We start from the raw sequence: 57671 nt of genomic DNA, 5'->3' as shown, positions 1-57671 counted from the left end.
CCGCGGCGGCGACAACGAACACGGCCCGAACCGAGTTGCCCACCTTGATGTCGTCCAATGAGATGTCCGGGGCGACGTCGAGCGTCTCGGTACGGGTCGGGCCGCGCAGCGTGACCGTGCGATGCTTGCGGTCGACTTTCTGCACCGTCGCCACCACCTCGACACGGCGCGCCGACGCAACGACGCCGCCCGACGCGGGCTGCGCGACCTGGGTATCGAGGCGGGAGCGAATTCCGCTCGTCGCGAGTTTGTCGACGCCGATCAGAACGGCCTTCTGATAGGCAATGTTCACTATGTCGCCGACACGCAGCTTCTTCACATCCGCCACCGCGGGATTCACGTCGATGACCGCAAGGTTGCCGCGCGGACCTTGCAGCGTGACGCTGTTCGAAGCGGGATCGATCTCGACGACGCGCGCCTGAACGCGCAGCAGTGCCGCCGCGCCGACGACCTGCGGCGCAGGCCCCGATGCCGCCTCCTGGGCCACCGCAGGACAAGCCGCCGCAAGCAGAATCGCGAGCGCTACCGGGACGGACTTCAGAAGATTCAAATCGGACCTCGATGACTTGCAAGCCATGAAATGCTCCTTTTGATTGCATCGTTGGTGAAGCTCAAATCATCAGCTGTCGCGGCACGCTATGCGTGCATCGCGAGCGTGATCCCGTCCTCGACGCGCCGCGCCGCGTGCTCGTACACGCGCGCGCGCTCCGCCGCTGCAATCAGGCGCTGCTGCTTGAGCGTCGCGTTGTGGTATCGCGGATCGCCGACCAGCGCGGCATATTCGTTGCGCCGGTTCACCCGGTATCGCTTGAAGAAATCGGGGCCGGGAAGCCCGTTGTCGCGCGCGAACAGGACGCCATAGTCCACCTCCTGCTCGTCGCAGATGTGCCGCAACGCTTCGTCGAGCACCGCGTGCCGGGCTGCAAGCGTCATCGCACTGGGGAACAGCGCGTGAAAGCGCGAATACGGAAGCACGCCGCGGTTCTTCGCCGTGAAAAGCAGCGTGTCGGTCAATCGGGCTATGAGGTCGGCATCCATCCGTTTTCTCCGCTGAATGACGGGCGCACGATGTGTGGTCATGCGTAGTTCATGATCTCGATTCGCCGAACGTTGTGTTGCGGTCAGCGAGAATCTGCCGCCTGATGGGCGGCGGAAGATGAGGCACGATGAACACGCGGTAGCGCGCAGAGCCGGACACCGGTCCGCGCTCGCCACGACTGAAAGTTCATCCGGAAAACGTGTGGCACGTCGGTCGGGCCGACGAAATCAGATTGAGCGATTGAATCAGTGGGCCGCCTCTGGACGTTGGACTGAACATTGAGCGCAGGAGCAAGATCGAACGGTTTATTGCCGCCGCTCGCGTAATCGGCTTCACACCGCGCGAATCTGTTTTCGGCAAAAACCGCCAAACAGCCGCCATCGAAAAACCGCAAACCCGGATAATCCCTTTGTTCATACTGACCTCCGTCCTTTAAAAGACAAAGGCACTCGTCGCATAATGCCCATTATGCAAAAATCGCGAAAAGCAATGTCCACTCAGTCGAATGCGACTGAAAACGAGCCTTTTAGATAATGACGCGAAAAAACCACGCTGCCTGGCGTCCCGCGCTCGTTCGAGCGTCAGCGGGCGGGTAAGTGGCTAGCCATAACGCGTTCCTCGCAGAGACGTTGGCTGCCGCACGGCCGACTTTGTGCGGACCTTGAAGACTGGAAAAGTTATGACTATTGCAAACTGTTACGGGATGCTAGCAAACGTATATAGGAATAGCAAGGAGCGGCGCACGGCAAATCCCGGGGAAATGTTTTATTAACCCTTCGGTGATTGAAGTTGTCGCCGGGAATGCCGGAAGGCATCATAGACTTATCGAATCAAATCCACGCGGCAATTGTTTTTATTACAAAAACGTCCAACAGTGGCAAAAACGATTATTAGTAGTTTTGTATGCGGATTTGATCAGCAATCGGGTTTCGCCGTCATTCCAGCAGCGCGCAACGCTTCAAGCCGTTCTGGTGACGGCCCTAGACAGCCACGACGTTTCACCATACCTTTGCGGCGCGTGGCGAACGCGCTTGCGGTACGCCGTGTGACGTCGATGAGTCGTGTCGGGAATGCGCACGCATTCCGTGGTTTTCGTGTCCGGCCTTGCCAGGAAGGTTCAACATGCCCTCCCGAACAGAAGATCTGCCAAGCGTCGTACGCCGGATGAACGCGGGCCGAATGCTGATGGAAGGCGCATCGGTGTCCGCAGTGGCCGAAGCCCTGCACCTGTCCACCGACACGGTCAGGAAATACCGCTCCATCATCACCGAAGGCGGGCTCGAAGCGCTGCAGAAGGTCAGTGTCGGGGGGCGTACTTCATCGCTCGACGGCGCCGCGCTGGAGTGGATCGCCGCCGCACTGAACGGCTCGGCGTGTGAACACGGCTTTCCCACCCATCCATGGACCAACGCCCGGCTGCGCGAATTGATAAAAATGCGCTTCGGCGTGAGCTATTCGCGGGTGTACACGTGGCAGCTTGCCACCAATCTCGGCCTGGGACACCGGCTGTCCAAGTCGAGAAAATGAACGGCTCGTCTCAATGCTTCACTAGAACGCCGTTTTCTTATCGATGCGACCTCGACGGCTGTTCGATGCAAGCGTCCACGTCGACACTTTCCGCGCAATCGGCAGCCTTGCTTGCAAGCCGCAAATAGGCGGCGGCGAGGCGTCGAAGATCCTCTTCGGAGGCGTCCTCGATTCCGATCAGCTGATTGTTCGCGGCACGATGCGATGCGAGCAACTCGTTCAGCTTGAGATGCACGGCCGCACTGTCCTTGTTTTGACTTTGCTGGATCAGAAAGACCATGAGAAACGTAATGATGGTCGTGCCCGTGTTGATGACCAGTTGCCAGCCATCGGAAAAGTGAAACAGTGGCCCGGTGAGAGCCCAGACGAGCACGGTAATCGCCGCGACGCCGAAAGCGACCGGCGAACCCGCGAGCCGCGTCACCGAACTTGCGAATGCATCGAATGCTCGCGTGATGGCGTGGCCCTTGGGGTGGCTCCTGGCGGATGCGACATCGGCTGCGTCGGGAGCAGTGCCCACGCTGTGCGCGTATGCGCGGTTTTCGGCTTCTCGCATTCCTGCCTCCAGTAGTGCGGATTTGCATTAACTCATTGGCTGGTAGCACATAGCATGCCGAAACCGCCGCATAGACGCAGCGTCCGATGCTATTCATTTCCCCGTCACGGATCGCCATGAAAAAGCTGATGGTGATGATCCGCTCGCGATTGCAATCCTGAAGGAAAGTGAGCGTTGCTTCTGTCGCGAGCGGATTCGCATCGATGCGAGAAGCAGTAAAGCGCCAACCTCAGGCACAGCGCTTGCTGAAGCCGCCGTCAGCGTTCAACGTAGTTCAACTCACAATCATCCGAGGACATCGCACATGCTTACCACCCGCCCCTGCACTGCCACATGCGTCATCGACGGCATGCCGGTCATCCTGACCTTCTATCCGGACAACGGGGTGCTGCGTATCGCCGATCCGTCGGGTGTGTGCATCAGGGAAACGCGCTGGCATGCGTCGTGGCGCGCGTTGCTGGATGAATTTCGCAGCTACACGGAGCGGGCCGAAGTGGAAAAACAGCATGTCGACGAACTGGTGGACCGTCCCGGCGAATGTCCCGGTCACTCGATGCCGATCGCCGCCATTGCATGAAAACTGGGTGGGACGCGGCGCTTTCTGTCGAGCGCCGCCCCCCACTCGCGGATCCGTCATTGACCGAAATAGATCCTGCACTGAGGTCCGGTAGAGCACGGCTTGCCCTGCAGCCCGCTCCCCGATTCCGATTGCCCCGCGGCCACGCCGCCGTACGACACGTTCCGCACCGCTTGTGTGCGAGTGTCCATCCCCTGAGCCGCTTCGCCGTACGACATATCCGTCGTGGCTTGAGCCGACTCGTTCGCGTTCTGTTGCATCAGCGCGCGGCCCGACGCGCCGGCGCCCGGCTGGCCATCGAGTTCCATCGCGCTGGCGCTTCGCGGCACGAGGAACAGCAACGCGCTCGCGACTACCATCAATAAACGTAATTTCATGTCCAGACTCCTCGAATCCGGCGCAGCAGCTCTCGTCCTCCTAAAGAATTGATCCGCGAAAAGCCAGCTCGCCCAATCGGGCCGAGGAACAAGTCGATGCCGATGCACAACTGCCGCGACGGATCACCGAACCAAACGAGTAGATAATTGCCACACTTGCAGCCGATGTCGGACGCTTTCTCCAAGGTAGGTGAAATCAGTCGCCGCAAGCTGGCAGCGCGAATGTGTGTTCCGCAATTTCTTTATAGCTCGCCCGCCTGGGAATTCAATCCCGGGCTCCGCCGGTGGCGACGCGGGCTATTCCGTTCGATAAACCGCATTCGTGAAGAAAATCAGTTGAAGCGGCGCGTGCGTTGTCCGCCCAGTGCGTTATGATGCTGTTATAACGCAAAAAAGCGGCGCGCGCGAAACACCGGCGAGAGACGGAGCGTGGACGTGAAACCAGCCATTCGCAATCAGTGCATTGTCACCTCAGTTCTTTCCGTTGCGGCCGCGAGGCATATCCAGCCTTGTCCGCCGTGCGGCGAATCGCTGGCGTATTCACTGGCCGCCACGGCCAGCCCGATAGGCGGCTGGATTGGGCATAAGCTGTAGCGCGATTTATGGAGCAACGTTTTATAACGCGGCTCATGGATTTTCCTTCGATTGACAACCCCACCGCGGGCCGGCCCCATTCAAACGGGATCGACGCACCGCAACTTTAGCTTGCAATCTGTAATTGACAGAACGCTGGACGTTTTAGAAGGACGAATATCTTATGGACGAAAGGAAGCGAGATAGCATGATTGCGTATCTCCGCCATCGCATGGAAGAGTTTGGCATCAGACCAGAAGACCTCGCTGCCGCGCTGGCGTCCGAGCCGTTGGCGCAAAAGGCCGAACGCTACCGGAGCGCGACGGGGGACAGCTGGGACGGCCAGGGCGAAATGCCCCAATGGCTGAAACAGGCAATCAGCGCAGGTCAATCAATCGACCACTTTGAATTGACAGCCAAACCGGCCCCTGCACCGCACCCGAAAAAACACGTGGACTGGAAAAACGACCCGTTCGCGGGAAGTCCGCTTGCGCGTTCCCACAACCGTTAAGCCATCAGGCTGTTGAGCCGTTGGCTCATCAGGTCAGCCCCCGCATTTTCCTGTCGGGTTTCCCAGGTTTCGCATGCCCGCCGAAGTGCGCACGCGAGGCGCCGCTGCGTGTGCCCTGCCAGCAAACATCTTTCCGCAGTCAGCGCTCGGGCGCGCCGCCGCGCCGCATAGCCGGCCGGAGTAGCGCAATGCCGCGTCGGCTAGCTGAGACCGGTCATGCGGGTTACGAATTGGCATGACGCCGCAATCCACGGCGAAAAGACATGAATTCGATAAACCGCGGCAGCCAGCCGATGTCGCTCGACGCAGCGAGGAACGCCGCGAAAAGAAACATTGAATGAGCCGGATCTGTGGCTCCAGCGCATCTCAGGCGAAGCGACGGCTTACGACACTCACGCGTCGCACGTGCTGGCCCGGTCTTCCGGTGAGGCGATTGCCGAGCTGAGCGTTACGGTGCCCAATGAATCGACGACCGACGGGTTCGCGAGGCCACCATCGGTGCAGGGCGCATCGCTAACGGGCAAGACTGTGGAAACCCTGTTATGGACTCCACCGGCGTGCCCCGGCGGCGTGTCAAATTGCGGCAACGCAATAAGCGCGCTGACCTGCCGCACGATCTGCCAGAACATTTTTTCGAACAGCCGCGCGCGCTCGTCGTCCGGCACGCCGTCCACGAGCGGATCGGCAACGCTCCAGGCGAGCAACGCAGGCGCGCCTGGAAACACGGGCGCATGATGTTCGTCGACGGAATCGTCCAGTGCGATGACGAGGTCCATTCTCGGCGCCCATTCGCCGGTGAATTCCAGCCAGCTTTTCGGGCTCAAAATGTCGCGCGCCGATACGCCCGACCGCAATTGCGCGACCGCGAGCGGATGAACCCGTGCGGCCGGCTCGGGCCCCGCGCTGAACGCTTCGAACCGGTGTCCCGCCAGTTCGCGCAGCAAAGCTTCGGCAACCACGCCGCATGCTGAATTATCGCGGCAAAGAAACAGCACCTTATATTTTCTGGTCACGCTTACCCCGTACCGTATATTCTTTTTTTGCTTCTGGGTGCCATTCTGTCGACCCAGTCTTGCGCCACCGTGACACTACGACGTCTTAAATACTTGCGCCACAGGAATTGCACCAGGGGAATTCAATTCACGGGGCACGCAACGATGCGAACTGCATTTGCCGGTGAAGTGTGTCAGCGCGTCGATTATGCTTACATTATGCTGTCGGCCGCAGGCAAGGCGGCAAGCACGGGCGCATGCAACCCAAAAGAGGCACGCTCGCTGCGCGCACCGCACCGGCCTTGGGCATCACACAGAACCCTCCCTGTCGCACCGCTCCGACACGATCTGGTAGGCCGCGCCGCTGCCCGCCCTCGGCGCCGGAGGCGCGGCTTCGAACGACACGGCCGCGGGTGGCGAACTGATCGCCTTGACTCCTTTCGCAATGCCTGACGCCGCCGCTTAAGGGATAAACGCCGCGACCGCAACTACCACGATGTAAGTGAACATGGCATGCGGGACGATTCGCGCGGGGCTCGCCGCTGCCAGCCCGGCGAGCATCACAGCCGGGCACCCACTCATTGGCGCCGATCATACGACGCACTGTTTCGCGCAGACCGATTTATTCCGCCGCCGCTCGCGCTCATACTTCAACCAGTTTGTTAGGTCGGCGCGCGGCGCCGTTCATCACGGGACCCATTGATGCTGAACAGAAACGCCATCAGCTCCGGCGCGTACCTCGAAAGTTTTGATTCTCTGCCGAGAGAGATGCTGTGGACTCAGGCGCAGATCGATGCATCGCTCGCGCAGACCATGCAGGAGCGTCCGCAAGAAGGCGACGTCTGGGTCTTCGCCTACGGCTCGTTGATGTGGAATCCGATTTCGGACTTCGACAGCCGCCGCATCGCGACGCTGCACGGCTGGCATCGCAGCTTCTGTATCCGGCTGATCGCCGGGCGCGGCACGCCGCAGCAGCCGGGGCGCATGCTCTCGCTCGAACCGGGCGGCAGCACGCAAGGCGTTGCGCTGCGCCTGTGCGGCGCGACGCTCGAAGAAGAACTGCGGATTCTCTGGATCCGCGAAATGGTGACGGGCGCTTATCGTCCGACCTGGGCGCCGGTCACGCTCGAAGACGGCACCGAAGTCAGCGCAATCGCCTTCGTCGCCGAGCCCGGCGACTCGCAATACGAAGGCGACGCTCGCGCCGCAGCGATCGCGCCGTCGATGGCCGTCGCCACCGGCCTCTTCGGCACGAACGCGGAGTACGTGTTCAAGCTGCAAAGCGCGTTGGCGGATTGCGGCATAAACGATTCGTATATCGACGAGCTTGCGGGCGAGCTGACGCGGATCAGCGGCCAGCCCGCGTGATCCGTCAAAAACGCAGGCTGTTCAGAAACTGAAACCACAGACCGCCGAGCGCGCCGGCCGGATGAGCGTCGGCGGTGGGTTCATCTTGATTCGCTGGGTTGGCGGAGTTGGCGTGCTTTGCGCGATTGGCGGGCGCGTCGCGAGCAGCGGCATTCTTCCCTGTGGCCGCATCGGCCTGGTGCTTTATATCGGCATCCTTGGCGGCATCAACGGTATCGGCGGCATCAGTCGCCTTGCTTGCGTCGCCAGCCCCCCCAGCCTTCGCCGCCTCGCGCCGCGACGCCTGCAGCGCCGCCACGCTGTCCGCGATCTGCGCGGCGCGCCGCGGCTCGCACTGCCGCCCGAGCAGCACGCCGAACAGCACATCGCGATTGTGGCCTTCGTCGGCGAAACGGATCGCGACCGACACCATCTCCGCATACGCCGCTTCGTCGGCCGCGCGTGCCGCTGCCGCGCGCTGCGCGTGCGCGTGCTGCTGACGCTCGCGCTGGGCTTCCCAATGGCGCATCTGCTCCGCGTAGACCGCGTCGTACACCTTGCGCTGCTCGGCGTCGGAAAGGATCGCGTACGCGTCCTTGATTTCCTGGAACGCGGCGCGCGCCACGTGCTCAGCGCCGTGATTGCGGTCCGGATGCCACTTCATCGCGGCCTTGCGGTAGGCGCGCTTGATTTCTTCGTCGGTGGCGTGCGCTTGCACGCCGAGCGTGTCATATAGGGTCGTCATTGCCTGCCAGATCTCGCCGGGAATCATCGCGGACCATCGTAGCATGCGAAAAGCTGCATTTTTTAAAACGGCTCGCGCCAGTGCCGCGGCAACGACAATAAAAAAAGGCCTCGCCACCGAAGCGGCGAGGCCGAGTCCCATGTCAAGGAGTGTCATGGAGGAGACGAAACCAGCATAGCCGGCGGCCGTCACACGGCCAAACAACGGTTCACCATATGCTTATCCGGCGCGGCTTCACGTGCTTTGCAACGCAACGCGCCCGCGACCGGTTATATGGTTAGAACAAAAAGTCGCTTAGCCCCGCGCCCGGCGGTCATTAAGATGACACTTCAAAGTCCGGTTCGCCCCGGCCCGTCTGCGCGCAGCCCCGCGCCAGCGTGCCGTGAGCCGCTACCGAAGGAGCATCTCGTTGACCCGATTCGATCATCACCGCCGGCCGCTCGTCATCGGCATCGGCGGCACCACCCGCGCTGCTTCGTCGACCGAACGCGCGCTCGGCTTCGCGTTACGCGGTGCCGAGGCCACCGGCGCGAACACTCGCCTGTTCGGCGGCACCTTTCTGCATAGCCTGCCCCACTATGCGCCGGAACAGCCGAACCGCACCAAAGAACAGCTCGAACTGATCGACGCCGTGCGTCACGCGGACGCGCTGATCATCGCCACGCCCGGCTATCACGGCGGCGTGTCCGGTCTCGTGAAGAACGCGCTCGACACGCTCGAAGAACTGCGCGCCGACGAGCGCCCGTATCTGGACGGCCGCGCGGTCGGCTGCATCGTCACCGCGTATGGCTGGCAGGCCGCTGGTTCGGTGCTGACCTCGCTGCGCTCGATCATCCACGCGCTGCGCGGCTGGCCCACGCCGTTCGGCGCGGGCATCAACACGCTCGAAACGCGCTTCGATGCCGTCGACACCTGCTCAGACCCGAAAGTCGTCGATCAGCTCGCGACAGTCGGCCAGCAGGCCGCGCAATTCGCGCTGGCGTTCAATGCACATCGCGCGCCGAACCCGCTGTCGGCCGGCCAGCCGCTCGGCGAAACGCAACCCGCGCGTCTGCTGCACGCGGTCTGATTCTGGGCCGCACACCGCTCGCGCATCCCTCACCCACCCCTCGCGCACGATCTCCCGTGGACCGCTCTCGCGATCCACGGAAGCGGCATTTGCGCAATCCGTGCGGGACATAACAGACCGCGCAGCCGCCCCGCTGTTAGTGTGATCGGCACAGCGAATACGATCCGATCCGGGCTCCTGAAGACCGCTCCCGAACCCCGCTGATTAGCTTACGACGAAAGATTGGTTCACCCGCTGTGCAGCGCGCCCTACGCTTGCCCCTAGCCGCCCACTCATCGATCGTCTGGCGCTACGGGTTACGTCCTACGCACTGATTTTTTTGCAACGCATGCGGGCACACTGATAAGAAGTCGACATCATGAAGTCACATATCCGCTACAAGGGTTACGAGGTCGCGCCCGTCGCGCAACTGCTGCCCAACGGCCTGTTCGCCGCCAATCTGACCATCGAGAACACTTCCGCGAACAACGGCAAGGCGTATTCGTTCGACGCGCTCGATTACTTCTTCGACGAAGAACATGCGCTCGCCTATGCGTTCCGATGGGGACGTATGTGGATCGACAATCATCAGTGACGTCCATCGCGTCGATCGTCGCGACGACCAGGCTCGCGGTGCTCGCGGCTTGAAAGAACTGCGCGCGAACCTGAGAGCAGTTGCCTGCTAGCGGCGGCCGTTGCATCGTCCGGCGTCGGCATCCGGACGGGTGTGCCAGAATAGGCGGCATCACGAGTACGCCCTCTGCATCCCGCCATGTCCGACACGTCGACCGATATTGCCGAAGCTCGCAGCCCATGCTCGCGGATTTCGCGTGGCCGTTGCCCGCGTAAAGCGCGGCGCGCACGCGCGCACTACGCGTGCGCCTGCTCATGCGGCCTCCCGGCGTCCCCATGTCTGCTGAACTTGCCGTGATCGCGCACCCGGCGTTGCCCGCGCGTCGCGCGTATCGCGCCGCGCTTCGCATCACGCTCGCGCCGGCAGCGCACCCGACGATAAGGAGACGCGCCCATGCCCTGGACCGTCGATGAACAACTCGCGCTGAGCGCCACCCAAGCGGTCGCTGCGATCCAGTCCGGGCGCCTCGCCGCCGCCGACTACATGGGCACACTGCTCGCCCGCGCCGCGGCGTTGTCGAGCCTCAACGCGCTCACCACGCTCGACCTCCCCGGCGCGCTTGCCGCCGCGAGGCGCATCGATGCGCTGCCCGCCTCGGCCAAGGCGCAATTGGCGCTCGCCGGCCTGCCGGTCGTCGTCAAGGACAACATCAATACCGCGGGCTTGCAGACCTCGGCGGGCACGCCCGCTCTCGAAGGCTTCGTGCCGTCGACCAACGCGCCGTCCGTGCAACGGCTCATCGACGCGGGCGCGATCGTGCTCGGCAAAGCGAACATGCACGAACTCGCGTTCGGCATCACGAGTACGAATTTCGCCACGCATGCCGGCCCGGTGCGCAATCCCTACGATCCCTCGCTGATTCCCGGCGGCTCGTCGGGCGGCACCGCGGTGGCGATCGCCGCGCGCATCGCGCCCGCGGGTCTGGGCACCGATACCGGCGGCTCGACCCGCATTCCGGCGGCGTTGACGGGCACTGCGGGGTTCCGGCCGTCGGTCGGCAACGGCGGCGCCGAGCGGCGCTATCACGATCCAGACGCCGTGGTGCCGATCAGCCACACGCGCGACACCGTGGGACCGATGGCGCGCACCGTCGCCGACCTCGCGCTGCTCGACGGCGTGATCACCTCGGCCGGCGCGTTGCCCGCGCTCGCGCTGAGCGGCCTGCGCATCGGCCTGCCCGCGCCGCTGTGGGACGGGCTCGAACGCCAGGTGGACGACGTGGCGCGGGCCGCGCTGGTGCGGCTCGAAGCGGCCGGCGTGGTGTTCGTGCCGGTGGCGATGAGCGAGCTGGAACAGCTCAATGCGATGGTCGGCGGTCCGGTTGCGATTCACGAAGCACGCGCCGACGTGCTCGCCTGGCTTGTCGCCAACCACGCGCCGGTCAGCACGGTGGCCGAACTGGCCGCGCGCATCGCGAGCCCGGATGTGCGCGCGATCTACGACAGCGTGCTCGCGGATGCGCTCGGCGCGCAGTACGCGGCGGCGCTGAACCACTGGCGGCCGCGCTTGCAGCAGTACATGGCCGCGACCTTCGCCGCTGAGCGCCTCGACGCGCTGCTGTTTCCGACCACCCGCCTGACCGCGGTGCCGATCGACGACGTGAGCGGTTCGTCGACGGTCTCGATCGACGGCGCGCCGCCGATCGACACGATGGAAGCGTTCCTGCGCAATACCGATCCGGCCAGCACGTCCGGCATTCCAGGGCTGTCGCTGCCAGCCGGGATGAGCGCGAGTGGGCTGCCGGTCGGCCTCGAACTGGACGGGCCGCTGGGCTCGGACCGGCGGCTGCTGGCGATCGGCGTCGCGTTCGAGCAGTGTCTTGGCGGCCTGCCGGCGCCGGTGCTTTGACGCCGCTTATCGCGATGTGTTGACCTTTCGTACCGCTTGACGCCAACGACAACCCCTCTGAAACCGCTAGCCAAAGTGCCGATGACGACACGAACATCCACCCCCGCCCACCCGCAAACGCAGCCGCAAATGCGGCGAACCTTCATGCGCCACGCCGTCCGTCTGGCGTCCACGTTAGCCGTCCTATGCAGTGCCGCCGGATGCGCGCGCCTCGCCACGGTCGATTCCAACGCGCTGTGGAAGATCGTCGACATACGCTGTGTGCCGTCGCAGCAGGCCACCGGCACGCCGGGCCAATGCACGATGGTCGATCTCGACAAACGTTACGTGGTCCTGAAGGATATCGTCGGCCGTTCGCAGCATCTGCTGATTCCGACCGACCGCATCACCGGCATCGAAAGTCCGCTCGTGCTGGCGCCGCACGCGCAAGATTACTGGGTCGACGCGTGGGGCTCGCGGCATTACGTCGAGACTGCCGTCAAGCGCGCGTTGCCGGACGATCAGCTCGGCCTCGAAATCAACTCAGAATATCTCCGCACGCAAAACCAGCTGCATATCCATATCGACTGCCTGCGCCGCGACGTCAGTGACGCGCTCGCGAGACATGCGAAGGACACGCCTGACGAATGGCGTTGGCAGACGATCGACGGCGAGCGTTACCGGATCAGACGCGTAACGTCGCTCACCGGGACCAGCAATCCTTTCCGCGTCGTCGCGCGCGACAATCACGGCGCCGCGGCCATGGCGACCCAGACCATCCTCGTGACCGGCGCGGGACCGGACGCCGACAAGGACGGCTGGCTGATCGTCAACAGCGGCACCGACGTCGGCAACGGCAGCGGCTCGGCCGAGGGGCTCATGGATCACGCATGCCGCGTGGCGGATGCCAATTGAGCCTGACCCCGCGCCGCTACCGCTTTCGCCGCCTTTGCACGATCGAGCAGATGCATTGCTCAATAAAATGGTTCTGGCGTCGCCCGTTGGTCCGTAGGATCGGTCTGAATCTGCTTGATGACCGGTCCCGCCCATGGCGATTTATCTCGACGACGCGCAACGCACTTCCCTCGCCCGGCTGGCAACGAGCCTTACGTGGCGCACGCAATGGCCGACATGGGCGCTGGTCGTCGCGATCTACGGCGGCTGGTTCGGCGTCGCGACCCATGCGCGCGAACTCGGCCTGCCGTTGAGCGCAGCACTGCTCGCGGTATTCGGCACATGGTACATGTCGTTGCAGCACGAATTGCTGCATGGCCATCCGACCCGTTCGCCGTTCGTCAACGCGCTGCTCGGCTTCACGCCGCTTGCGGTGTGGTTCCCTTATCGCATCTATCGCGACTCGCATCTTCAGCATCACGACGATCCGCATCTGACACATCCGGGCTGCGATCCCGAAAGCTATTTCGTCAGCCAGCAGGTGTGGATGCAGGCGGGCCCCGCGATTCGCACGCTGCTCGCGTTCCGCAATACGTTTATTGGCCGGCTTCTGGTGGGCCCCGCATTCGCGATTGCAGCAACCAACGCGCAGGCGCTCGGCAAGATCAAACGCGGCGACTGGCGCGACGTGCCGGCATGGCTCGCGCACTTCGCCGCATTGGCCTCGCTCACCATCTGGTTGCAGCAGGTTTGCGCGATACCCGCGTGGGTTTTTATCGTCGGCGTGGGATATGGCGCGCTGTCGCTCGCGTCGGTCCGCTCGTTTCATGAACATCGCGCGGCGCAGGATCATGCGCATCGCACCGTCATCAACGAAGCGGGATGGTGCTGGCGCTTGCTGTTTCTGAACAACAACTACCATGCAGTGCATCACGATCTTCCGCATGTTCCCTGGTTTGCACTTCGGGAGGTCTATGAAACGTCCCGCCAGCAATACATAGAACGCTCGGGAGGCTTTCTGGTAAAGGGTTACAGCGAGTGGCTGAGACTTTACGCGTTCGCTCGGGTCGCCCATCCAGTTTATGGGGATCTATCCGACTTGATCCAGAGTAATCCATCTGCTTCCGACAGTTTTGCGGGTAAATTGCGGGTAAAGTTTATGGTAGTTGTCCGTCGAGGAGAACTCCATGAAGCTAACCTACCCGCTGCTGCTGAACGCCAAACCGCAAGACAAGCGCTATAAGATTCGCGACCGCGACTCCATGTATCTACGGTTGTCAAATTTGACTACCGGCTAGATGGCAAGGATTGCACAGCTATAGCCTTGGGCGATTCCCTGATCTGTCGATAAGCGACGCCCCCAACGTCGCAATGATGCAGCCAAGCTCGTGTCGTCCAGCGTTCACCCCAAGGCCTATGAGAAGCAGCTGCAACTGCAGACGATCACACATAACAAGAACACCTTTTGGGCCGTCTGCGAAGACTGGATTGAAGACAACCGCGACAGGTGGAGCGAGGATTACTGCGGGCAGGCCATACGCTTTCTCACACGCTACGTGAAAGATTCGCCACTCGGGAAGATGCCAGTACGCGATATCAAGGTGGCACACGTCTACGATCTGCTGCAATCCATCGCAAAGCGCAAAGTGATTGCACGCAACGAACGCAAGGCTGAGGGCACTCCCCATATCGCGACACGACTCCGCCAACACCTTGACGCGATATTCAGGCGAGCGATTATCAGCGGGCGGGTCGACGCGAATCCTGTTGCAGCGCTCAAGCCATCCGATGTAGTGACACTCCCGCCTCCGCGCCACAACCGGGCGCTGGAGGCTAATGAACTGAAACACGTGCTGGCGGCATTCTCGGTTACGGGAACTGAGCTCATACGTTTAGTGATGCGTCTACTGTTCCTTACGTCGGTGCGTACCGTCGAGTCGCGAGGTGCGACGTGGGGAGAGATCGACCTGGAATCCGCCATATGGGTCATCCCCGGCGAGCGCATGAAGATGGAGCGTCCACATGTCGTGCCCCTCAGCCCTCAAACAATTGAGATTTTGGAAAAAATCAGAGAGATTACACGGCCTAAAGGCGCCGATGATTACCTTTTCCCAAACGTCAGAGACAAATCGCGGCCCATGGCGGCTACCACAATCAATGCAGCCTTGGTCGGCGCTGGATTCAATCATGAACGGCTCTTCAGGGCGCACGGCGCACGAGGGACGTTCAGTACATGGGCGCACGAACAGGGGTTTGCTCCCCTGGCGATTGAACGTCAGTTGGCCCACGTCGAAAAGAATCGCGTGAGTCGCGCGTATAACAAGGCGGAGTTTTTTCCTGAGAGACAGAAGATGATGCAGGACTGGGGGCATTATCTGGAGAGCTTGAGCGATTAATCTTTTGGTCCGCGTCGCCCCCCGCTCACGGCACAAGCGATTTCGCAACCCCGAAGAAATAGCGCGCGAAGCGTTTCAGACTCGTTTGCGTGAGTTGGCCGATGATTCCCACTCGATCGTCAATCGGTGATCGGGGTCCCTACGGAGACGGCCTTTCCGCCCGGTCGGATAGCGACGATACCGTCAGCGATACCGTGAGGATTTGATCCGGACGTGCTCGCACGCGCCTGGCTGTATCCGCAGCCCACAGTTGCCGTGCGGACTCCTGACGCCGCAATGACAGCTTCCGGGATGCAACTGACGCTCGGCCCGCCGAGTTGGTCGGCAAGTTATCGGCCGGAGCCGTCATTGGGATGGGCTGGGTTCTACGTCAGCAATGTGGCTGATTGCCGACGATGGCGTCATCGAGCAACCCGGTGGCAGCATCCTGCATCAGTGAGCTCACACTCCCGATCTTAAGCGGCCCTTCGACTCGATGCGAGCGCTATGGCAGCTTCCAAACTGGAACTGCCAGGGGGTTTAACTCAGACGATGACCTTCTGCTCCCCGGCGGCCTGCTCGCGCATGCGACGGGCTTCGTCGCGCAGGAACTGCTGGTAATCGTCCAGATCGCCGTCAAAGGGCTCGACGCCACCCTTGGTGACGAGCCAGAACTCGTCACAGACCGCGCGCAGCAGGGACCTGTCGTGACTGACCAGTATCACTGTGCCTTCGAATTCGTTGAGTGCCATGCCTAGCGCTTCGCGTGTGGCCAGGTCGAGGTGGTTGGTAGGCTCGTCGAGCAGCAGCAGATTGGGGCGCTGCCACACGATCATGCACAACACGAGCCGCGCCTTTTCGCCACCGCTCATCGTGTTGACCGCCTGATGGACCATGTCGCCACTGAAGTTGAAGGTGCCGAGGAAGGTGCGAAGCGATTGTTCGGTGCCACTCTGGCCGGGCGCGCGCATGTGCGGCGGCGTGTCCTTGGCAAGGCGGATCATGTGTTCCATCGGCGTGTCGAGCGGACGCAGCACGTCGAGTTCCTGCTGTGCGAAGTAGCCAATGTTCAGGCCTTTGCCTTCGCTGATTTCGCCAGCAATCGGCGCCAGTGCGTGCGCCACCGTCTTCACCAGCGTGGACTTGCCCTGGCCGTTGGCACCGAGGATGCCGATGCGCTGCCCGGCCAGCACGGATCGGTTGATGCCCCGCACGATGACCGTGGGCGGCGTGCCCGGCAGTGCGTCGGTCGGCGCCGGGTAGCCGAAGCTCGCGTCCAGCATCGACAACAGCGGGTTCGGGACGTTGAGCGGTTCCTTGAACTCGAAGGTGAACTCTGCGTCGGCAAGCACGGGTGCGATCTTCTCCATGCGTTCGAGCGCCTTGACCCGGCTCTGCGCCTGCTTCGCCTTCGAGGCCTTGGCCTTGAAACGGTCGATGAATTTCTGCAGGTGGGCGATCTTGTCCGCCTGCCTGGCCATCGCGGCCTGCTGCAACACGAGCTGCTCAGCGCGCATCTCTTCGAACTTGCTGTAGTTGCCGCCATAACGCACGAGCCTGGCGTTGTCGACGTGCACCGTCACCTGCGTCACCGCGTCGAGGAATTCGCGATCGTGGCTGATCACTACCAGGGTTCCTTGATAGCGCTTGAGCCACGCTTCCAGCCAGACCAGCGCGTCGAGGTCGAGGTGATTGGTCGGCTCGTCGAGCAGCAACAGGTCGGACGGGCACATGAGCGCGCGCGCCAGTTGCAGTCGCATGCGCCAGCCGCCGGAGAAACTGTTGACCGGCTGGCTAAGCTGCGCATCACTGAAGCCAAGGCCCAGGATCAGCGCTTGGGCACGTGCGGGGGCATCGTGCGCACCGGCGTCGTGCAGGTCCATGTAGGCGTGCGCCATGCGCATACCGTCGTCACTGGCCTCAGCGGCGGCTACTTCGGCCTGCGCGGCCAGCAGCACGGTGTCACCCTCGACTACGAAGTCGGTCGCGCTCTGCTCGGTCTCCGACATCTCCTGCGCGACCTGGCCCATCTTCCACGCAGCGGGAATCGAGAACTCGCCACTATCTTCGTGCAGCGTGCCGTTGAGAAGGCCGAAGAAGGACGACTTGCCGGCGCCATTGCGGCCGACAAGACCAATCTTTTCGCCGGGGGTGAAGGTGATGGACGCGTTGTCGAGTACGACATTAACGCCGCGGCGCAGCGTGAGATTACGGACGGAAATCATAAGGGGCTACTTCGGAGAGGATAGGCATGATAGCCGACCGGATGTACAGGGCGGTCTCTTTTCTGGCCGCACGAGTGAAGAGCCGCTTGCGCTTTGCGGCGCCCACCGTCCACAAAGCGAGGCGGGCACTGGCGCACCGGGTGTTCCGGCTGCGGGGCCAGCGAACAGACGGTGAGTGACGGCTCCTGGCCGATAGCACCAGTTCGATGAAGGTGCCGCCGTGAGGATGTTGGAATTCTCAAGGGCAGCTTTCAGGCGGTTCGTGAGAATCCGTACTTCCGGCCATGAGCCGTCGTTCGACTCGATCGTCGGTTTGACATTCAAGTGTCGGCTTCGCTCAGAAACCACTTGACGGACTGGCTCAGGGCGTGTTGCGGTCATTGGGCCGATCGCCGGCCAAGGGTCGGTGTAGGTTGCTCTGCGGTCGTTGGACGAGCTGTTACTTCGAATGACAGCTTTTCACCCTACCAGAGGACGGCACCCGACCCTGAGCAGCCACAAGACGCAGGGTGACCTCAACGACCGCTTCCAGCGGTAAAACGGACCCTTCGTGGTGGCGTCAAGGTTCACCGGCTGGTTTTTTCTGTCGGCGGGCGGAACGCCGTAAATCGTCGCGCTTTCCTCTGGCGATAGCACGGCTGTCGAAACCTGCACGCCACCCGCGGTGCGAGTCACCGCGCGGTTCTGATATCCCGGCACGCCGACGGTTGACGACGTTCCTGCACATCCTCCGAATACACTGGCGCAGAGGACGGCTTGCACCGGCGTCAAGATGCGGTTCAATGAGGCACGCGCGGGAAATCGTGTTCGTGCCTCCGGTCTTCGTGCCCAGGTCAGCGGTCTCTTGCCGGCGTGATGGCAGGGGACGGGCCGACGCTAGCGCGAGCGACTTCAGATTTTCAGTCGGGAAACCTTGGTGCCAGACAGCGACACATCACCCATTAGTCCGGCGTTGGTCATCACAATTGCTTGAACCGGTGCGGTAGCCGTTGTCGTATCGATCTGGCCATTCGCTCCAACCGTCACCAGCGCAACCGATCCTTCGCCACCAACTGACCAGCCTTTCGAGTTGCGGAAGCTGTTAAGCGCATCATGGGTCATGAAGAGGAAGATGACAGCCTTGGATTGCGCACCTGCCTGCAAGCCGAATGAGGCCGCCGCCGTGCTGTAGTAGCCGACCGTTTTCCCACCTACCCGCAAAGCGCCTTGACCGTACTCTCCCCCGGCGACGAAGCCAGCCTTGATCACAGCCGGGAATACGAGTACGCCATCCGCCTTGGCGACAAGTTCTTTTGAGCCTTTGACTGTCTCGAACAGCCGTGACAGTGTCGCGTTGACCTTTGCGTCGATTTCGTGACGCTTCGCTGCACCGGACTCTGCGGCAACGGCCTCAGTCATTGTCGCTGGGAATCTGGTCAGCGACAGTCCCACGATCGTTAGCGTTGCGGCACCTGTCTTCAGAACAGAACGTCTGCGCATCATCACCTCCATCAAGGGTTACGGTCGAATTCACTACCTCTGGCAATTAGCCGGCGTGGCGCGTGCAATCAATGCGTTGGCTACGTTGAGGGCATCACATGGTGGAACCTGGTCGCTATTTTCGTCGGGAAACGAGTAACGCGAAGCAAACGGATGGAGCCGGTCGAGGGGCCGGTTATTGCAGGCGGCTCAATCGCCTCGACGTAAACGATTGGAAAATGAGGCGAGGATTGTGGCGCCGCTAGCGGCCGTGAAAATTGAACCAAAGCCAGGCGAAGCCTCTTCGTCTGGCGATGCAGCAATATCGATCAATCTAATCCGACCGGGCTCCTGGTTCGTCGTCGTGCCAACAATATTTGGCAGACTCGCGCGTTGCGCAATAGGACTTAGGTCCAATATGGTGATGGCAGCCTCTTGCAGAGACGGGCCGGATCAACTGCCGCACTCGACTGCCGGTAGGCGTTCGTCGTCGCGAACGGGCTGGCTGCTCACTGATGTACTTCAGACGTTTGAGTGTCCGTGCAACGGCGCGCGTGAATGATCGCCCTTGGCCGAGAGCACCAGTTCGGCGAACGCCCTCCAGAGCGGACGTTGGAGTCATCAACGGCGGCTTTCCGGCAGGCTGGGTGAATGCGTACTTCCGGCCATGTACCGCCATTCGCCAGCACCGTCACTCGGACATTCAGGCGTCGGGTATTCCGGGTCTTCTTACCCTTAACCGATGCCCGCGAGAGGCTTTTAGGCCGATTCGAGCGGATTGAAAGCGCAATACGGCGAATTTCTCATCAGAATCGACGCAATATAAATAGTCCCTCGGCGCGGTGCGCGCCGCGTTGGGAAAAGGCCGCGCGGGCTTACTTCGTCTGATTGTATTGAACTTTGGTCCTATATCGGCATCCCCACCAGTCGTCTATTCTATTGCTCAGGTAATCGTGGTCGAACGTGCGTTCTGGCGCGAGGCGCCCGGAGGAAATCAAAGGCCGAGCCATCTCGTACGGAGCGTAACCCCGACGACGCCGTTCGCGATACCGCCGTCGCTCAATACGAACCGATTTGTACTGTTTAGTAGCGGAGAGAGCCGTGAATACGATCAAAGCAGCAGTCTGTCTTATCGGAGTCGCCCTGTCGGCATCCTGCCTTGCCGATTCGAGTAAGGAAATGAAACCAGCCAAAATGACATGCCAGGACTTCATCGTGATGGATGATGTGTACAAGCCACAGATGGTGTACTGGATGGACGGCTACAACAACAAAGGCAAGCTGCGAGCCGAAGATGTCGTCATGGTCGGTCAGGACGAAACCGTTGCCGCGCTGATTGAGGAATGCAAGAAGACGCCGAAGCAGTCTTTTGCGCAAAAGGTGAAATATTTCTTTTCACACGGCAACACGCCGATCAGCAAGACCTATACCCACAATTGAACGAGTTCGCGTCGAGAATAGGTGCACCGGGAGACCGGTAAGCAGTAAGGGGTGAAAGTCGGCTCCTGTCGCACGGAGGCCATTCTCCTTGCGTTGCTGCCGGACGATGGGCGAACCGACGAGTTCTTCAGCACTGCGGGACCGAATCCGTGGCAGATGTTTCGTTTGGAAACAGGCCACTGCTTCACACACGCGATCGTCACAACCGACCCTGGGCGGATAATCGGCCGAATCCTTTCGCAACGACAGTTCACGGAGCTCGCTGCCGCCGTTTCTGAAATCCTTGAGCAAAATCACAAGGAATATTGTGTTTCTCGGTAACCGACACGTACCTGCAATACGTCGGCTACCAACTGACAATCCCCCCCGATGTTCGCCAACCCGATCTTCAAAAAGGGACGTGGGAATGGCACAAAGGCAGTCCAGTTATAGCCGTGCAGCTAAGGCGATGGCGTTGCTCCAGGAAATGGCACATCTCGTGCATATCGGAGTGCGCGATCGCTCTTAACGTAAGTTTTGTGGCTTCAACTTTCGATTCGGAGACTGCAATGAACATACTAGTGATCAAAGATCTGACCAAGATCGAAGACTTGGACAGAAGTGCCATGGCGCTCGTGCGTGGCGGGATTATCGGTGGATGCACCGTTGTTGACTATACCAACGTGAACACATGGGTCACCACGACCGTCCTACGAATGAACGATATCGCCAACGGCGGAAAGTGCTAGTCGGGCGGGAAGTGGGCAAGTAGCTGGCGCCAGCGAACCTATCACTTCTCTGCCCCGCAAGCAGGCGTGCTCCGCACGTCAAGGCCCGGCCGCATATAGCTGGGTTTGTCTATGTGAAAAACTAACAGATCACACCTACCTCCCAGAGCGCGAGACCACGCAAACCAACGTTAGCGCACGTTCAATCTTTTTATACCGGTCATTCAAAATTGCCGAACCCCTGAAGGCTCGAATGACCGGAGTGGCCGATGACTTGTCCTCGATCGACGGTACGGAATGACCGTTCCGCTCTGATACGCGCCCTTGAACCTCCGGCGGCTCGACCGGCAGTAACGGGTCGAAAGTGTGAGTTCGCGGATGCAGGAAGCTGCCGTCCAGCTGCTTGATGCCGTCTCCGTCGGCAATCCCCCCCATTGCTGACGTGCGACCGAGGACAGCCCAATGTCGGCTTTGGCCGATCAAGTAACGCCTCGACCCGCACATCATCTCGCCCCCTTCCTCGCGAGCACCATTCCACGTCGCGGCAGTTTCCTCAATCGGATTCGTGACCAGCCACGCAACCAACGGACTTGTGCTCCGTCGAGCATGTGCACCATAATGCACATGGTATGCAACATGGAGCCGCACATGGGCAAAGCGCTCGAAGTTCGACCGCGTAAATCCACCAACGTCACCTTGCCGCCTGAGTTGCTGGAGCGGGCCAAGCAGCTTGGTATTAATCTTTCGCGGGCGAGCGAGCGCGGCGTGCGCGAAGAAATCCAGGAGGCGGAGGCGCGCCGTTGGGCCGATGATAACGCCGAGCTGATCGCCGCCTACACGGCGATGGTCGATCGCGACGGGCTTCCGCTCGCGAAATACAGGACGTTTTAATGCCCCGGTTTGACCTCTACACGAACCCCGACAGTGAGACGCGCAAACTTGCACCTTACCTGCTCGACGTGCAAAGCACCCATGTCGGCATTCTGCCGACGCGCATTGTGATTCCTCTGCGACCTGTCCGGCAGCTCGCCTTCTCCGGCAAACCATCCGACCTGCTTCCCGTTTTCGAAGTCAACGGCGAAGAATGTTTCCTTGATACGCCTGGCATGAGCGCAATCCCGTTGAACCCTCTCGACAAGTGCATCGGTTCCCTTTCAGATCGACGTGAGGCCATTCTCGCGGCGCTCGACCGGATCTTCGGCGCATACTGAGCGATAACAGGACGGCTTTGTTCGAAAGGGTCGACCCTCGTATCAGCAAATCAACCTTAAACCTCTAAACATTAATCTCGCTGTTGCGCTTCACCCTTGAAACCGCCCCGGGAAACCGCGATTGGAGATGCGATGCAATTCGACAAGCAACAGAAGAGGCTCAGGCAGAGTGGCGCAACTATGCGTCCTGGTCCACCGAGCTTATTGGCGAAGGTACTAGCCGTGGTGATAGGCGCTGCGCTGCTCGTCGTGGGGTTCGCCGTTTCGCTTGTGATGTTGGCTGTGGTGCTTGCGGCAGGCATTGTGATCGGCGGTTTCGTCTGGTGGAAAACGCGCGATCTGCGCAAACAGCTTCGCGAGCAAGCAATGCGCGCACAGCAGATGCACGAGCAACAGGTGCGCGAGCGCGCGGGCCAGTGCATGGATATCGGCGACGTGATCGAGGACGTCGAGTTCCACGACGAGACTCGACAGAAGTAAGCGCTGCACCATGACTGCGCATGCGCTGCCGCGTCACTGGCCGCGAAGAGGGTGTGTCCGGAATTTTGTGTAAGCGGGTTGAGGTTTAACCCGGCACCAGCCGCACTTCGAACTGGATCGTGAAGCGGTTCAGTGCTGCCTTCGGCACTGTCAGGTTGTTGCAGAAGTCGACGAATACAATGGGGCATGAAGAAAGTTGCCGTTTCCATTATGCCGTCGGCTGATGCGCCGATTCCATTCAAAGGCTACCGATTCCCGCCGGACATCATCAGCTATGCGGTGTGGCTCTATTACCGCTTTCCGCTGCGTCTGCGTATGGTCGAGGAGATGCTGGCGGCACGAGCGATCGATCTGACGTACGAAACGGTGCGGTGCTGAGCGACGAAATTCGGTCAGGCGATCGCCTGGCGCATTCGGTCGACAGCGCCGGGGCGCGGCGACAAGTGGCACCTGTCGTGACGATCAACGGCAGGAAGCACTGGCTATGGCGGGCCGTCGATCAGCACGGCGTTGTCAAGTTGGCTGCAGCAGCTTAACTCTGTTGCAGAATCGTAGTTATCCTTATCAGATCAATCCCATGGTGACCGCGCCGTGCGGACGCGACTGGAGACGCTAGAACAGCCGGTGCTCGCGATGCAGGTTTGGCAGGTTCCGGTCCAAACTTTGGGGTAGATGGGCCTCAAAGATACCGCTGCGCCCGCTGTCTGGATGGCCGTCCTGTCTGCCTGATCAGGTATCCTTTATACAACAAAATATCTCGTCCATATCGACTATTTGCACCAGTGCCAGCAGACCCTCCCTGTACTAAAAGACGGGGGACGGTCTTGATGTCCGCGCTTATGCTATTGGTTACGAGCGCTCGGCCACACGGCCAGCGATTCACTTTCCTGACCTTCTCCATCAAAGGGTTGCTCGCAGAATCATGCTCGTCAAGAAAACACCGTGGTTGATCCTGCACGAGCCGCGCCCCGAAGCTCGAATCCGATTGTTCTGCTTTCCCTATGCGGGTGGTGGATCTGGACTTTATCGTCGCTGGGCCTTGGACATGCCACCGCATATCGAAGTCGTCTCAGTCGAACCGCCCGGACGTCAAACGAGATTCTCGGAGCCGCCTCCCGGCGGACTCGGAGAAATTGTCGACGCCTTGACTGACGCCACGGACACCCTTATGGGAAAGCCATACGCAACGTTTGGCCATAGCCTTGGCAGCATCGTAAGTGTCGAATTCGTGCGCAACGTTGTGCAGAAAGGAAAACCGGCTCCGATACACATGTTCTGTTCGGCGCATAGGGCGCCACATATCGAGCCACGCAAAGATCCAGTCCACATGCTGACCGACCATGAACTCGTCCAGCGTCTTGCGGAATTGGGAGGTACGTCCACGGAGCTTCTCGCTAGACCAGAATGGTTACGGCCGTTCTTGAAAACCATTCGAGCAGATTTGCGAATTGCTGAGCGCTACTGCACAAGCACACCTTTTGCATTACCTAGCAGGCTTTCTGTCTTCGGAGGGACTCACGATAAAAATGTCGAAATCGGGTCGCTCCTGGCATGGGAGACCTACAGTGACGGGCCATTCAAGCTACGGCTCGTCGAAGGGGGACACTTCTTCATACACACATCGGCGGTAGAAGTGATGTCGCATATTCTCACTGACCTCTCCATGGTGGATGGCAACGTTCCAGCATGACAAGACCCGACTGACCGACCTACACATGGACACGCTCAATACCACCTCGAGTAGCCTGATTGATGTAGTTTACAAGCCAGTCCTCCCCCAGAATTTTCCTTGCCATCTCCACAACGATATACTCGGAAGCAGCGTCTGTGTCTTCCGTGTAGCGTGAAAGACCTTGAAGACACGCAGGGCAAGTGGTGAGGACCTTCACGTTGCCATCAAATTTCGCTGCACGAAAACGTTCAATGCCTGTCTTCAGTTCCTCTTCCTTCCGAAAGCGCACCTGAGTCGAGATATCCGGACGCGTCACCGCGAGCGTGCCGGATTCGCCACAGCAACGATCGTTCTTCTCGATCTTGTAGCCGTCGTGCTCCGCGCCCATCAGCTCATTGACGAGCTTCACCGGATCCATCGTCTTGATCGGCGAGTGGCACGGGTCGTGATAGATGTAGCGCGTCCCGCTCGCGCCTTCCAGCTTCATGCCCTTCTCCAGCAGGAATTCGTGGATGTCGATGATCCGGCAGCCGGGGAAGATCTTCTCGAATTCGTAGCCGGCGAGCTGGTCATAGCAGGTACCGCACGACACCACCACCGTCTTGATGTCGAGATAGTTCAGCGTATTGGCGACGCGGTGAAACAGCACGCGGTTATCCGTGACGATCTGCTCGGCCTTGTCATACTGGCCCGAGCCGCGCTGCGGATAGCCGCAGCACAGGTAGCCCGGCGGCAGCACGGTTTGCACACCCACTTCCCACAGCATCGCCTGAGTCGCCAGACCGACCTGTGAGAAAAGCCGCTCGGAGCCGCAGCCCGGGAAGTAGAACACCGCTTCCGTATCGGCGGTGGTCGTCTTCGGGTTGCGGATGATCGGCACGATCTTGTTGTCTTCGATATCGAGCAACGCGCGCGCGGTTTTCTTCGGCAGGTTGCCCGGCATCTTCTTGTTCATGAAATGGATCACCTGCTGCGTGACCGCCGGCTTGCCGACCGTGGCCGGCGGATGCGCGGTCTGCTTCTTCGTGAACTTCTTCAGCACTTCGTTGCCGAGGCGCTGTACCTTGTAGCCGACGCCCATCATCGCGGTGCGCGCGAGCTTGATGGTCTGCGGATTGGTGGCGTTCAGGAAGAACATGCCCGCCGCGTTGCCCGGGTTGAACTTCTTCTTGCCCAACTTGCGCAGCAGGTTGCGCATGTTCATGGTGACGTCGCCGAAGTCGATCTTCACCGGGCACGGCGTCACGCACTTGTGACAGACGGTGCAGTGATCGGCGACGTCGTTGAACTCGTCCCAATGCTTGATCGACACGCCGCGGCGCGTCTGCTCTTCGTACAGGAACGCCTCGACCAGCAGCGAGGTGGCGAGAATCTTGTTACGCGGGCTGTACAGCAGGTTGGCGCGCGGCACGTGGGTCGCGCAGACCGGCTTGCACTTGCCGCAGCGCAAACAGTCCTTGATCGACTCGGAAATCGCGCCGATGTCAGACTGCTGCATGATCAGCGATTCGTAACCCATCAGGCCGAAGCTCGGCGTGTACGCGTTGCGCAGGTCCGCGCCTTCGAGCAGCTTGCCCGCGTTGAAGTGGCCATGCGGATCGACGCGCTGCTTGTACGCGCGGAATTCGCCGATCTCTTCGTCGGTCAGGAATTCGAGCTTGGTGATGCCGATGCCGTGCTCGCCGGAAATCACGCCGTCGAGCGAACGCGCCAGCTTCATGATGCGTGCGACCGCAGTGTGCGCGTCCTGCAGCATCTCGTAGTTGTCCGAGTTGACCGGCAGGTTGGTGTGCACGTTGCCGTCGCCCGCGTGCATGTGCAGCGCGACGAACACGCGGCCGCGCAGCACCTGCTTGTGGATCGCCTGGGCCTCTTCGAGGATCGGCTTGAACTCGCCGCCGTTGAAAATCTGCCGCAGTTCAGCGCGGATTTCCTGCTTCCACGACACGCGGATCGTGCGGTCCTGCGTGATGTGGAACACGGTCGCGTCGGGTTGCTGGTCGGCGCGGTCGGCGAACTTCTCCGCCAGCGCTTCGTAGCCGAGGCCGACCAGATAGTGCTGCGCCTCGCGCACCGACAGGTCGAGCTTGTCACGCAGGAATTCCCAGCGCGTGCGCACGCGCGCGAGCAGATCGAGTGCCTGTTGCACACGATCTTCGAGCAGCTCGGCGCTGGGGATTTCGTTGGCGTCGTCGCTCTTGCCGAGCGGCAGCTTGCCGCCCTTGAAGAACGCTTCGAGCGCGTCGACCAGTTGCAGCTTGTTCTTGATCGACAGCTCGATGTTGATGCGCTCGATGCCGTCCGTGTACTCGCCCATGCGGTCGAGCGGAATCACCACGTCTTCGTTGATCTTGAACGCGTTGGTGTGCCTGGCGATCGCCGCGGTGCGGCTGCGGTCGAGCCAGAACCGCTTGCGCGCCTCGGCGTTGACCGCGACGAAGCCTTCGCCGCTCTTGCCGTTGGCCATCCGCACGACTTCCGAGGTGGCCTGCGCGACCGCGTCCGCGTCATCGCCGACGATGTCACCGATCAGCACCATCTTCGGGAACGCATTGCGCTTGCTCTTGGTCGCATAGCCGACCGCGCGCAGATAGCGCTCGTCCAGATGTTCGAGGCCCGCGAGAATCGCCCCGCCCTGACGCGACGTCTCGAACAGGTAGTCCTTGATTTCGACGATGCTCGGAATCGCCTCGCGCGCCTGGCCGAAAAATTCGAGGCAGACGGTGCGCGTGTGCGCGGGCATCTTGTGCAGCACCCAGCGCGCGGACGTGATCAGCCCGTCGCAGCCTTCCTTCTGCACGCCCGGCAGGCCGGCGAGGAATTTGTCGGTGACGTCCTTGCCGAGACCTTCCTTGCGGAACACGCGGCCCTTGATGTCGAGCGATTCGGTGCGCAACAGTTTTTCGCCCGGCGCGTAGTTGCCGTCGAACCACTTGAGCTCGAAACGCGCGACTTCAATGTCGTGAATCTTGCCCATGTTGTGGTCGAGGCGCGTGACTTCGAGCCAGTTGCCTTCCGGGTCGACCATGCGCCACCACGCGAGGTTGTCGAGCGCCGTGCCCCACAACACCGCCTTCTTGCCGCCCGCGTTCATCGCGACGTTGCCGCCGACGCAAGAAGCATCCTCCGAGGTCGGGTCGACTGCGAACACGAAGCCGGCCTGCTCGGCCGCTTCGGTCACGCGGCGCGTGACGACGCCCGCGCCGGAGAAAATCGTCGCGACCTTGCGGTCGACGCCCGGCAGTTCGGTCATCTCGACCGCGCCGAGCTGCTCGAGCTTTTCGGTATTGATGACGGCCGAGAACGGCGTGAGCGGCACCGCGCCGCCCGTATAGCCGGTGCCGCCGCCGCGCGGAATCACGGTCAGACCCAGTTCGAAACACGCCTTGATCATGCCGGCGATTTCGGCCTCGGTGTCCGGCGTGAGCACGACAAACGGGTATTCGACGCGCCAGTCGGTCGCATCGGTCACGTGTGACACGCGGGACAACCCGTCGAATTTGATGTTGTCCTTTTGTGTCCGGCGCCCCAGCACCTTCGTCGCGCGACGGCGCAGGTCTGCGGTCTTGTCGAACTCGCTGGCAAAATCCGCAACCGCGCGGCGTGCCGCGGCGATCAGCGTCCCGACCCGCGCCGCCCGGTCCAAGCCGGCTTCGTCAGCATACTCGACGAGATCGGCGCGGCGGTGCTTCTCGATCTCCACAAGACAGTCGTTGAGTACCTCAATCAGCAGCGCGCGGCGCTTCGGATTGTCGAGCAGATCGTCCTGGAGGTACGGATTGCGGCGCACGACCCAGATATCGCCGAGGAACAAGTGGAGAAGTCGCAGCGATTGTCGGAACTTCGGGTCGGCGCGCAGGCCTAAAAGCGTGTCCCATGCCGCCTCATTCAAAAGACGAACAACGATCTCACGATCAGAGAAAGATGTGTAGTTATATGGAATGTCTCGAAACCTTACGCTCGCTTCAACAGCGATAGGGGTATCAGCGCGTAGGAGTGCCGTGGGCAAATGGGCGTTCATTGAAATCAACCAATATTTGTTCCAGCTGTGCGTTGCTTGTCCGCTGCGCCGTGTCCAAACAACGGGAGCGCCCTCGCTTCAAACTAGATCACTAATTCTCGGCCACGTCGTGAGGCAGCGTGTTACCGCTTGATGCTGGCGCTCGCAGGCCGCTGGCCGGACGCGCAAGATAGCCCGTGTTGTAGAAGTAATCGAAATACACGCGCAACCATTCGTTGACCGGCCTTACCCCTTCGCTGATGACATCGCCTGCGAGCAGATTGAGATGATCGATCGCGATCGGAAGCTGGCGACCGACTGACGGGTCGACGACAGGGTTCAATTTCTTGAGCACCGGAATCAGCATCGCCAAAGGATGGGTCTGGTCGTGCCGAACGTGAACGGTGAGCGCGTCTAGCCAGCCTTCGTAGTCCATGCGTTGAATGGCATACCCCTCGGATTCGATGAAATCGACCAGCGCGTCCATGGAATTCCATTGCGGGTTAATCACATGCACGGCCTTGCCGGACGCAGTCGGCTGTAGCGATGCCTTGACGATGATGCGGCTGACGAGATCGACGGGAAGCATGTTGTCGAAGCCTGTGTCACGCGGCGCTTTGCCGAACAGCACGATGCCTTTGATGAGGCGGCAAAAGAGATCGTCAACGTTCATCCTTCCCGTACCGGAGTGACCGACAATGCGTGACGGACGATAAATCGTGACAGGCAGGCCTCGTTGGGCGGCAATCGACAGGGTCTGCTCAGCAACCCACTTGCTTTGTTCATAGCCGCTCATCAGCCTGTCGTGCAAACCAACCGCAAGGGTCTCGGGAATCGATTCGGCGAATCGGTCCAGCGTGCCGACAGTCGACACGTAGTGCACCGGCTTGGTCCTGTGCAAGCTCGCGAGGCGCAGGACGTCCCGTGTGGCCACAACGTTGACCTGTTTGAGACTACTGTATGGGTAGACAAAATTGACAAGCGCGCCGTTGTGATAGATTGCGTCGATATCGCGCGCCAGAGCCGAAAAGGCCCGCTCTGACATGCCGAGGCGCGCCAGGCCGAGGTCGCCCGGCACCGCAACGATGCGCGCCGCCTGATTTTCATCCCACAGACCATGTTCCTTGAGCGCGTCGACGAGCCTCCGGAATCCTGACGCTTCGTCAGTCGCACGTACCAGGCAATGTACGCGTGCTTGCGTACTTTTCAGCAATTCTGCGAGGAGATGAACGCCGAGGAAACCTGTTGCGCCTGTGAGCAGAACCTGTTGGTAAGCGCGAGGACGATATTCGTTCGCGGGAACGATGTCATCTTCCAGGATCGCATCTGCGGACAAGTCGAGCTGCGCTCGACCTTCGCCGTCACTTCCGCTCGAAATCGCCTCGGCAAGACCGGCGATCGTGGGGCGTTCAAGCAGCGTTTCCATGTCGACCTTGCACCTCAACTTCTCCTCGATCTGGTACAACATCACCGTGGCCTGCAACGAATCGCCGCCGAGATCGAAGTAGCTGTCGTGAATGCCGATTCGATCGCAATTCAGCAGCACGGACCAGATTTCGTGTATTGCGGATTCGACGGCATCGCGCGGCGCCAGATCAGCCCCCTTGCGCAGCGGTGCCACATCGCCGTGCAACAGGGACAGGCGATCCACACCGCACTCATTGCGCGGCAACTTGCTGAGCTCCACGCACGCCGAGGCGTGAATCCCGCACAACTCGCTTGCCTCGCGTATCCGCTCAGCGTATTCCCCGGTCGGTGCGCCGTCGCGCCCGCTGTAGTAAACTGCGCACTCCCAATCGCCAGCATCTGACACACGCTCGACGATGGCCACTTCGGATACAGCAGCGCGGGTGGCGAGTTCACTTTCCCGCTCCACCCAGGCTTCAGTCAAGGTGTCGAGCGTGGCCTCGGCGTTCGGGAGTTCGGTTTGACACGCGGCCTCGGTCATCCATGCGCGCAGTCCGGTGCGCAATTGAACCCCCTCTCGTGTTGATATCCATGCATCGAGATCCGGCTTTCCGTTGCTCAGCAGCATATCGGGAACCGTCCAACCCGCAATGGCCAGATGGCCTCGCGCATCCACCCCGGCAGGATGCAGATGCCTGTCAAGCACGCCAATGACGGTGCCGATAGCTGACACACCGACATCGGTCGGCGCGGGACCGTTCGCGTCTGCCGGTTCGTTCATCGTCACCGTCGAATGGGCAAGGGATTGCGCTGGCCAGCGCAATTCGCGCATCACTCGGGCCCCTGGCGCTATTGCCTCAAGACGTCGAGCATCGCGCTGGGTGAGTCCACAGGCGTCCGTGATCCAGTAGTCGGTGTCGATCGTCCCGCTTGCGAGCGTTGCCGCAGCCCGACCAATGCGTCGCGTATGCGTCGAAAGCAACACGATGCTATGCCAATGCATGTCCGGTGACGCCAACATGGGCAGGAACATCTCTTCCTCAGGACACCCTACATGATGCAGGGAGAGGCCTGCGCACAAGCCGGCCAGCGCTGTCCATATCGTCGAGTGGGCGAGAGGCGAGCAGCATAGCGCCATGTCGAGCGCTGAATTCGCGGGATACGTTCGAGAAAACGATTCGGCCGCGCGGATCAGCTGCGATTGGTGGTAGCGAAGCAGCTTCCATGCGCCCAACTCACTTCTGCCCAGCAACGAGCACGCTCCTCGTGCGGAGTCGGCCGTGGTGGGCATCGACAAGTCACCGGCACGTTCGCCGCCATCGCCATCTACCGGATCACGCTCAACGAACACGTCGCATTGCATACCTGGGATCGACACGGAACTCGCGGTGCTGACGCAGCCACGCACCTGTTCCGGGCCGCACGCCTTTTTTGCCGAACTCGTCAGCGTATCGACGCTCAGTTCCGGGTCAGGCAGTACGCAGTCGACACCATATGCAAGACCCGACAACAGTATCACGAGGCCCGCCACCGGCTCTTTGCACAACACGAGCACCCGATCACCGGGCAGGTATCCCAATCTGTGCCATTGCCATATGGCCTGCACGATCCGGGAACGCAGCATCGAGTAATTGAGACTGGCCGACAGCGTCAATGTGGAACTGCCCGTGCACTGGATGGCTGACGCCGAGAACGCCAGCCGGTCGGGCGTGCCGTCGGCGTGGCGGGCGATCATCGCAAGCAGCGAGTCCGCTCCAGCGGGAGGCTCTGCGCTCTTATGAGAGCTCGACACGCACGCGGCTTGCAGATGCAGATCGCCCACGCGACATCCTTCAGCAAGCAGCATTCTTTCAAGGAGCGCGCGGTACTGATCAGCCATGCGCGAGATGGCTGAGCCGTCGAAGCGTGCCGTATCATAGGTCAGCTGGAATGTCAGCCGCTCCTGCGGCAGGACGATCAGCGCGAGCGGATAGTTTGTTTCCTCGACGGCATGCAATTCCTCGATCGCCAGTCCGCAGTCGGTCGCCACCGCGCCGAAGGCTTCCTGACCGGGATAGTTCTCGAAGACGTACAACGATTCGAACAGCGCGCGTTGACGTGGCAGCGCGCTACATTGCAGCACGTCCGTGAGCGAGCTATAGGCGTAGCGCTCGGCCTGTTGCGTAGTCGACTGAATGCGGTGCAGCCATTCCATCGTGTCGAGCTCTCCATCAAGCCGTACGCGCGCCGGTAATGTGTTGATGAACAACCCGGCGATTGCATTGACGGCATCGATCTCTGGAGAACGCCCCGACATCACCATGCCATAGACGACATCGTCGCTATCACTATAGCGTCCGAGCAGCGCGGACCACGCTCCCTGGCATAGGGTATTCATCGTTAGCTTGTTGTCCCGGCACAGCTTTGTCGCTGCTGTGGTCCACTCTGACGACATTGCGCGGGACACCGTCGCGAGGCGTCGCCGCCCGTCGCTCAACTGCCCCAGAGCTGGCGCCATCGACGCGCAGAAGCTCAACGGCGTGCGAAACCCTTTCAACGTTTCCTGCCAGTATTTGCGAGCCTGTGCGGTGTCCTGCACACGGTGCCACGCCACGTAGTGCCGGAAGTCCGTCGAAGGAGCCGGCAGCAAGTTGTCCGGCCGCGCGTAGAACTGGAACACCTCGTTGAGCAGGATCGGCATCGACCAACCATCGAGAATCGCGTGATGGTAAGTCCAGAGAAAACGGAATGTGTAATGTCCCAGCACCGCAAGGGTTAGCCGCATCAGCGGCGCCACGCTCCAGTCGAATCCCCTTGCCCGATCGTCGGCTAACAGGATATCGAAGCGTCGCTGTTGATCGGCGACGTCGAAGCCACTCCAGTCCAGCGTCTCGAACGGCAAGACGACATTCTTTCTCACCACCTGCATGGGCCTTTCTTCATGCAGGCGAATGAACAGCGTCTTGAGGACATCATGACGATGCGCGACGGTCTCCCACGCATGCCTGAAGCGCTCGATATCTAACGATCCTTTGAGTACACACGAGAACTGCTCCACATATACGCCCGATTCCGGATCCATGCGCGAATGGTGCAGCATGCCGCGTTGCAACGGTGTGAGGTAATAGATAGTGTCGACGTTTTTGCTCATCTCGGCTTCCTGCCTCGGTTTCGTGCGTTTAGCGTGCGTGGCGGTGCAACGCGCCGTGACGCGTGGCACCTGGCGACCGGGATTGCCCGCCACATGCCATTGTTAGCGCTCAAGCGCTTCGATCTCGTCCAGCAGTTCGTCGAGCCCATCCTGGTCGACGTCGATTTGCGGAACGTCGGACGGTGTCAGCCCACCGGCGCCTTCGGTGCAGCAATGTCGAATCAGCATCGTCAGTGCATCGTTGACCCGGCCCATCAGACAGCCGATGCTCTCGTCGACGCCAGGCATGCCGTGGAAGCTCGATTCGATCGTGAGCCGGCCGTCCGCGATGTAGGCGCATACGTCCAGCAGATGCGTACGGCGTTGCCGTGGGCTACGGATGCCAAGTGCCGGCTTGAGCGCCTCACCATAAAACGTCGACGACCCGACCATCTGGTCTAGTTGACCGAGATACGTAAACAGTACCGGCGAGTTCGGCAGCGAAGCCAGCGATGGTTGGTCCAGATCGCGAGACTCACGCAGAGGCGCGTCAAGATATCGCAGAACACCGAAGCTGGCCCCTTTGTGTGGGATTTGCCGCAGCCGCTCCTTGACCTGCTTGATCAGGCGGCCGGGATCGTCAGATGCCGACGCGTCAATAAGAACCGGGTAAATCGATGTGAACCAGCCGATGCTCCGGCTCAGATCGACGACATCGGCAAGCGCGTCGCGGCCATGGCCTTCCAGATCGATAAGCAACGCGTCGCTGCTGCTCCACGAGCGGAAACCCGCATGTAACGCCGCGATCAGCAGATCGTTGGCGTCCGTTCCGTATGCCTGATGGGCGATGGTACGAAACGCTTCCGTCAGTTCAGCGTCGAGCGTGGTGGTACAGCTTCCCGAAGATTCGTTGTAGGTATGGTGCACGATAGGTGCGAGGCCATGCCGCATCAGCGCGACCTTGGTTTGGTCCAGCAGCGTGCCATGCACGTGGGCCGAGAAGCTCTGCCAGTAGCTGCGATCGTCGTCCAGTGCATCGCTTTGGCTGAGCGCGGTCCACTGCTCGACCCATGCCTTGGCCGAACTGGTCTTCAGCGGCAACTTCACCGCTGACTGCTCACGCAATTGCATGTAAATGTCACCAATGTCCTGCAGCAGGATGTTCCACGACACGCCGTCGATGACGAGGTGATGCACGACAATCAGGAGCCGGCTCGCGCTCGGCGTCGTACTTTCGAGCCAGCGCACGCTCCAGAGTCGGCCCCGTTCGATATCGAGTGCCACCTGGGCGCTGGCAATCGCCTGCTTCCAGGTTTTCGAGCAGGGCAGACCTTCGTTCGTCGTACATGAGACGACAGCCCAGTCGGGCTCGCACGCCTGGTCATCGTCCGGGGTGAATACCTGACGCCATCCGTCTGCGCGCTCTTCGAAGCGTGAGCGCAGCACGTCATGATGGCGTGACACGAGGCGCAGCGTTTCCCGCATGAGAGCCAGGTCCGGCGCCTCGCGCAGACTGACGAGAAGTGCCTGATTGAAGTGCGAGCGATCTACCTTGACTCGATCGAAGAACCATTGCGACGCGGGACCTGGCACGGCCTCGCCCGTGACCGCCCCCTGCTCCACCTGGATGCCGGGAACCGCGCTCACCGCGCCCGCGAGGCCGGCGATCGTCGGGTGTTCAAAGATATCCTTCGGCTTCAGATACATGCCCTCGAGCGTGGCCTTGGAGACGATGACGGCCGCAAGTATCGAATCTCCGCCGAGCGCAAAAAAGTCGTCATCGATGCCCACCGATGTTTTCCCTAGCACTTCGCACCAGATAGCCGCGAGCTTCTGCTCGATGTCGCTGATCGCTGCGCGGCTTGCCGCCGAAGAGCGTTGCGGCAACGGCAGGCGGCCGGCGTCGAGTGCACCGGCGCGATCGAGCGGCAGGTGCTCCAGCATCATGAAAGTCTCCGGATGCATGTAGTCCGGAAATCTCTGCTTCAGGCTTTTCCGTAGCGCACTTTCGAGCTGAGCGGGCGATTCGCCAGCCTCCGGTAGCAGGTAGGCGGCGAAAACGGCCGTCCCGTCCGATTCGATCACGTGACAGACCGCTGTTTGCACGCCCGCACGAGACGCGATGAAGCGCTCCACGGGGCCGATGGCAAACGGCGCCAACCGGTGCGTCACGACGCGCGATGACGGATCGAGGCATACCATGCAGCCGGACCGCTTCGTGATCGTTACGGGCGTGGCGACAATCTCGCCATCGATCAGCGCGCGCGCCAGCTCGTCGTCGGAGCCGGGGCTGCGCTGTACTTCGGCCGCCTGATCGGCCTGCGAGCCCGCTATGTGGTCTGCCGCCTGCGCTCGCGCCCCCGCGCGGCGTACCAGATGGAGCCGTCCGGCTTGTCGCTCGTCGGCGAGACGCATGAACTGACCGAGCACGATTGGAAAATGATAGGAGCCCTGCAACGGTGCCAGATGCCATTCGCCGCGCGACGGGCTGAACGCGACGGGTCCCGTCCACGCATCGGAACAGCGCAATGGCATGAAATACAGCGCCCACGGAGTCGAACGAAGGCGCGCCAACTGTTCGAGTGTGTGTGGATGATCGCCGTACGCGATCAGTGCGTTCACACTCTCGAGCTCGGTCGGTGCGGCCGGCAGCAATAGAGTCGGTAACGGGAACGCTGAGATACGCTCGCTCGCAATCAACTCGCGAAGACCCGCGAGCGCCTGTTCGGATTGCGCGCCGATGTCACCGACAAGCTGGCCGATCGAGACGCGTTCGGACAGGCGGACCCACCCCCCTTCGAGCACGGCCTTCGCCATGATCGATAGCGCGAGTTGCCGGTCCGTTCCTTGAAGAACCAGTGCGCGACAGGTTTCGTCAAGCTGAAGCAGCTGGCCGAACCCGTCGATGAACCCTTTGATCCGCTCGGCCCCATGGCCGCAGTGCGCTCCCGCGGGTGGGTCCATCGCCGTTCCCTTGAGTACGGCGATCTCACGCGGATTCCAGTCCGACCAGGCTTCGCTCGCACCGCGGCAGATCGCGTCAACGGACACGTGCGGTTCATTCGAATGATTGGCGTCGTGAGCCCGCTCGTCCTGCAGCAGACAAGACGCGCCGACCTCGAGCACGGCGAGCAACGTGGCGGCCAACTCGGCGATGCTGCGCAGCTGGAGCGAGACAGTGCTGCCCGCGCCGATTCCGAGCGCCTTCAATCGGGATCGCACCACATCAACTGCTTCAGCCAATTCTGCACAGCCGATCGCACGACCGTCGAACTGCCAGGCCGTCCGGTGGGCATCCCTCGATGCATCAGGGAAGAGCGATACGCGCCGCAACGACGACTGTCCGGCGTTGACACCCGTATCCGCGATCCACCCATACGCTTCGTCGTGGGCCGTCTGGGCCGCCATCCGGTATTCGACTGTCAGCCGGCCGGGGTGGGCCAGGACTTGATCCACAAGACGAGCATACTGGGTCGCGAAACGCTCGATCGTCGCATCGTCGAACAAATCGGTGTTGAACGTCCACGCGGCGACATACTCGACACCCATGTCCTGCATGTTCAGCGTCAGGTCGTGCGTTGCGCCGCGCGTGCCTGTGCTCGACGCGGCCAGTAATTCCCGATAGAACGCCGCCTGAGGCGGCCGATCGGTATTCGCTTCGCTACGCGCCTGGTTCCAGTTGTACATCACCTGATAGACCGGAGACCGGCTCGGATCGCGCGGCGGCCGCAATGTCTCGACCAGCAGTGGAAACGGATAATCCTGATGATCCAGGACGCGCAGCATCATCTCGCGCGTGCGCTTCACCAGAGCGCCGAACGGCTCATCGGCTCGAACTTCGCAGGCGAGCACCACCGTGTTGACGAAGTGTCCGAGCACGCTTTCGCTGCCGGGCACGCTGCGCCCCGCCGTCGGTGTGCCGATCATCAGCCTCGACTGCCCCGTGTGCAGAAACAGGAACAGTTGATAGACGGCGAGCAGCAGCATGTACGGTGTGACACGCAGGCTGCGCGCGGCTTCCTTGACGGCTCTCGATAGGTCCATGCCGAGCGCAACACTATGTACCCGGCCGTTCTCGGTTTTCAGCGACGGCCGGATGCGATCGGTCGCGAGATTCAGCACCGGCAGCGCGCCTTGCAACTCGCGTCGCCAGAACTCGGCGAGCGCCACACCGTCACCGCTCTGCAGCCGCTCTGCCTCGCGCTGTACACAGTCCTTGTATTGCAGTGTCAGGCGTGGCAATTTCAGCGGCTGTTCCGATTCTGGCTGTGCAATGGCCATCTGGTACAACGCGTGCAGTTCACGGATCAGGATTTCTAGCGACCAGAAATCTGCCGCGATGTGGTGCACGTTTAGCAGCAGCACGCGTCGGATTGTTTGCCCGGTCGTTTCGCTACGCTCGTTGACCAGCAACTTCATGCGTATCGGCGACTGTGTGAGGTCGAATGGCCGGTTCGCCTCCTGGTCGATCCAGCGCCGGATCGCGGCATCGTCGGCGTCAAAGACACGGTCGATGGTGAACCGCGTGCTGGACTCGGCGCTGACCTGCTGGCGTGGCTGCGCGTCCACCACGCGATAGACGGTGCGCAGGATCGGATGCCGGGCGATCAGATAGTCGATGCAGCGATGCAGCGTCGGCAGATCGACCGAGTCGTCAAGTCGGGTTGCATACGTCACGTTATAGGCAGCACTGTCCGGATTGAGCTGGTGCAGCGACCACAACGACTTCTGCGCATACGAGAGCGGATAGCTGCCCGCCGTTCCGGCGAACTGTTCGAGCAGAGCGATCAGCGTCGCCTTGTGTTGCTTGAGCTCGGCAAGCAGTTCCGGCGTTACAGCATCCTTCGGCGCCTTGTATTGCAGCTTGCCATCCTGCGTCCAAAGCTGGATACCTCGTCCGGCGAGTTCGTTGATGTAGTCGATCGAACTCATAGTTCGCCACCCTCCATTTCCACGCCGAATGTGGCTTCGCTGGATACGACGTCGAGTTGGTTGGCCGAGCGCGGCTCTGTCTGCACCGCCGTGGGCGCAGTCGCGCCGCGCCCCATGGTGTCGACGATCGTGCTGACGACGTCGTTGAGCGTGGCGCCTTCCAGCAGCCGCCCGAACGGAATATCGACGCCCAGTTCATCGCGCAACGCGTTGCGGAATTCCGCAGCCATCAGCGAGTCGAGCCCGAGTTCGATCAGCGCTACGCTCGGGCTGACGCGCTCGGGCGCAATCTGCAACGTTGCCGCGATCTCGCCGGCCAGATGATCGCGCAGGGCCGTTTCACGTTCGCCGTCTGGCAGAGCAGCGAGCCGTTGTCCGAGACTCGACGCGCTACCGGCGGTTCCGGCCGGGACGTTCGCTGGGCCATCCGTGATTTCCTTCAGCAGCGTTCGCAGCGAACCGCTGGCGCTGCGCTTGAGCAACGTATCGACATCGACGTTCCAGATCTGGCTCTGCCCCTGGCGCTCGGCCATCAACCCGTCGAGCTCGTGCAGCGCCGCGTCAGGGTCGAGCACCTTGAGGCCATAGGTCTCGATGCGCCGCAGCTGCTGTGCATCGAGCTGTTCGGCCATGCCCTTGCCACCCCACAGCCCCCAGTTCATCACATGGCCCGACAGGCCCTCTTCGTTACGTCCGAGGCTGAGCGCATCGAGATACGCGTTGGCTGCCGCGTAGGCGCACTGCCCCGGCGATCCGATGCACGACACGATCGACGAGAACGACACGAAGTGATTCACGGCAAGATGGGCAGTGGCGCGATGCAGGTTCAACGTGCCGGCGATTTTCGGCGTCAGCACCTTCATCACCGACGACATCGGTTGCGTGAGCAGCAGCCCGTCTTCCAGCGTGCCGGCCGCGTGCAGGATGCCTTTGAGTGGACGGGCCGCATCCGCTTCGATGGACTTGATCAGCTCGTCCACCTCCGCAGCCGATGCGATATCGACGGCCGCGAACTCGAGCGCCGAGTCATGCGCCAGGGCAAGTTGGGTCAGCCGGCCGCGTTCCGCCTCCGCAGGCAGTTGCCGGCTCACCGACACGATCTTCGGCATCCCCTTTGCGATCAGCCATTCGATCAGCCGGGTGCCGATCGCGCCGCGCCCTCCCGTGACGAGATACGCACCGCGTGCGAGCGGCCTGGCCGCGGGCGCGTTACGCCGCACGAGGCGCGGTACATACATCGCACGGCCGCGCATCGCAAACTGCATTTCGCCGGTCCGGACCGACTCGCCGATCGCCGCCAGCAATGCCTCGCAAGAGGCCGGGTCCGGCCCGGGCAGATCGGCCGCAAGCACGCGGATATCGCCACTTTCGTGCATCAGGCTGCGTGCGACGCCCCAGGCGGCGGCCTGGGCTGGATCGACGAGCCGGTCGTGGCCCGGAATGCACTGGGCCGACTGTGTGACGATGCACACCATCAACCGGCGACCTGACCAGTCGGTCGCCTGCACGGCGCGCCAGAAGTTCGCGAACCGGCGATACGCATCGGCGACCTGCCCCAACTCCTCTTCGCTTGACCTCGCATCGCTAGCCGATGGAGCGTGCGGCCAGACATACAGGATCTGAACGGAATCGGACGCAGTTGCACACGACGCGACTGCGGAAAGCGCCTTGCGAAAGCGCCGCACGCACTCGTCGTCGCCGTCGGGCGGTTCTGCGAACTGCCGCACAATAGGGCAATCAGTGCCGGCCGCACTCAACTGGGCTGCGATCTGGTCGCCCGGCGCCGCATCGCCCGTTACCAGCACATAACTGGCCTGCGCAGGCAGAGCGCTGCCGGCCTCGATCGGTAGCGCACGCCAGGCAAGGCTGTAAAGGTTCGCGTGTGGACGCGCCGCAGCGAATTTTCGTGGATCGACGGCCAGCAGTTGCAGATGTGCGATCAACGCAACGCATTGCCCTGCATCGTCATAAACCCACAGATCTGCGCTCACCAGATGCCGGCGCGACTTGACGCGCACCGCGCACCACACCACACGCGTGTCGGGGATGGGCTGACAAGCAAGGTGATTGATGCCGACCGGCACGTACGTCATTTTGAGCCCCGCGTCCCAAAGCGCGGCGGCCACGGTCTGGAAGCAGTTGTCGAGCACGGCGGGATGGATCGATCGCGCCGCAACGCACGCGTGCGCCGGATCGATCTCAATACGGGACAGCGCCGCATCGTCCGAGCGCCAGATGCGGCGGATCGATCGGAACGCGCCGTCATACGCGAGCCCCCTTTCACGCAGCCGCTCGTAGAACAGGTCGACGGGCAGCGCCTGCGTGCAACGTTCCTGACACGCCGTGAGTGTCGGCGTGTCGGCGTCGCCATGGGTGCAGTCCGCCGTCGCGGGCAGCCACGCCGAACAATGATTGACCCATTGCGGCTCCGGCTCTGCATCGTCAGCGTTTCGTGAGTAGATTTCCAGGTGCGCGCGCGCCGCCTTCACGGTGCCTTTTGCGCTTTCTGCTGCGTGCACGACCGTGCCGAGCAGAAACGGCCGCTGACGGTCGAGCACGAGCGGATGGTCGAACGACAGCTCCTGCACGTGCAACCACGGCGCCCGAGACCCGTCCGCGGTATCGACAGACGACTTGCCACGCTGCGCCGCGTCCAGCACAACCTCAATGAACCCCGCAGCGGGAAACACAAGCCCTCCGTGCACTGCATGACCTTCGAGAAAGGGCAGCTCGCTGACGCAGAGGCGGTTCTCGTAACGCCTTCCGTCGAGCGCTGGCAGCATCAATTGCTGACCGAGCAGGCTGTTGTGTGCTGGCGCAGCCGCTGCGAGAGCGCTGCTCAACGGCCGCGCGCGCTCCACCGCCTGACGCGCGCCGATCCAGTAATGGCCCGGCTCGAGCGGATAGGGCGGCAACAGGAGTCGGCGCGCGGTGCGATGCTGCGCACGCGAGCGTTCGAAGGCGTCCCAATCGACGCGACGTCCCGCTGCGTACACGTCGGCCAGCGTTTTGAGCAACTGCTCGCATTCATTCTCCGGATCGCCGAAGCTATGCAGCGCGCTAATTGCGCGCCCTCCCCCCTGCATGGCACAACAAGCCTTGACGAGGCTCGTGAGCGTCTTACCCGGTCCGATCTCGATGAATGTCCGTATGCCGTCGGCCGACAGCGTGCCCACGCCCTGGCGGAAATTCACCGCGGCACGCACGTGCTGGACCCAGTACGCCGGATCGCAAAACCGCTCTGCCTCGAAGATGCCCGAGACGTTTGACACGAGACGGATGCGCGGCGGCTGATATCGGACCGACGCCGTGACCTCGCCGAACGCATCGAGCATCGGTTCCATCAGTGGCGAGTGAAACGCGCGTGACACACTGAGCGCGCGTGTCGAGATGCCGTCGCACTCGAGCTGTCGCGCCAGTTCGTCGATACCATCGGCATCGCCCGACACGACAGCATTGCTGGGTCCGTTGTCCGCAGCCAGCTCGACGCGTCCATGGTATGCGCTCAGGTAGCCAGCCAGTTTCGCAGCCGGCGTCAGCACCGCCAACATCTTGCCGGGAGGCGTCATCGTCTCCATCAGCTGCCCGCGCGCCACGACCAGCCGGCAAGCGTCCGAGAGAGAGAACACGCCCGCGAGGCAAGCGGCCGCGTACTCGCCGATGCTATGTCCCATCAGCACGTCCGGCACGATGCCCCAATGCATCCACAGGCGCGCCAGCGCCGTCTCGATTGCGAACATCGCCGGTTGCGTGTAGCGGGTTTCGTGAATCAGCGTCTGTTTGTCGCCCCACAGCACATCGATCAGCGAGTGTTCGCCGAGTGCCTCGAAGTGGCCGTCGCACTCGTCGAGTGCTTCGCGAAAGAGCGGAAACGTCTGATAGAGCTGCCGCGCCATGCCCGCGTGCTGCGCACCCTGCCCCGTAAACAGAAAGGCGAGCTTGCCCGGCTCGTTTGCCCGAGGAGACCGTTCGGCACGACACGCGTGTTCGGTCTGCGTCAACGCCTCGATAAGTTGCTCGCGGGTGCCGGCGACGAGCGCGATGCGATGTCTTTGGGTGTCGCGTCCGACCCGCAGCGAATGGGCGAAGTCGTGTGGCTGAATGGACGGATTCGTGCGCAGTTGCGCGGCGCAGTCGGCCAGCGAGCGAGCGAGCGTCGACGGCGTGTGTGCCGAGAAAGGAAAGATTTCGGGACGCGCGGGTAGCGATTGCACGAGCGCGGGGTCATCCGCAATGGGCGCGTCGGCCCCGTCTGCACGGTCGTCCTGCCACGATTCGATGATCAGGTGAGCGTTGGTGCCGCTCATGCCGAACGAGCTGATCCCCGCGACGCGCTTGCCTGGCCGGTTCGACGGCCACGCCATGTGCTGCGTGACGACCTTGATGCCATTGCTTTGCCAGTCGACGTGCGGCGTCGGTGTGTCCAGGTGCAGATGCTTCGGTATTTCGGCCTTCTCGAGCGAACAGATAACCTTCATCAAGCCCGACACCGATGCGGCCGCTTCGAGGTGCCCCATGTTCGTCTTGATACTGCCGACGTACAGGTCCTGATTACGCTGCACGTCGTGGCAATAGACGTCATGCAACGCGCGCAGTTCGATCGGGTCGCCGAGCTGCGTACCCGTTCCGTGCGCCTCGACGTAGTCGACCTCCTCCGGCGCGACGCCCGCGCGGGTCAACGCGTCGCGGATCACTTCGCGCTGCGCGCGGCCATTCGGCGCGGTCATGCCGTTGCTCCTGCCGTCATGATTCACCGCCGAACCGCGAATCACCGCGCGAATCGGGCGCTTCTGCGCACGCGCGTCCGACAGGCGCATCAGCGCGATCACGCCGCAACCCTCGCCGCGCACATAGCCGTTGGCCGACGCGTCGAAGGTCTTGCACCGGCCATCCGGCGACAGCGCCTGAAGCTCACACAACGCGATCGTCATCTCGGGCGACAGCATCAGATTGACGCCGCCCGCCAGCGCGACATCGGATTCGCGGTTACGCAGGCTCTGGCAGGCCAGATGCACGGTCACGAGCGACGACGAACACGCGGTGTCGAGTTGCAGCGTTGGCCCATGAAAGCCGAACAGGTATGAAATGCGGCCTGCCGCGAAGGGGCGAGCGGTGCCGAGCGACGTCTGCGCATAGCTGAGCTCGGCGCCAGGCACCAGTTCGCTAATGCGCGCATAGTCGTCCAGCGACGATCCGACGAACACGCCTGTCCGGCAAGCGCCGATGCCTTCCCGGGTGAATCCCGCATCTTCGATCGCGCGCCACGAGCACTCGAGCAGCAAGCGTTGCTGAGGATCGACATGGTGAGCTTCGCGGCCGGACAGGCCAAAGAACTCCGGATCGAATCGGTCGACCTCGTCGATGAACGCGCCGTGCAGGCTGTAGCTGGTATTGCGTCGTCCAGGGCGCGGATCGTAGATCGCGTCGGTCCAGCGCTCGGCGGGCACCTCGATGACCGCGTCCGTGCCGGCGGCAAGCATCGCCCACAGCTGGTCAGCCGAATTGGCGCCGCCGGGCAGACGGCAGCCCATGCCAACCACCGCAATCGGCTCACTCGCCACCAGACGGGCGTTGTTCAGTTCGCGCCGCAAGGCTTCGATCTTCAGCAGGGCTTGCTTGACGGGTGTCAGTTTTGCGGAGGTAGGCTCGTTCATCATCGCACTCTCAAGAATCGCTTTTCGACTTGCGCCGCGTCTAGCGTTGCAGTTCCTTCATCAGCAACGCCTCGGCCTCGGCGTCCGACAGTTCCATCAACTGCTCAGCCGTTCGCGGCGCGGCATCCTCGTTGGCGGCCGTGGAGCTCGCTGGTGCGACGTCGTGCCGCTCGGGCTTCGCCGCCGCTACCGCGTTGCGCGCCGCGATCAGGCTCCCGGCGTCCTGCATGGAGGCGAGGTGCGCCGCCAGTAGTTCGATGTTTGAGCAATCCCATAGCACCGCGGCGTCGAAAGTAAGACCCGTCAGGTGCTGCACCTTCAGTGCGAATTGCAACGCGCTCATCGAATCGAATCCCATTTCGACCCATGGTGTCGTGCGCGACACCTGCTGTTCACCGATCTTCAGGTGCTCGGCGACAATGCGCGCAATGCGCGTCGCCAGGTCCCGCCGCAGAACCTGCGCGGCCGATGTGACGTCGTCGTGGCCGGTCTGCGACAGACTCGGGACTTGCTGTTCGCCGATCTCATACTCGCCTTCCCTCCAGCTCGCGACCGCGCGCAACTCGCCTTGCAGGTACGCCCGGCGGCATAGCGCACGCGCGATCTTGCCGCTTGATGTCTTCTCGATGGTGGCGGGTTCAACCAGCACCACGGCGTGCGGGGTAATGCCGAAGTCCTCACCCACCGCCACGATCATGCTTCGCAATGTCGTCGGCACGTCCATGGTACGGCGCTGCGTGCGTCCGACCTCCTGCACGATGACCAGCTTCTCCTCCCCATCCACCGTTACCGACACAGCGGCACCGCACCCGCGACGCAACGCCGGCACGGCGTCTTGCACACAGTCTTCGACATCTTGCGGATAGAGGTTGCGGCCCCGGATGATCAGCATGTCCTTTACGCGGCCGGTGACAAAAAGTTCGCCGTCGACGAAAGCGCCCAGGTCACCCGTGCGCATGAACGGCAGGCCCTCGGCCGTATCACCCGCGAGCCTCGCGCCAAAGGTGTCTTTGGTCTCCTCCGGATTGCCGTAATAGCCGATGCCGATGCCGCGGCCGCGTGCCCAGACCTCACCGACCTGATATTGATCTGACACCGCGTTGCCTGCGGCATCCACAATGCGTATCTCTGTGCCAGGTCCCGTCGTCCCGCAGGACACCAGACTCTTGATGTCCGCGTTGCCCGGCTGCGCACGTTGAATGACGCCCGCTGACAACTGCATGTTGTCGACTTCAAGATACCGAACGCCCTCGTAGCACCTCGCGCCAGTGATGAGCAGTGTGGCTTCGGCCATGCCGTAACACGGATAGAATGCCTTTGATGCGAAGCGGTGCGGCGTCGCCGCTTCGAGGAATGCCGTGACCGTATTGCGGTTGATCGGTTCCGCGCCGCAGAAGGCGACCTTCCACGTGGAAAGATCGAGTGGCGACTGGTCGTCTTCCTGCTGCAATGCCGAGGCAGCAAGCTGATAGGCGAAATTCGGACCGCCCGACGTGTTCACGCGATGAGCGGCAATCGCGCGCATCCAGCGCGCCGGCTGCTGGATGAACGCAACCGGCGACATCAGGACCACGCTGGTGCCGATCGATGCGAGGTGCAACACCGTCGAAAGGCCCATGTCGTGATAGAGCGGTAGCCATGACAGAATGCGCGACTGGCTGGTGTGACCCATGAGGTCTGCAATCACGCACTGGTTGTCGACGATGTTCGCATGGGTGATCATGACGCCCTTTGGCGTGCCCGTCGAACCGGACGTGTATTGCAGGAACGCGAGATCGTTGTGCGACGGCGGTCGTAATGGGAGATGCGTCGCGGATGCGCCGGCCGTCCACAGCCCCTCGTAGGTATCGAACGCACAATGGCCGAACAGGCCTTCCTTCTCGCGCAGCGTCAACAGCGTTTCAATCGAACTCTGTGGCGCCACAATCAGCGCCGCGCCACAGTTTTCAGCGATGGCTTGCAACTTCTTCCACTGCGCGATTTTGCGGGGTTGCTGTGGCTGGTATGCCGGCACCGCCACCATCCCCGCCGCGAGACAACCATAGAACGTGCAGACAAACTCGAGACCGGTGGGCAACAGGAGGAGAACACGTGCGCCCGTGGCAAGGCGGCTGCGCAAACCGGATGCCACGCGCAACATACCGGCATGCAGTTCGCTGAACGTGCTTTCGCTTTCGATTGCCTCTCCGTCGCGCAGGATCGTCAATGCAATGCGATCCGGTTCACGCTCGCTCCATGCGGTGAGTGTCTCGATGATGGACGCAGGTTTGTGTGTGGTCGGAAACGGATTTGAGGTCATGGGCGGTCTCTCTAATGATGGCGGGCAGGTTTCGCGGCGCGACGCGACACGTTCACCGCGCTGCGTCGACGGTGCGGCTTATTCCTGCCGGGTTTTCATCCCGGCGGCAGAAAGGCCTTGGCGATAGCCCTCCGGTTGAGCTTCAGATTGCTGGTCCGCAAGCCATTCTCGACACTGAACTCGCTGCCCGTGAACACGATGTGCGTCAGTTGCCGCTGCGCCGCCAACTTCTTATTGACCGTTGCGACATGCACGCGCAATGCCTGCGTCACCTCTGGATCGTCATGTCGCCGGGTTGAGATGACGACGCACAAGCCGGCGCGCCGGCCCGCCATGACGACCGCGACCTCGACGCGCGGATCTTGATGGAGCATCGTCTCGATCGGCTCTGGATGAAACTTCTCGCCATTACTGGTGACGATCGCGTCCTTCTTGCGGCCGATCACACGCAGGAAACCGTCGTCGTCGAACTCGCCGATATCACCCGTGGCCACCGCATTCGGCCCGATGAACGTGGAGCGTGCATCCTCTTCCGACGATTCGAAGTAGCCCAACGACAACAACGCCTTGCGCGTGACGATCACCTCCCCCTCTCCGGACAACGACACACTGCCTGCTTCGGCCGGCTTGCCCACGGTCCCAACCCGCACGCAGCCAGGCTTGTTCCAGGCAACCATGCCTGCCTCGGTAATGCCGAACGCCTCAAAAAGCGGGATCCCGCACTCCCAAAAGAAGTCCAGCGCCGCGCGCTTGATGGGCGCCATGCCGGTGATCATGTAACGCATGTTGCCGCCCGTCAGTTCCTTGAGACGCTGCGAAAGCGCCCCGCGATGGCCCGCGGCATCATCGCCTTTGTGCGTGCCGACGCTGGCACGCGCGAGATTCTGCAGTGTCTCGTACAGGACCGGCGGCGCGATCACGAAGGTGGGCCGTTGCAGTTTCAGACTGGCGAACAGCAACTGGAACGGTACGGCAACGAAGTCGACGCCGTGGTAGAGGCAGTAGTAATAGATCATCCGCTGCTGATAGTTCGCAAACGGCAGGAACGTGAGGAAGCGATCGCCAGGCTCGAAGCCGAACGCATCGAAATAGAGGTTGAGCAGGTTCTCAGTGCCGGCCCGGCTGACGATCAGCCCTTTGTTCTTCCCCGTCGTGCCCGAGCTGAACACCATCGAATGGGTATCCGGCGCATGCTGAACGACGACAGGCAACACTTGCTGCGAATAGCCAGCCTGTGTATCGGGTGCCACATTGATGCCGACCACGCGCTCGTGCGGCGGCGCGTCCGGAGCCGGCCAGCCAGGCTCGACGACCATGACAGTGAGCTGATACTGATCGATCGACGCCGCGCATGGTTTATGGAGCCTGTCGTTCGGCAGCGCTACCGACACGCACTCCAACCCGATACACGCGAGATCCCAGACCATCCACAGATAAGCGCTCGGCGCCGCGATGCCGACGCGGCACCCCGGGATGAGTCCAAGCCCCTTCCCACGTTCAATGGTGGCGAGCACGTCGATGAACAACTCGTGAAATGTCTTGACCGTCTGGTCACCTTTGTCGTCGACGAAGGTCAAGGTGTTCGGCTTGTCGCGAAGACGACCGATGATTTCGTCAAGCCTCATGGCATGCGCTCCTCACGAATATCAAGCGTCGACCTGAAAGCCCTCAGCCTTGGCGTCGGCGTCGCTCGCGTAGTATTTCTGGGCGGCGCTCTCATACATGTTCCAGAACAGACGGCACGTGTGACGGACCGCGACGAGCGCTTCTTCCTGCATCTTCGGCGTCGTGCACAGCTCCGACACAAGATGGATGCCCTCGCCGACATGCCCGACGTCTTCTTTCTGGTGAACCGAGAAAAAGCGCGTGTCCTGCTCCGTCAAGCCGTAGCATTTCGCGAGAATCGTATGGCGGGCGTCGCCTGCACGGGTTTCGAGGCTCTGGCCCTCGCTGGCGATCATCACTGCCGCCGCGCCGATGTGGTACGTATCTTCACCCTTGCAGTTCTGGAGCCGATATTCGATCAGTTCGCGAGTAGCCGCTGACGGCGTCCATGCATCGCGCTCTTCATCGCTGATGCCTTGCGCGCGGATGAAATCCTCCATCAGTTCGACGTGATTTTTCGTCTTCGAGAAGCGCCCCGTCTCTTCTTCGAACAGGTTGTACAGCAAGCGCCGTTTGTGGTTCGGAAACGGACAGCGGAAATACAGGTTCTCGATGTATTCGAGGAAATATTTCGTGATCTGATAGCCCTCGAGCGTGATGATCTTCAACAGCTTCCAGTTTCGTTGCGGTGTAAACAGCTCCTTGAAAATCGGGTGGTCGAGCGTGAGTTGCTCCTCGAGCGTCGCGCGCAGCGCACCCGCAAACGCATCCTGGTCCATCGCAACGGCTTCAGCAGCTAGTGTCATGATCGTTTCCCGTCGGTTGGTTATCCAGACTGTAAATGCCAACCGTCGGCGCCGAAACCTGTCCGTTCGGACGGTCTCCCGACTACCTGTACGGCAGGTCAGGTTTTCATCGTCGGTTGCAGAGGCTATAAAGCAGAAAGCCTGTTACCACTGGAGTAGCACATGGAAGATCACGTCAATGTGTTCGATGCGCTTGCCGGGTTGATCCCGCAGATTGCCGCGATTGAGATAGCCGAGGCGTCGCTGACACGCGACACGATGCTGACCGGAGATCTGATGCTAGATTCCATTTCGTTGTTGTCGCTGATGGCGTTGACGGAAGAACGCTTCGGAATCAGTTTCGCCGAACACACGGAGGAAGTGGCGGATCTGGCCACGGTCGGCGACGCGGTCGATCTTGTCGAAACGCTTCTTGCAGTCAAAGTCTGAGGGGCACATGGCGACCGACACGGCAGATGATCGCGGGCGTTCGCTCGAACACCATTTCGCACGTCATTGCGAACGCCTGATGAGCAGTGCGAGTGCGGCGAAGGAAAGCGAGTGGACTGTTTTCCTGACGAGGCGTGACGTCAGCGCGTTGCATGGGGCCGTCGGCACCGGGGGCGCGATCTCGCCCTCGACGGCGCGCTTCTCGAAGCTCGGCGCGATGCTCGTGCAAAGCCACGCAGGACGTCTGCGGCTCGTCATCGATGATCCCAGGCTCTCCGAGCCGGCGGAGTTCGATAGCTTTTTGCAAACGCTCACCGTAGCGTTCGGTCTGGAGCCCGGCGCCATTTCCAACGTACCTGCAATCGTACTGGCGAACGCCGTAGCCGATTGCGAAACCGAAGATACCGTCGGCGGCGGCTCCCGCACGCCGCTCGAAGCACTGATCGACGGCGTCGCCGACCCGATCTTTGAAGTCCGCCGCCGTGTCGAGGATTACTTTGAGCACGAGCCGCTCGTTCTGCCGGCCAATGACATCGGCAATGTGGAACTCGTGACGGCCGAATCGGTCGCTGCATGGCTCGCGTCCGGTGATGCATCGACGCGTGCCCCCGGCATTCACGTGCTTCGCGGGGAATCGCTGTTCACCTGGCGCGAATTCGCGGAGACGGTCGCGCGTGCCGCTGGCATTCCTGTGCGCGAGGCCGACAGTGTGTCTCGAACCAACGCAGTCCAGACGCTCATCGAGCAATCCCTGCGTCATGTCGGTGCATGGCTGACCCTTCCCGACGATGCGCAACGGGCACGAGGGGATGACAGGGCAATTGACGTGCATCGTCTTTCGTCGAGCACACTAGACTGGCGCAGTCTCGTGACGGAACGCGTGACGGCGCGCCTTGCCTCGCACCGCCAGAGAACCGCGCCACGCTTTGGCAGCCTCGCCAGCTTTCAGCGCAGATCCACCCGCGCAGGCGATACCTATCTGCGCGCCGGCAAGGATGGGCCGGCGCTTTTGCTGGTCAACGCGTTCGGCCTGTCTCACGACGTCTGGCATGACTTCGCCGACGCGTTGATCGATCGCTTCACCGTGTTTACGATCGATGACGAGCCGGGACACGAAGAATCATCTCTGACGCGGACCTACTACGCGGCTCCCGATGCGTTACCACGCTTCATCCGCGCTGTCGCCGCCATGCTCGCTGAAGAAGGCTACACGACCTGTTACGTGGCGAGCTGGTGTGGGGGCGCGAAGTACGCGATCGAGCTGGCGCGCGCGCTGCCAGACTCGATTGCGTCGCTGAGTCTGTTCGCTCCGTCGTTTGCAGGTGCTGAAGGCTATGCCGGGTCGGACTCGATATACGAGACCAACCTCCACACGATGTGCAAGCTCGTCGACCGGATGCCTCAGGCGGCACAGAGCATGGCAAAGTCGATGATCACGCTACTCGACAAGCAGGAAAAACGCACGAGCAACCAGAGCGGCGATACGAATACGTCCGTTTTCGAGCTCGCCGATCATGCAACCCGTCATTGGCTGCAGGCGCCATTCCTTTCTGCTTCAAACATGGTCGAGTACAGCCGGCAATTGCTGAACTTTCGCGCACATCGAATCGAAGGGCTTCGCAAAGGTGAGCTGCGCGATCTGCCCGTCATGCTGGTAACTGGGCAGAACGACACGATGACCTGCTCGACACGGGCTCGCGCGATTTGCCTGGACCTGTGCCGGCCACTGCACTTCGAACTGCGTCATGCGAGCCACCATCTGATCCATCAGAATGGCGAGCTGCTTGCGCGGCTGATGAAGGCGTTCGCCGTTGACGGCGCATCGACGGCTTCGCCCCACCCGCGCCTGTCTCCCGTTCCAGCGGAGCAATTGGAGCAGTTGGAGCAGGACGGGTCGCTCGTGCTCGGCGAGATCTAACGTGGCCGGACATTCTTCACACTGTCCTAACGGACAGCTACACGCAGTTTCCACATCTCAATAGAGTGACTACGTCAAGCAGGCCTTTGCCGTCTCTGGCATTGGCTGAGGTCAAACCGCCGGTCGGAGGATATCGTATGTACGCAAACAGCCTGGTCGAGTTGATCGGCAATACGCCTTTGCTTCACCTGAAGAGTCTCTCTGACGAGCAACGAAATATCCGTGTCTATGGCAAGCTCGAATGCCACAATCCGGGCTACAGTGTGAAGGACCGAAGCGCGCTGCAATTGTTGCGTCAAGCCGAGCGCGATCACGGCCTGAAACCGGGCTGGTCGATCGTCGAGTCCACTTCGGGCAACATGGGTCACGCGCTCGCGATGCTGTGCGCCATTCATGGGTATCACTTCATTTGTGTGCTCGATCCGAAGACGCCGAAGGCTAACGGTAATGTCGTGCGCGCGTTCGGCGGTCGGGTCGAAATGGTGAATCAGCCTGACGAATCGGGCAGCTTCCAGAAAAAGCGTGTCGCCGTCGCGAAGTCGATCGCGGCCAGTGTGCCCAACTGCATCAACCTCGATCAATACAACAACCCCGCGGCAATCGACGCGCACTACTACTCGACGGGCCCGGAGATCGTCAATCAGCTTTCGGGCAAAGTGGACGCCGTCATCGTCTCCGCGAGCACCGGCAGCCATCTGAGCGGGATTGCCCGATACCTGAAGGAACGTAATTCCCGCACGCATGTGCTCGGCGTCGAACCGAAGGGCTCGGTGGTATTCGGCGGCACGTTTGCGCCGCATCTGCAGAACGGCTCGGGGCTTAGCTTCAAACCGGGCAACATCCAGATGCAATGGGTGGACGAGACGGTCAAGGTATCGGACCGGGACGCATTCGCCGATTGCCGTCGGCTTGCGCTGCACGAAGGTCTGCTGCTCGGCGGATCGTCCGGATCGATTGTCCACGCGGCGCGCAAATATGTTGAGCAGCTGGACGGCCCTGCGAACGTCGTGCTCGTGCTGCCGGATAGCGGGCTCAAATATCTCGACACCCTCTATGACGATCAGTGGCTGAATGCACACGGACTTGAGGACGTGCTACACGACCTCGACCCCCCTGCAGCTCGTTCCGTCGCGCTCGAATCCATCTAGGAAAATGACTACAGCCATGAACGACTCCCTCAGAACCTTAGCGGCAGATGGCGCCCATTACCCGATCGCCTTCGAGAAAGCTCAAGTTACGCGTGTGATTTACCGGTGGCCGTCGGAGGTCGATGTGACGCTGGCGCAGCAGATCGTCGAACTGATGCGCCATACGAGCCAGTCAGCGCCCATCATTGGTTTTGCCGAAGAGATCAGCGACGCGGAGGCTGAAAACTATCTCAGCGAGTTGCGGGCCAACCTGGCCGCGCAGAAGTGCCGGTTGCTGACGATCTTCGTGGATAACGACGCACTGATCGGCCTTTGCACGCTGCGCCGCAATCTCAATCCGAACAATCGACATATCTCCGATCTTGCGAAGGGCATGATTCATGAAGCGTTTCGCGGAGGCGGCGTGCTGCCTGCGGCGTTCGTCGAGATCTCGTTGCAATGCGAGGCCGACGGCGTCGAACTGGTGACGCTCGATGTGCGCGCCGATACACCGGCCCATCGCGTATGGGACCACTTCGGGTTCCAGACGTACGGCACGCTGCCCGACTATGCTCGCACGCAAGGCAAAACGCATGCGGGCCATTTCATGATGCAGAAGGTATCCGAACTCAAGGAACGCGCGCTCGGCATGCTTCAGGCGCGCGTCGGCGAACATTCCATGTCGGGCGTACAACCGGCATGAGCGGCAACACTTACGACGGGCACGTCATCGACGCCCACTGCCATATCGCATCGACGCGATTCATTCCGCTCGCGTTTTTCGAAGGACTATGCCGCAACGTCAAGGTGCGGCTTGCGACGACGGGCGTGAAGAAATCGCTGACCGAATTGCTCGACATGTATGTGAAGTTGAGCCAGGACCATCAGGGCGACACGCTCGTCACGGAGATGAACTCGGCAGGCATCGCCCAAGCCGTGCTGTTGCTGCCCGATTTCACCTACGTGATGAAAAGCGAGCTGACGATCGATGAAATGTTTGCCGAGCATCACGGCATCCTTGAGCGTCATGCCGGGCGCTTCTTCGTATTCGGCGGAGTCGATCCGCGCTGGGGTGCGGACGGGCTTGCGCTCTTCGAGAAGGGCGTCGACGAATTCGGCTTCGCCGGTCTCAAACTCTATCCTCCTTGCGGATACAGCCCGAGTGACCGGATGCTTTACCCCTTCTATGAGTTCTGTCAGGCGCGCCGGCTGCCGGTGCTGTTGCACATCGGCCCAACGAGTCCGGCACTCGAGTTCAACTGGTCACATCCGGACATGCTCGACCGGGCCGCGATGGATTTCCCCGAGGTCAACTTCATTCTCGCGCACGGCGCGGTCCATTACGTCGACTCTTGCGTCAGCATGTGCGCGTACCGGCCCAACGTGTATCTCGACATCAGCGCGTTCCTTGCCTCCCAGCATCCGCAAGGCTGGCGCGCGGCACTCGCCGACCTGTTCAGGATGAACATCAATCACAAGATCCTGTTCGGTACGGACTGGCCCTTGTTTCGCAATTCGGGCGGACACAGGAAGGTTATGGACATGTTCGTCGCCCCGGATGGCCCATTGTCGGCGGTCTCGTCGCACCAGCGCACATGGCTGATGTCGCGCAACGCAACGCGTCTGCTCCCGGAGAAACAGCTTGCGAGCCTTCCGGCGTAACCGCGGCGGGCCGCCGCGCCCCAACCCCATCGGACGTCTGACTCATCTGGCCGCGCAACTGACGGTCGCCGTCGCGGCGGCATGGCTCGCGTGCCTCGCTCACCCGCAAGACATTCAAGGCGGCGGCAGTCTTACCGGCCAGGATCAGTGGACACCCGATGAAAAGGCGCAACTCGAGGCGATGCGCCTGACGCCTGACGCAAAGGCGAAGACGGATCCCTCGAATCGCGTGGCGGCGACGCCCGCGGCGGCGCAGCTCGGGAGACTGCTCTTCAACGACGCGCGCTTCAGCAGAAACGGTGCCATTTCGTGCGCCAGCTGCCATCATCCGGGCCAGCAGTTCCAGGATGGCCTGCCGCGCGCAATGGGCTTGAGCGAAGGTATGCGCCGGACCATGCCGGTGGTCGACGTGACGGAAGGACCGTGGTTCTTCTGGGACGGTCGCAAGGACAGTTTGTGGGCGCAGGCGGTCGGTCCGCTGGAGGATCAGAAGGAGCACGGCGGCAACCGCCTGCACGACGCCCATGTGCTGCAGGAACATTACCGCAGCAGCTACGAAGCCCTGTTCGGTCCGATGCCGGATCTGCGCGGGCTGCCGCAGAACGCGAGTCCGCTCGGCACCGGGGCCGAGAAGGCCGCCTGGCAGGCGCTCCCTGGTCGCACGCGTGCCCATGTATCACTGGTTTTCGCGAACATGGGCAAAGCTCTCGCGGCTTACGAAACGACACTGCGAGTCCGATCCTCGCGCTTCGACCAATACATCGACGGTGTCAAGTCAGGTGATCCGAAACTGCTCATGGCGTTGAGCCCTGCCGAGAAAGCAGGGCTGCATCTGTTCCTTGACAAGGGGCGATGCGCGACGTGCCACAACGGTCCGCTGCTTACCGACCACCAGTTTCACAACATCGGAGTTCCGCCCGCCGACCCGAATCACCCGGATCAGGGTCGCGCGGCAGCGATTCAAAAGGTGCTCGCGGACGAATTCAACTGCCTTGGACCATTCAGCGACGCAAAACCCGAACAATGCGAAGAATTGCGTTTCATCGCCAAAGACGATCCTCACATGCTGGGCGCCTTCAAGACGCCGAGCCTGCGCAACGTCGCGCTTCGGGCGCCCTATATGCATGCGGGCCAGATGGCGACGCTCGAGGACGTGATGCGCCACTATGCCAAACCGCCGCACGCGATCATCGGAGAAAGCGAACTGAAAACGCTGAATCTCTCGGAGACCGAGCAGCAGGAACTCCTGAGCCTGCTACGGGCGCTCTCCGGTCCCGTCATCGAGAACGGCCAGGCGCAATGACCGGCCAGCGGCACCTACTGCACATGGCCGGGCCGGCTCTCCCTGATCGCGACGCCCATCACCTTGATCTGTCCGCCGAACGGCAACGCTGCGACCTGATAGATGGTGCGCGCAGGGCGTCGACCTGCCTCGAACAGTTCGGCGAAGACTTCATTGACTTCCGGCACCGCCGCGAGATCGGTGAACGCGATATCGACGAACACGAGATCCGAGGGTTCGAATCCTGCAGCCTTCAGCGCGCGGAAAAGATTGTCAAAGGCAAGCCGCGCTTCTTGCGCAGGCGAGCCGGACACGTAGTGGCCCTCGCTATCGAGCGCCAGTTGGCCGCTCAGGTAGCACATGTTATCGACCACGACGGCGTGACTGATCGGCGATGACCATTGCGGCAGTCCTTCGCCAAACGATACGAATTGCCTCATAGCGCTCCACTCCTTTCAAAATGGGTTTGACTTGCCATCCATGACGTCTCGGTCCAGCACAATGCGCTAGCGCCAGCAGCATGAGCAGCCGCATCGGACGCCCCGTCGATACTCAATAACCGCGCATGCCCGATTGGGCAATCGACGCTCACCGCGACCGCCAGGGTCGCGGGTCCGATCCGCCTGCACAGCCCTACCCATTGCCGGCCCGCGTACCACGCGCTCGCCTGCGGCCCATCCAGGCCATGCCAGCACGCTTCCTGAGGCGGGCGGCTGAAGCCCGTGCCCGCCGCTTTCAGCAGCGCCTCCTTCAAGGTCCAGAGACGGAAGAAGGCGTCGTCGAAACACGATTGTCGCAGGAGCCAGCCGCGCTCTTCGCGATTGAACACACAGCGGGCGAGCGACGACGACGCGACGACGGGCCGGTGCCATTCGATATCGACACCGACCTCTTCGGCGGCGACGGCGATCGCCACACAGGCTGCGCTGTGACTCATGTTGAAGCGATACGGAAACGGTTCGGCGACTTCCGGCTTACCGTACCTGCCGCGTGTGAAGTTGAGATCCAGCGGCGCGCATCCGGTTCCATACTGCGCGAGCACCAGGCGTTTTAACGCGTGCGCATTCTCATAGCGCTTGCTCGCCGCCGCGTCGACGAACTGGTCGCGCCGCTGCCGTTCCTCGTCACTCAGAGTCGGAGTAAGGGCCAGCGGCGACAGCGAATACCAGATGTCGAGCATGACGTACCGCCTCAGAAGTAATGCTTCACGAGCACTTGCCATAGAGTGTGCTGAGGCAGCGCACCGAATTCGCTGAGATTGCTGCCGCTATTCAGTTGCCATTGCAGGGCAACGTCGGTGCGAGTGAAGTGATAACGTGCTTCGAGCCATGTGAGACGACTGTGATCGGCAAGACTCATGCGGATGAAACCGCTCAAATCCAGCCGCGGCACGAACGCATCTTGCCAGCGCAGCATCAGGAACAGGTTATCTCGCGTCGTCGGGTCCTGTTGGGCGTTGGCGAGGTTGCGGTAAGCAAGGTACTGTTGCGGCGGACCTTTCTGCAGCGCCTCCCAGCCAGCCTTGTCGAGCGCCGCGCCGTCGTGCTCGTATTCGAACGTCACCGACAGGTTGTGCGTCGTCGTGCAGGTCAAACCCGTCGACATTTGCCACCGAAAGGCGACGTCGCTTTCCGGTTGCTGCAACGCGCGCGCAAGCGTCGACGGGCTTCGGCCTCCGGTCCACTCGACATATCCGACGCAGGCCTTGTTCAGCAGATGTGTCAGGTTCACGCCGAACTGCGGAGAGCTGCCGGGTTTGCCGTCGCTATACAGCAGAAATTGCGGGGAGAGATCGGCGATCACGTGCTGGCTTACGGCCATCAACCAGCGCGTGTTCTGATTGGTCGCGCCGAGGTCCACGGCGAAGGCAGCATCGTTTGGCTCGCTCGCAAGCTTCGGAGCAACCAGTGCGGTCACCGAACCGCCTGTCCAGACCCGCTGGCCCCGCAGCATCACTGTGCCCAGGCGGTTCTCACGCAGGCTCGCCGGGTCGACTGATGTGACGGAGCGCACGGCGTTGTCACGGAAATAGTCGGTGGGGTTATAGCCGGTTGCCACGCCCAGCCGCATGTTGACACGCCCGATATCGACAAGGGTCTGACCATCGTCGCCGATACGTCCGTTTACATACAGCTCCTTGAGCGTGTTGATCGCGCCAGGGTCTCCGCTGAAACGCTGCGGGCCGTTCAGATCGAGATGGTCCGCGAAGTTGAACTTCCAGTCCTTCGCGAACGCTTTCTGCACCGCCAGATCGATCGAGAGACGCTCGGCGGTCTGCATGGCGTCGTCGGGTCGCATGGTCGCAACACGAAAAGCCGGTTCAACACTAAACTGATAATCAGGCTTGTCCACTTGCTGGGCCGGCGTGGTATCGGCCAATCTGAGCCCGGCTTCCTCCGCCTCGTCCGCATGGCAAGTGCCGGCCAGCAAGAACATCGCAAGAAAGACCGCCCACGTCCGCATCATTCGGGCTGAAAGCTCGGCAGGAAATCATGCTGGAACCAGCTGTCAGGAATCTGCCGCGAAGTGAAATCCGCGTATCGCATGACCGTGACGAGATTGGGATTGAGCCCGTCGATGATAACGATCTCGGTCGGTCTTAGCGCACCGAGCTGCTCCTGATAGCGTCGATAAAAAGCGGTTTTCAGCAGCTTGCCGCTATCGCTGAAAAAGCGTGCCTTGATCGGCCGCTGAGTCGTCGTATCGATCCACATCTCGACGGAGTTGTATGTCATGTCCGGCACACTCTCGGCAAGGGCCAGCTTGTACGCGCGGCGCGTCTGCCGATCGCCGTCCTGCACGTCTTCTTCATTTTCGATGCGCGCCTTGTAGCCCTGCGCAAAGTTGACGGTCACCACGTCACCGTTGGAGGCCTGTCCGAGCAGCCGCTGCTGTGGAGAAATGCGGATGCTGGCCTTGCTTGCCGGATCGAAAAACCACAGGTCATTGCCGGTTTTCAGCATCAGCTTGTTCACGTCACGCGCGGGCGCCTCGAAGCGGATCAGACTGCGGAACTGGCCGCTGCTCGGATCGATGCGCGAGTACGCTTGCAATGCGTTGGAATCCGTCTGCTTGCCATCGGTGTATTGTGTCAGCGTCACCGTCAGTGAGAACGGTTCGGCGGGATTGCGAATCGCGTCGCTCGCGGTCAGGATACTCTGCGCATCGGTAGGAACGGACGCGGCCTGCGCGGCGGACCAGAGCGCTGCAGCCATCGTCAGGGCGG

General features: G+C 61.6%; 41 protein-coding genes and 1 pseudogene (2 of these 42 running past the window's edge). 23 read left to right on the top strand and 19 right to left on the bottom strand.

Features of this window, described 5'->3' with window-relative positions:
* A protein-coding gene (locus tag FVF58_RS34970; RefSeq protein ID WP_149674286.1) for a hypothetical protein crosses the window boundary here: on the bottom strand, positions 1-577 show its 5' portion. The gene continues 35 nt to the left of window position 1, outside the view; only the first 577 of its 612 coding nucleotides appear in the window; its start codon is at positions 575-577; the stop codon falls past the left edge of the window.
* Positions 578-636: 59 nt separating this feature from the next.
* Positions 637-1038 carry a hypothetical protein gene (locus FVF58_RS34965; protein ID WP_246217299.1) on the bottom strand — a complete coding sequence of 134 codons (402 nt, stop codon included), beginning with the start codon at positions 1036-1038 and terminating at the stop codon, positions 637-639.
* 1123 nt (positions 1039-2161) lie between these two features.
* Between FVF58_RS34965 and FVF58_RS34960 the strand changes: the two genes are divergently transcribed.
* Positions 2162-2566 carry a helix-turn-helix domain-containing protein gene (locus FVF58_RS34960; protein ID WP_149674285.1) on the top strand — a complete coding sequence of 135 codons (405 nt, stop codon included), beginning with the start codon at positions 2162-2164 and terminating at the stop codon, positions 2564-2566.
* 37 nt (positions 2567-2603) lie between these two features.
* Here FVF58_RS34960 and FVF58_RS34955 read toward each other — a convergent pair whose 3' ends face one another.
* Entirely contained in the window at positions 2604-3122 is a 519-nt protein-coding gene (locus tag FVF58_RS34955) for a low affinity iron permease family protein (protein ID WP_149674284.1), read from the bottom strand.
* 304 nt (positions 3123-3426) lie between these two features.
* Here FVF58_RS34955 and FVF58_RS34950 point away from each other — a divergent pair, with 304 nt between their 5' ends.
* Positions 3427-3699 (top strand): hypothetical protein, encoded by a 273-nt coding sequence (locus tag FVF58_RS34950; RefSeq protein WP_149674283.1) that lies wholly within the window; start codon positions 3427-3429, stop codon positions 3697-3699.
* Between the two features lie 56 nt (positions 3700-3755).
* Here FVF58_RS34950 and FVF58_RS34945 read toward each other — a convergent pair whose 3' ends face one another.
* Positions 3756-4076 (bottom strand): hypothetical protein, encoded by a 321-nt coding sequence (locus FVF58_RS34945; protein ID WP_149674282.1) that lies wholly within the window; start codon positions 4074-4076, stop codon positions 3756-3758.
* 757 nt (positions 4077-4833) lie between these two features.
* Between FVF58_RS34945 and FVF58_RS34940 the strand changes: the two genes are divergently transcribed.
* A complete protein-coding gene (locus tag FVF58_RS34940) occupies positions 4834-5160 on the top strand; it encodes an H-NS histone family protein (RefSeq protein ID WP_149674281.1) in 327 nt (108 codons plus the stop codon).
* Positions 5161-5552: 392 nt separating this feature from the next.
* Here the strand turns inward: FVF58_RS34940 and FVF58_RS34935 are convergent, their stop codons facing one another.
* Complete coding sequence (locus FVF58_RS34935) at positions 5553-6173, bottom strand: arsenate-mycothiol transferase ArsC (RefSeq protein ID WP_149674280.1); 621 nt, start codon at positions 6171-6173, stop codon at positions 5553-5555.
* 681 nt (positions 6174-6854) lie between these two features.
* On the opposite strand from FVF58_RS34935, the gene FVF58_RS34925 reads away from it, so the two are divergent.
* Positions 6855-7520, top strand: coding sequence for a gamma-glutamylcyclotransferase (locus FVF58_RS34925; protein WP_149674279.1), 666 nt, complete (start codon positions 6855-6857; stop codon positions 7518-7520).
* A 4-nt stretch (positions 7521-7524) separates the two neighbouring features.
* Here FVF58_RS34925 and FVF58_RS34920 read toward each other — a convergent pair whose 3' ends face one another.
* Positions 7525-8244 carry a J domain-containing protein gene (locus FVF58_RS34920; protein WP_149674299.1) on the bottom strand — a complete coding sequence of 240 codons (720 nt, stop codon included), beginning with the start codon at positions 8242-8244 and terminating at the stop codon, positions 7525-7527.
* 409 nt (positions 8245-8653) lie between these two features.
* Here FVF58_RS34920 and FVF58_RS34915 point away from each other — a divergent pair, with 409 nt between their 5' ends.
* The 6 genes from FVF58_RS34915 to FVF58_RS34890 all read left to right on the top strand — a co-directional run bounded on the left by FVF58_RS34915 (position 8654) and on the right by FVF58_RS34890 (position 15043).
* Positions 8654-9313 (top strand): NADPH-dependent FMN reductase, encoded by a 660-nt coding sequence (locus FVF58_RS34915; RefSeq protein WP_149674278.1) that lies wholly within the window; start codon positions 8654-8656, stop codon positions 9311-9313.
* Positions 9314-9671: 358 nt separating this feature from the next.
* On the top strand, positions 9672-9887 hold the full coding sequence (locus tag FVF58_RS34910; RefSeq protein ID WP_149674277.1) for a transcriptional regulator: 216 nt from the start codon (positions 9672-9674) through the stop codon (positions 9885-9887).
* A gap of 432 nt (positions 9888-10319) precedes the next feature.
* On the top strand, positions 10320-11774 hold the full coding sequence (gene iaaH / locus FVF58_RS34905) for an indoleacetamide hydrolase (RefSeq protein WP_149674276.1): 1455 nt from the start codon (positions 10320-10322) through the stop codon (positions 11772-11774).
* 144 nt (positions 11775-11918) lie between these two features.
* Positions 11919-12668 carry a CDP-diacylglycerol diphosphatase gene (locus FVF58_RS34900; protein ID WP_246217297.1) on the top strand — a complete coding sequence of 250 codons (750 nt, stop codon included), beginning with the start codon at positions 11919-11921 and terminating at the stop codon, positions 12666-12668.
* Positions 12669-12801: 133 nt separating this feature from the next.
* The gene (locus FVF58_RS34895; RefSeq protein ID WP_149674274.1) at positions 12802-13890 is read left to right on the top strand and encodes a fatty acid desaturase; all 1089 of its coding nucleotides are present in this window, start codon (positions 12802-12804) and stop codon (positions 13888-13890) included.
* Positions 13891-14035: 145 nt separating this feature from the next.
* On the top strand, positions 14036-15043 hold the full coding sequence (locus FVF58_RS34890) for a tyrosine-type recombinase/integrase (RefSeq protein WP_149674273.1): 1008 nt from the start codon (positions 14036-14038) through the stop codon (positions 15041-15043).
* Positions 15044-15567: 524 nt separating this feature from the next.
* On the opposite strand, the gene FVF58_RS34885 is transcribed toward FVF58_RS34890, so the two are convergent.
* Both FVF58_RS34885 and FVF58_RS34880 read right to left on the bottom strand, forming a co-directional pair.
* Positions 15568-17247 carry an ABC-F family ATP-binding cassette domain-containing protein gene (locus FVF58_RS34885; RefSeq protein WP_149674272.1) on the bottom strand — a complete coding sequence of 560 codons (1680 nt, stop codon included), beginning with the start codon at positions 17245-17247 and terminating at the stop codon, positions 15568-15570.
* Between the two features lie 891 nt (positions 17248-18138).
* Complete coding sequence (locus tag FVF58_RS34880; RefSeq protein ID WP_188131012.1) at positions 18139-18729, bottom strand: BPSL1445 family SYLF domain-containing lipoprotein; 591 nt, start codon at positions 18727-18729, stop codon at positions 18139-18141.
* A 1077-nt stretch (positions 18730-19806) separates the two neighbouring features.
* Between FVF58_RS34880 and FVF58_RS34875 the strand changes: the two genes are divergently transcribed.
* The 7 genes and pseudogenes from FVF58_RS34875 (at position 19807) to FVF58_RS34845 (ending at position 24233) form a co-directional block, all read left to right on the top strand.
* Positions 19807-20145: an HdeA/HdeB family chaperone gene (locus FVF58_RS34875; RefSeq protein WP_188131009.1), complete on the top strand. Its 339-nt coding sequence runs from the start codon at positions 19807-19809 to the stop codon at positions 20143-20145.
* 548 nt (positions 20146-20693) lie between these two features.
* Positions 20694-20873 carry a hypothetical protein gene (locus FVF58_RS34870; protein WP_149674269.1) on the top strand — a complete coding sequence of 60 codons (180 nt, stop codon included), beginning with the start codon at positions 20694-20696 and terminating at the stop codon, positions 20871-20873.
* Positions 20874-21500: 627 nt separating this feature from the next.
* On the top strand, positions 21501-21743 hold the full coding sequence (locus FVF58_RS34865) for a type II toxin-antitoxin system CcdA family antitoxin (RefSeq protein WP_246217296.1): 243 nt from the start codon (positions 21501-21503) through the stop codon (positions 21741-21743).
* Positions 21743-22063 (top strand): CcdB family protein, encoded by a 321-nt coding sequence (locus FVF58_RS34860; RefSeq protein WP_149674268.1) that lies wholly within the window; start codon positions 21743-21745, stop codon positions 22061-22063. Before FVF58_RS34865 ends, FVF58_RS34860 begins: the two co-directional genes overlap by 1 nt.
* Before the next feature lie 132 nt (positions 22064-22195).
* On the top strand, positions 22196-22543 hold the full coding sequence (locus FVF58_RS34855) for a M48 family metallopeptidase (protein ID WP_149674267.1): 348 nt from the start codon (positions 22196-22198) through the stop codon (positions 22541-22543).
* 210 nt (positions 22544-22753) lie between these two features.
* A pseudogene (locus tag FVF58_RS34850) lies at positions 22754-23058 on the top strand (IS6 family transposase); the annotation flags it as partial.
* 407 nt (positions 23059-23465) lie between these two features.
* The gene (locus tag FVF58_RS34845; protein ID WP_149674266.1) at positions 23466-24233 is read left to right on the top strand and encodes a thioesterase II family protein; all 768 of its coding nucleotides are present in this window, start codon (positions 23466-23468) and stop codon (positions 24231-24233) included.
* A 19-nt stretch (positions 24234-24252) separates the two neighbouring features.
* Here FVF58_RS34845 and FVF58_RS34840 read toward each other — a convergent pair whose 3' ends face one another.
* From FVF58_RS34840 to FVF58_RS34810, 7 genes are all read right to left on the bottom strand, one after another.
* On the bottom strand, positions 24253-28224 hold the full coding sequence (locus FVF58_RS34840) for a DUF3683 domain-containing protein (RefSeq protein WP_425468997.1): 3972 nt from the start codon (positions 28222-28224) through the stop codon (positions 24253-24255).
* Between the two features lie 103 nt (positions 28225-28327).
* Positions 28328-32752, bottom strand: a complete 4425-nt coding sequence (locus FVF58_RS34835; RefSeq protein ID WP_149674264.1) for a thioester reductase domain-containing protein — start codon at positions 32750-32752, stop codon at positions 28328-28330.
* A gap of 102 nt (positions 32753-32854) precedes the next feature.
* On the bottom strand, positions 32855-37663 hold the full coding sequence (locus tag FVF58_RS34830; RefSeq protein WP_149674263.1) for a condensation domain-containing protein: 4809 nt from the start codon (positions 37661-37663) through the stop codon (positions 32855-32857).
* Entirely contained in the window at positions 37660-43317 is a 5658-nt protein-coding gene (locus FVF58_RS34825; protein WP_188131008.1) for a type I polyketide synthase, read from the bottom strand. The genes FVF58_RS34830 and FVF58_RS34825 overlap by 4 nt, the downstream gene beginning before the upstream one ends.
* Positions 43318-43357: 40 nt before the next feature.
* The gene (locus FVF58_RS34820; RefSeq protein WP_149674261.1) at positions 43358-45616 is read right to left on the bottom strand and encodes an AMP-binding protein; all 2259 of its coding nucleotides are present in this window, start codon (positions 45614-45616) and stop codon (positions 43358-43360) included.
* A gap of 95 nt (positions 45617-45711) precedes the next feature.
* The gene (locus FVF58_RS34815) at positions 45712-47241 is read right to left on the bottom strand and encodes an AMP-binding protein (protein ID WP_149674260.1); all 1530 of its coding nucleotides are present in this window, start codon (positions 47239-47241) and stop codon (positions 45712-45714) included.
* A 21-nt stretch (positions 47242-47262) separates the two neighbouring features.
* Entirely contained in the window at positions 47263-48027 is a 765-nt protein-coding gene (locus tag FVF58_RS34810; protein WP_149674259.1) for an iron-containing redox enzyme family protein, read from the bottom strand.
* Positions 48028-48189: 162 nt separating this feature from the next.
* Between FVF58_RS34810 and FVF58_RS34805 the strand changes: the two genes are divergently transcribed.
* The 6 genes from FVF58_RS34805 (at position 48190) to FVF58_RS34780 (ending at position 54466) form a co-directional block, all read left to right on the top strand.
* On the top strand, positions 48190-48456 hold the full coding sequence (locus FVF58_RS34805; protein ID WP_149674258.1) for an acyl carrier protein: 267 nt from the start codon (positions 48190-48192) through the stop codon (positions 48454-48456).
* A 7-nt stretch (positions 48457-48463) separates the two neighbouring features.
* The gene (locus tag FVF58_RS34800) at positions 48464-50374 is read left to right on the top strand and encodes an alpha/beta fold hydrolase (RefSeq protein ID WP_149674257.1); all 1911 of its coding nucleotides are present in this window, start codon (positions 48464-48466) and stop codon (positions 50372-50374) included.
* Positions 50375-50511: 137 nt separating this feature from the next.
* Positions 50512-51522: a PLP-dependent cysteine synthase family protein gene (locus FVF58_RS34795; protein ID WP_149674256.1), complete on the top strand. Its 1011-nt coding sequence runs from the start codon at positions 50512-50514 to the stop codon at positions 51520-51522.
* 16 nt (positions 51523-51538) lie between these two features.
* Positions 51539-52204, top strand: coding sequence for a GNAT family N-acetyltransferase (locus FVF58_RS34790; RefSeq protein ID WP_149674255.1), 666 nt, complete (start codon positions 51539-51541; stop codon positions 52202-52204).
* On the top strand, positions 52201-53163 hold the full coding sequence (locus tag FVF58_RS34785; protein WP_149674254.1) for an amidohydrolase family protein: 963 nt from the start codon (positions 52201-52203) through the stop codon (positions 53161-53163). The genes FVF58_RS34790 and FVF58_RS34785 overlap by 4 nt, the downstream gene beginning before the upstream one ends.
* On the top strand, positions 53144-54466 hold the full coding sequence (locus FVF58_RS34780) for a cytochrome-c peroxidase (protein WP_246217295.1): 1323 nt from the start codon (positions 53144-53146) through the stop codon (positions 54464-54466). Before FVF58_RS34785 ends, FVF58_RS34780 begins: the two co-directional genes overlap by 20 nt.
* A gap of 14 nt (positions 54467-54480) precedes the next feature.
* Here FVF58_RS34780 and FVF58_RS34775 read toward each other — a convergent pair whose 3' ends face one another.
* The 4 genes in view from FVF58_RS34775 to FVF58_RS34760 are tightly spaced (at most 11 nt apart) and all read right to left on the bottom strand, a layout consistent with a single transcriptional unit that may run on beyond the window.
* Positions 54481-54885 carry a RidA family protein gene (locus tag FVF58_RS34775; RefSeq protein ID WP_149674253.1) on the bottom strand — a complete coding sequence of 135 codons (405 nt, stop codon included), beginning with the start codon at positions 54883-54885 and terminating at the stop codon, positions 54481-54483.
* Positions 54882-55625 carry a 4'-phosphopantetheinyl transferase family protein gene (locus tag FVF58_RS34770; RefSeq protein ID WP_188131007.1) on the bottom strand — a complete coding sequence of 248 codons (744 nt, stop codon included), beginning with the start codon at positions 55623-55625 and terminating at the stop codon, positions 54882-54884. The genes FVF58_RS34775 and FVF58_RS34770 overlap by 4 nt, the downstream gene beginning before the upstream one ends.
* 11 nt (positions 55626-55636) lie before the next feature.
* Positions 55637-56911, bottom strand: a complete 1275-nt coding sequence (locus FVF58_RS34765; protein ID WP_149674251.1) for a hypothetical protein — start codon at positions 56909-56911, stop codon at positions 55637-55639.
* A protein-coding gene (locus FVF58_RS34760) for an outer membrane lipoprotein-sorting protein (RefSeq protein ID WP_188131011.1) crosses the window boundary here: on the bottom strand, positions 56908-57671 show its 3' portion. 31 nt of this gene lie beyond the right edge of the window; the window shows 764 of its 795 coding nt (coding positions 32-795); its start codon lies off the right edge, out of view — the gene reads right to left on this strand; the stop codon is at positions 56908-56910. Before FVF58_RS34760 ends, FVF58_RS34765 begins: the two co-directional genes overlap by 4 nt.

Origin of the sequence: Paraburkholderia panacisoli (assembly GCF_008369935.1) — a bacterium.
GTDB lineage: Bacteria > Pseudomonadota > Gammaproteobacteria > Burkholderiales > Burkholderiaceae > Paraburkholderia > Paraburkholderia panacisoli.
The sequence above is the reverse complement of the archived record's forward strand: the minus strand, read 5'-3'. Positions and strand labels throughout refer to the sequence as shown.

Coding starts and splice junctions, on each gene's coding strand:
- FVF58_RS34965 (WP_246217299.1), bottom strand. CDS start 1,038: ATGGATGCCGACCTCATAGCCCGATTGACCGACACGCTGCTTTTCACG.
- FVF58_RS34960 (WP_149674285.1), top strand. CDS start 2,162: ATGCCCTCCCGAACAGAAGATCTGCCAAGCGTCGTACGCCGGATGAAC.
- FVF58_RS34955 (WP_149674284.1), bottom strand. CDS start 3,122: ATGCGAGAAGCCGAAAACCGCGCATACGCGCACAGCGTGGGCACTGCT.
- FVF58_RS34950 (WP_149674283.1), top strand. CDS start 3,427: ATGCTTACCACCCGCCCCTGCACTGCCACATGCGTCATCGACGGCATG.
- FVF58_RS34945 (WP_149674282.1), bottom strand. CDS start 4,076: ATGAAATTACGTTTATTGATGGTAGTCGCGAGCGCGTTGCTGTTCCTC.
- FVF58_RS34940 (WP_149674281.1), top strand. CDS start 4,834: ATGGACGAAAGGAAGCGAGATAGCATGATTGCGTATCTCCGCCATCGC.
- FVF58_RS34925 (WP_149674279.1), top strand. CDS start 6,855: ATGCTGAACAGAAACGCCATCAGCTCCGGCGCGTACCTCGAAAGTTTT.
- FVF58_RS34920 (WP_149674299.1), bottom strand. CDS start 8,244: ATGACGACCCTATATGACACGCTCGGCGTGCAAGCGCACGCCACCGAC.
- FVF58_RS34910 (WP_149674277.1), top strand. CDS start 9,672: ATGAAGTCACATATCCGCTACAAGGGTTACGAGGTCGCGCCCGTCGCG.
- iaaH (WP_149674276.1), top strand. CDS start 10,320: ATGCCCTGGACCGTCGATGAACAACTCGCGCTGAGCGCCACCCAAGCG.
- FVF58_RS34900 (WP_246217297.1), top strand. CDS start 11,919: ATGCGCCACGCCGTCCGTCTGGCGTCCACGTTAGCCGTCCTATGCAGT.
- FVF58_RS34895 (WP_149674274.1), top strand. CDS start 12,802: ATGGCGATTTATCTCGACGACGCGCAACGCACTTCCCTCGCCCGGCTG.
- FVF58_RS34885 (WP_149674272.1), bottom strand. CDS start 17,247: ATGATTTCCGTCCGTAATCTCACGCTGCGCCGCGGCGTTAATGTCGTA.
- FVF58_RS34880 (WP_188131012.1), bottom strand. CDS start 18,729: ATGATGCGCAGACGTTCTGTTCTGAAGACAGGTGCCGCAACGCTAACG.
- FVF58_RS34870 (WP_149674269.1), top strand. CDS start 20,694: ATGAACATACTAGTGATCAAAGATCTGACCAAGATCGAAGACTTGGAC.
- FVF58_RS34865 (WP_246217296.1), top strand. CDS start 21,501: ATGGGCAAAGCGCTCGAAGTTCGACCGCGTAAATCCACCAACGTCACC.
- FVF58_RS34860 (WP_149674268.1), top strand. CDS start 21,743: ATGCCCCGGTTTGACCTCTACACGAACCCCGACAGTGAGACGCGCAAA.
- FVF58_RS34855 (WP_149674267.1), top strand. CDS start 22,196: ATGCAATTCGACAAGCAACAGAAGAGGCTCAGGCAGAGTGGCGCAACT.
- FVF58_RS34845 (WP_149674266.1), top strand. CDS start 23,466: ATGCTCGTCAAGAAAACACCGTGGTTGATCCTGCACGAGCCGCGCCCC.
- FVF58_RS34835 (WP_149674264.1), bottom strand. CDS start 32,752: ATGAGCAAAAACGTCGACACTATCTATTACCTCACACCGTTGCAACGC.
- FVF58_RS34830 (WP_149674263.1), bottom strand. CDS start 37,663: ATGAGTTCGATCGACTACATCAACGAACTCGCCGGACGAGGTATCCAG.
- FVF58_RS34825 (WP_188131008.1), bottom strand. CDS start 43,317: ATGAACGAGCCTACCTCCGCAAAACTGACACCCGTCAAGCAAGCCCTG.
- FVF58_RS34820 (WP_149674261.1), bottom strand. CDS start 45,616: ATGACCTCAAATCCGTTTCCGACCACACACAAACCTGCGTCCATCATC.
- FVF58_RS34815 (WP_149674260.1), bottom strand. CDS start 47,241: ATGAGGCTTGACGAAATCATCGGTCGTCTTCGCGACAAGCCGAACACC.
- FVF58_RS34810 (WP_149674259.1), bottom strand. CDS start 48,027: ATGACACTAGCTGCTGAAGCCGTTGCGATGGACCAGGATGCGTTTGCG.
- FVF58_RS34805 (WP_149674258.1), top strand. CDS start 48,190: ATGGAAGATCACGTCAATGTGTTCGATGCGCTTGCCGGGTTGATCCCG.
- FVF58_RS34800 (WP_149674257.1), top strand. CDS start 48,464: ATGGCGACCGACACGGCAGATGATCGCGGGCGTTCGCTCGAACACCAT.
- FVF58_RS34795 (WP_149674256.1), top strand. CDS start 50,512: ATGTACGCAAACAGCCTGGTCGAGTTGATCGGCAATACGCCTTTGCTT.
- FVF58_RS34790 (WP_149674255.1), top strand. CDS start 51,539: ATGAACGACTCCCTCAGAACCTTAGCGGCAGATGGCGCCCATTACCCG.
- FVF58_RS34785 (WP_149674254.1), top strand. CDS start 52,201: ATGAGCGGCAACACTTACGACGGGCACGTCATCGACGCCCACTGCCAT.
- FVF58_RS34775 (WP_149674253.1), bottom strand. CDS start 54,885: ATGAGGCAATTCGTATCGTTTGGCGAAGGACTGCCGCAATGGTCATCG.
- FVF58_RS34770 (WP_188131007.1), bottom strand. CDS start 55,625: ATGCTCGACATCTGGTATTCGCTGTCGCCGCTGGCCCTTACTCCGACT.
- FVF58_RS34765 (WP_149674251.1), bottom strand. CDS start 56,911: ATGATGCGGACGTGGGCGGTCTTTCTTGCGATGTTCTTGCTGGCCGGC.